This window comes from Methylophilus sp. 14 (assembly GCF_015354345.1).
GTDB lineage: Bacteria > Pseudomonadota > Gammaproteobacteria > Burkholderiales > Methylophilaceae > Methylophilus.
This window is the reverse complement of sequence record NZ_JADKYS010000003.1, coordinates 115,344-173,014: the sequence shown is the minus strand read 5'-3', so window position 1 is coordinate 173,014 and position 57,671 is coordinate 115,344. Positions and strand designations below refer to the sequence as shown.

The window sequence follows — 57,671 nt, the reverse complement described above, 5'->3', positions numbered from 1 at the left end:
CAGCTCAAAACGGAACTGCTCTTCTGTCAATTTAGCTGGTACTTCTTTAGTTTTGCCGCCATCTTTCAGTACTTGAACCAATGTACCTTCAGTCGCTGCCAACTCTTGCAACAGGTTTGGAGATACGGTCAAACGGTCGCAACCAGCCAGAGCGATCAGCTCGCCAGTGTTACGGAAAGAAGCACCCATCACAACAGTTTTGTAACCGTGTTCTTTGTAGTATTGATAGATAGCACGTACAGAAACCACACCTGGGTCTGTTTCTTGTGTGTACTCAGTCCCTGGGTTTTTCGCTTTGTACCAGTCCAGAATACGGCCAACGAATGGAGAAATCAGGAATACGCCTGCTTCAGCACAAGCACGGGCTTGGCCAAAACCGAATAACAATGTCAGGTTACACTGGATGCCTTCTTTTTCCAGAATCTCGCCTGCCTTGATACCTTCCCAGGTAGAAGCCAGTTTGATCAGAACGCGGTCTTTGCTGATACCAGACTCTTGGTACAAGGCGATCAGTTTACGGCCTTTAGCCACCATTGCGTCGATGTTGAAAGACAGACGTGCATCTACTTCTGTAGAAATACGGCCTGGAACCTCTTTAGTGATTTCAGCGCCAATCAACACAGCCAGTTTGTCAGCTGCGTTTTCAATTTGTTGCTCTTTAGAACCACCTTGTGCTTTTGCATAAGCAATGGCAGTTTCAATCAAAGGTGCGTATTCTGGGATTTGGCTAGCCTTCAATACCAGAGATGGGTTTGTGGTTGCATCCACAGGTTTAACACTTTTGATTGCTTCAACGTCACCAGTGTCAGCCACGATGGTTGTGATTGCTTTCAACTGATCTAATAAATTTGCCATGCGATTGCTCCTATAAATTGCAATAATCGTTTACGTATAGTTATACATAGAAACCTTCAACATTATAACTGAATTTATTCGAGTTAGTTAAGCGTCCTTTGCACATTCAAGCGTGCGTGCTGCTTGCATCCAGGCCGGTGAGGATGCTGTTTTATTGATTAAAATCAAACAATTGCTGCTACAAAGCCAGCCACTTTTGCCTGTTTCGGCTTTCCAATACCCCCCTTTTCGGGCACAATTCACCTTTTTTGCAAGTGATTGATCAGTTAGGCATATGGGTTCTGTCACCTCTTTAAATAAAGAACAAAACCAGACTCGCTTCGCACAACTCCCTGTTGACTGGTATATGCATCCGGACATGTATGCGCTGGAGCAGGCGCATTTGTTCTCCCTGCTGCCCCAGTACTTGGGACATGAACGCATGATTCCTGATGCGGGGGATTACCGCGCCCTGGACTGGATGCACAACGCCACAGCGTTAGTGAACCAGCATGGCCAGCCGCAACTGATCAGCAATATCTGCCGTCACCGCCAAGCGGTGATGCTCAATGGCCAGGGCAATACGCAGCATATCGTCTGCCCGCTACACCGCTGGACCTACGACCTCAATGGCCAGCTACTCGGCGCGCCGCATTTTGAACAAAACCCGTGCCTGCACCTCGAAAAACAACCCTTAAACACCTGGCAAGGCTTGCTGTTTAAAGCAAATGACAGCACAGCCAAACAAAAAGGTCTGGAGATCGCCCAGGTGCTCAAACAGCTGGGCTGCAAGCAGGACTTCGACTTTACCGGTTACCACTTTGAGTCAGCGATTGTTGATCATTACGATTTCAACTGGAAAACATTTATCGAAGTCTATCTGGAAGACTACCACGTGGGCCCGTTCCACCCTGGTCTCAACCAGTTTGTCGACTGCGGCGAATTAAATTGGGAGTTTGGCGAGCATTACAGTGTGCAAACCGTCGGCTACAAACCGCTGCCTGATTACAGCCTGTCCCCCGTCTACAAGCAATGGCAGCAGGCCGTCACCGATTACCAGCAAGGCACGGCACCCAAGTATGGCGCCATCTGGTTTGTGCTGTATCCGTTTTTGATGATCGAATGGTATCCCAACGTGCTGGTGGTTTCACACATTATTCCAACCGGCGTTGAGTCTTGCCAAAATGTGGTCGAGTTTTACTACCCGGAAGATATCGCCTTGTTTGAGCAGGCCTACATTCAAGCGCAACAGGCAGCCTACTTTGAAACTGCCGTTGAAGACAAAGAGATTTGCCAGCGCATGCACGATGGCCGCAAAGGCTTGTTTATGCTGGGTAAAGATGAGCGCGGCCCCTACCAGCATCCGATGGAAACCGGCCTGGAGCATTTTCACCGCTGGTACCGTCAACAGATGGAGCCACATCTGCCTGACCACCTGCAGCGCTAGGCCGACTCCTTTTGCGTAAATACCGCCACGCCGTTTTACGGCATCCCAAACACTGGCAGCTGGGTAGCTACTGGATGCTGCTGGCTGGTCTGGGCTTTGCCATTATGGGCGCATTTGTGAAAGCAGGTGCAGCGCGTTTCACGACCAGCGAACTGGTATTTTACCGCTCAGCCTTTGGCTTTCTGATGATTGCCGCCCTGGTCTGCTGGCAAGGCAAACCCTTAAAAACCCCATTATTCGCCATGCAAATGCGCCGCGCTGGCGTCGGTTTCACCGCCCTGCTGCTCTTTTTCTATGCCATTGCCCATTTGCCGCTGGCCACCGCCATTACCCTCAATTACACCTCACCCATGTTTTTAGCCCTGCTTTCGCCCTGGCTGTTGCGTGGAGAACACCCGCTCAGCCGCCAGCAACGGCAAACACTCAACCTATGTGTGGTTGGCGGCTTTGTCGGCGTCTGCCTGCTATTGCAACCCGCCTTCCATAGTAACCAACTACTGGCTGGCGGCATTGGCTTGTTGTCGGGCATAGGCGCGGCCTTTGCCTATGTACACGTCAAACAGTTAGGCATCGCAGGTGAGCCAGACTGGCGTACTGTGTTTTATTTCACCCTGGTATGCACCATCGCCAGTGGTGGCTGGATGTTGATCGACCATGTAACAACATTGCAATGGCAAGACCTACCACTACTATGCGGACTAGGCGTATCAGCCACCTTAAGCCAGCTAGCGTTAACGCGCGCCTACCGCACAGGCAACACTCTGACGGTCGCCAGCCTGGCTTACAGCACTGTCGTCTTCGCCACGCTCATTGGCGTGCTGGTGTGGGGCGAAACCTTAAGTACGCATGAAATCATCGGCATGCTACTCATCGTGGCCTTTGGCATTCTCAGCTCCAGAAGTTCTAGATAAATGCCTGATTGCAATAAAAAAGCCATTCTTTGCAAGAATGGCTTTTTTCTGAATCGCAGCTACTTAGGGTTCAAGCAAACCACAGCGCATGGCAATCAGGGCAATTTCTGCCGAGTTTTGTGCATTAAGCTTTTGCTTGATATTGTATAAATGCGTGCCCACCGTGCGCGGGCTCAAAAACAAGGTTTCCGCAATCTCGTTGGTCGATTTACCGCGTGCCAGCGACATAAACACTTCAAACTCGCGTTCACTGAGCACATCCACCGGGTTTTGTTCGCCGGACAACTGCTGAATCGCCATTTGTTGCGCCACGCTGGCTTCTATGTATTTTTTACCCTGCGCCACACTGCGAATCGCTTTAATCAGCTCTTCTGCCGCGCTACGCTTGGTCACATAACCCATGGCGCCTGCATTGAGCACGCGTTTGGGATGCACGGAATCTTCATGCGCGGACAGCACCAGGATACGCGCATGGTTGTCTTTGGCCAGAATCCGCTCTATGGCTTCCATGCCACCGATGCCCGGCATGGTAATGTCCATCACCACCACTTGCGGGTGATGCTCGACATAGGCCTTGATGGCCGCCTCACCACTCTCAGCTTCAGCAATCACCTTGATTTCCTGGTCTGACTCGAGCAGCATTTTAAAGCCCATCCTGACCACTGCATGGTCATCTACCAGCATCACACTTATCACGCTTGTTTCTCCCTCTTTTTAGGCTGCCTGTATAGGCAACCGAATATCCAAGGTGGTTCCACGGCCTGCTTCAGGCTGCGACACCACTTTAAATTGCCCATGCAAGGCCTGCACACGCTCGCGCATGCCCAGCAGGCCGAAGTGACGGCTCTGATCTACGGTGTCCAGCCGCATGCCGACGCCATCATCACAAATCATCAGGCGCAATCCTTCTGCATCCGTAAGCAGATGGACATTGATGCATTGCGCATGCGCGTGTTTAATCGCGTTATTCACCGCTTCCTGCACAATACGGTAAATATTGATGTTCACATTTTCGCCCATCGGCTGGAACTGCCCCGCCAGATGCAGCTGGATTTGCAACTCAGGATGCTGCGCCTGGTAGCCAGAAACCATGTCGCTCAGCGTTTCCACCAGACCCATATTATCCATGGCGGCCGGACGCAACTGGCGGATGATGTTATGCATGCCGTCGTAAATATGATTGGCGGCAGCGACAATGGTTTGCGCATTGGCCGCGATATCCGGCGTACTTTCTTTGGTTTTATTGACAATCGCCACGGCAAACGTCTTGATTGCTGTGACGTATTGCCCTAACTCATCATGCAGTTCGCGCGCCAGACTGCGACGTTCATCTTCGATATGCTGCTGGATCAGTTGTGTCAGCTGGCGGTTTTGCTCCAGTTGCCGTTCGGCATCCAGCGACAGGGCCATCTGGTTCAAGCTCTTGCCAATCTTATCAAACTCAGGCAGCGAAAAGCGTTCCAGGCGCGTGGTTAAATCCCCTTGCTCAATGCGGTTGATCGCATGCAGGATATGCCTGACCGGACGCAAAGCGTGGCTCAGCAAACCATAGACCAACAAATTAAGCAGCACAAAAAAGCCGATGCCCATGGTCATCAATTGCAGAAACCCTGACCACGCCTCGCGGATAGAACCTTCTGCGCTGGAGCTGATAATCAGCGTGCCATAACGCACCCGCCGCGTCACTGTTTCCACTTGCGGCGCCACCAGTTTGACAAACCATTGTGGCGGATTGATCTCGGACTTGAATGTGGACGTCGGTGACAGGTACAAGGGATCATTGGAGTAGTCGTACAACTCGATGCGGCTGCTGCGCACATAGCCCAGCGAGCGCAAAAAATCTTGCAGCACATAATGTGTAGGGCCCAGACTGGGGTTCATGGCCGAGCTGACAATCACTGTATCCAGCAATTGCACCGTGACGCGTGTCGCCGCCTCCACACGCTCACGAATGCTGTCTTTGGTATCTCTCACCAACACAATACCGGCTGCGATCAAAAAGATCAGCGACAGCATGGTGACCAACAAGTTGAGTCGAAAGCGTAGGCTCATTTTTTAACCATGATTGAATTCAGCGTTATTAAACTGTAATCCGTCCGTATTGACACAGCGTAAAATCATTAAATTACAACTTTAATCCTCAATAGTGAGCTTATCCCATGCTTTGGGCTTGGCGGGATACGCCAACGGCAACTGGTTCAAGGCTTCCAACAATAGTTGGGAAACCAGTAGATTTCGATTGGTTTTGGAATCGGCCGGAATCACATACCACGGGGCGTGTTGCGTGGATGTCTCTTTCAGTGCCACTTCATAGGCATCCATGTAGCGATCCCATAAGGCGCGCTCATCCAGATCCTTGGGATTAAATTTCCAATGTTTGGTCGGATCATCCAGGCGTTCTTGTAAACGCTCCTTTTGCTCCGCCCTAGAGATATGCAAAAAGCATTTAATGATGGTGGTGCCAGTTTCACTGAGCATGCGCTCGAAGTCATTGATTTGCTGGTAACGACGCTTGCACTCTGCGTCGTCTATCCAGTCATGCACCTTCACAATCAATACATCCTCATAGTGACTGCGATTAAAAATCGCCAACTCGCCTTTGGATGGCACCTGGGCGTGCACACGCCACAAATAATCATGCGCCAGTTCGTCAGCACTCGGCGCCTTAAAACTGGCCAGGCGAATGCCTAAAGGGTCGCAGGCGCTGAACACATGCTTGATGGTACCGTCCTTACCACTGGTATCCATGCCTTGCAAAATCAGCAATACCTTATGCTTGCCCTCCGCATGCAGGATATCTTGCCGGACATTGATTTGATGCGCCAGCTCAGCAAGCAAGCTGGCATCACTTTCTTTATCGCCAGTGCGGGCAGACTTATCCTCAGGCTTAAATTGCTTTAAAGCAAACTTCTTCGGGTTGACGCGATACTGTTCTAGCGATTCCATGATGCACAGGCCTACTGATTATTTTATTGCCAAGTGTATCGCAGTTATTTTGCAAACACCAAGGCCGCAAGCAAATGAGTCATGGCCCGGAATCAGAAACAGACCACGCAGGTGACAGACATAAAAAAACAGCCCCTGACGAGGCTGTTATTAGGGGAGATTTCCGCTTTAATTATTGGCTGCGGCCGAACAACAAGCCCAAAACGCCGCCAGACAGTACGCCAGATAAAGCAGAGACCACTGCCGGGCCTGATGGGCCATTTAACACTGAACCCAAAACGGCTGTCACACCCACAATGCCACCAACCGCAGCAATTAACACATTGCCCGCAGCAATCGTTTCTTCTGGCGTGCCATAGTAGCCAATACCAGCGCCCAAACCACCAGATACCACGTCAACTTCTACAGCATTCAATTCATGCATTGCCATTACTTTTCTCCTCAATTGAAATTAAACATACATCTTTCACGGCGTTAACTTAGATGCGTCCATTGGCCACTTAAAATTAACTTTAGTTATTTTATGTTTTCAATTATATCAAAAGTTAACATTATTTAGGACTGTTGCGATAATAAAAATTAACCCATCACAAGCAAGAGACGGGCAACAAAAAAGCCAGCATTCAGCTGGCTTTTTAATACAACAACTTAAAGACTATTTACCAGCACGTTTACGCTCGTGCTCCAACAAGTAGCGTTTACGCAGACGAATTGTTTTTGGTGTGATTTCGACCAACTCGTCGTCGTCAATAAACTCAACGGCACTTTCCAGGCTTAGTGAGACTGGCGGAATCAAACGAACCGCTTCATCGGTGCCTGAAGCACGCACGTTAGTTAATTGCTTACCTTTAATCGGGTTCACAACCAGATCGTTGTCGCGGCTGTGAATACCGATAATCATGCCTTCGTACAATCTGTCACCTGGGCTGGAGAACATCTTGCCGCGATCCTGCAGCTTCCACAAGGCATAAGCCACGGCTTCGCCCTGCTCGGCTGAGATCAGCACGCCATTACGACGACCAGGCATATCGGCTTTAACAGGCGCGTATTCATCAAAAATATGCGCCATCAAGCCAGTACCGCGGGTCAATGTTAAGAACTCCCCCTGGAAGCCAATCAGTCCACGGGCTGGAATACGATACTCCAGGCGCGTGCGGCCATTACCATCAGATTCCATATTGGACATCTCACCACGGCGGCGTCCCAACTCCTCCATCACCGCACCCTGGTTCTCGTCTTCCAGATCCACGGTCAGGATTTCGTATGGTTCACATTTTTCACCATTGATTTCTCTGAATACGACGCGTGGTTTACCCACAGCAATTTCAAAGCCTTCACGACGCATGTTTTCCAGCAGAATCGTCAAGTGCAACTCGCCACGGCCAGACACGCGGAATACATCGGTGTCTTCGGTATCTTCAACACGCAAGGCCACGTTCACCAGCAACTCTTTGGTTAAACGGTCACGGATTTGACGTGAAGTAATAAACTTACCTTCTGTACCGGCTAATGGTGAGGTGTTGACCATAAAGTCCATGGTCAGTGTTGGCTCATCCACGCCCAAATGCGGCAAACCCACTGGCTTGTCGCGGTCACAGATGGTGAAACCGATACCAATTTCTTCAATACCGGAAATAATCACAATGTCACCGGCTTCAGCTTCTTCAACCGGTACGCGCTCCAAACCTTTAAAACCTAATACCTGGTTGATACGGCCTTGCGCGACTTGTTCGTCTTCACGCATCACTGCCACAACCTGGCCTGGCTTGATACGACCATTGGTCACACGGCCAACGCCCAGGCGGCCTGTGTAGGTAGAGTAATCCAGAGCAGAAATTTGCAATTGCAAAGGCGCTTCGCTGTCGCCTTTAGGTGGCTCAACATGGCTTAGAATCGTGTCAAACAAGGCACGCATATTGTCTGAAGGTTTGCTCATATCCAAGGTAGCAAAGCCATTCAACGCTGAGGCGTAGACCACGGGGAAGTCTAATTGCTCATCAGTCGCGCCCAGGTTGGCAAACAAATCAAACGTATGATTAATTACCCAATCAGGACGTGCACTTGGGCGGTCCACTTTGTTAATCACCACGATAGGCTTCAAACCGAGGGCCAATGCTTTTTTAGTCACGAAGCGTGTTTGTGGCATCGGGCCATCTACGGCATCAACCAATAACAATACGCCATCCACCATGCCTAATACACGCTCAACCTCACCACCAAAGTCCGCATGGCCCGGTGTGTCGACAATATTAATGTGCGTGCCTTCATAGGTTAAAGCCGTATTTTTAGCCAGAATAGTAATGCCACGCTCTTTTTCCAGATCGTTGCTATCCATCACGCGCTCAGTGACCGCTTGGTGTGAGGCAAAGGTACCTGATTGTTGAAGTAGTTTATCGACCATGGTTGTTTTACCGTGGTCAACGTGCGCGATAATTGCGATATTTCTAAGGTTGCGTGCCATGTGAACTGCCATCTGTTTGGAAAGGGCGCGATTTTATCACAAATCAACTTAAATATTTGACTTTTAAAATAAAGTAGCTATACTGCGAGCAACTTTAAAACACGGCTGGTACTAGACCCGCCACATTTGTTTTAAATTCATTGCCCTGACCTGTCGATAACTCGCGAAATTTTGAGGTTATCATCTTTAGATGAAGTCTTGATGACACATCTTCTTTTATCGGTTAGTGGCCATGCCCAAGCGCCGGTAAAAGCATCCATTCCCAAATGTTGCTTTGGCTTAGTTAATATTGCACCACATTACTCTTAGTGTCGTGCTGCTTAATTGGCTTTGCTTTATTGCTTTACTAGCGCCCTTTTTAATTGTTGATGAAAGGGACATTCCTTGTCTTTTGCAGATTTAAATCTCGACCCCTCCATTTTGCGCGCATTGACCGACGCAGGCTATGAAAACCCAACACCTATTCAGGCACAATCTATTCCTGAAGCTTTGCAAGGCCGTGACATCATGGCCTCTGCCCAAACCGGCACTGGTAAAACCGCTGCCTTTACCCTGCCAGCCTTAAACCTGCTGGCGACACAACATCCGGTTCGCAGCCGCGGCCCACGTATCCTGGTGCTGACACCAACGCGCGAACTGGCAGCCCAAGTAAATGACGCTGCGCGTAAATACGGTAAATTCTTGCGCGCCCGCTGCATCAGCATCGTCGGTGGCATGCCTTACCCATTGCAAAACAAATTGCTGTCACAGCCACTGGATATCCTGGTGGCAACCCCAGGCCGCTTTATAGATCACCTTGAGCGTGGTCGTATTGATTTGAGCCGTTTGCAAATGCTGGTACTGGACGAAGCCGACCGTATGCTGGACATGGGCTTTATGCCAGATGTTGAGCGTATTTGTGAAGCCCTGCCTGCCGAGCGCCAAACGCTGCTGTTCTCAGCAACGCTGGACGGCATTATGGATATTGGCAAACGTTTCTTGCGCAATCCAGTGACGATTCAAGTTGCTGGCCAGAAAGAGCGTCACGCCAACATTGAGCAGCGCCTGCACTTTGTGGACGACATGAACCACAAAAACAAATTGCTGGAGCACTTGCTGATTGCCCCAGACGTCAACCAAACCATTATTTTCACCAGCACCAAGCGTCATGCTGACTTGCTGGCAGAAGACTTGTACGCCGCTGGCCATAGCACCGCAGCGCTGCACGGCGACATGACACAAGGCGCACGTAACCGCACCTTGACCAAACTGCGCCATGGCGACGTTAAAGTGTTGGTTGCCACCGATGTGGCTGCACGCGGTATCGACGTGCAAGGCATTTCACACGTGATTAACTACGACCTGCCAAAGTTTGCCGAAGATTACGTACACCGTATTGGCCGTACTGGTCGCGCCAACAACACCGGCGTCGCGATTTCTTTCGCCTCAAACGCGGACCGTCATTTGTTGCGCAAAATTGAGCAATACACAGGCCAAAAACTGCAAGCGGAAGTGATTGCAGGCTTTGAACCGAAACGAGCTGCCCGCATGGATGATGGCGCTGATGGCAAACGTGGCGGCCGACGCAATGGCAAGCCACAAGGCAAAGGCGGTTTCCGTCGTGACGATCGCCCAGGCCAGAACAAGTCATTTGGTGAGCGCGCTGCCCGTGAAGGCAGCCGTGATGCCGGTCAACGTGAAGCATTTGGGAACAAACCACGTGCGCCACGCCAGACTGAGCAAAAACAGGACAAAGAAGTTAACGGTAACAGCAAGCACTACAACAAAGATACCGACTTCCAGTTTGCACGTGCATTGGCTGACGAGTTTGGTCAACGCCGCCCACGTCCTGCAGGCAACAACCAGGAGCGCTTTGGCAACCCTAACGGCAACCGTGGCAACAACAAACCACGTCCGGCAGGCAAGTCATTTGGCGACAATGGTGGTGCCAAACGCCCACGTTCATTTGCCTAAGACTCGCCTATGTCTGAGCAAACCACAGTAGATTTTCGTGCGCTCGGCTTGGCCGAGCCGCTGTTAAAGGCGATTGACGAGTCTGGCTACACCACGCCAACGCCCATTCAAGCACAAGCCATCCCGCTTGCGCTGCAGCGCATGGACCTGATGGCAGGTGCGCAAACTGGCACGGGCAAAACGGCAGCGTTTTCCTTGCCTATTTTGCACACCTTGTTGCCACTCTCAAGCACCAGCACCTCACCCGCCAAGCACCCTATCCGGGCCTTGGTATTGGCGCCTACGCGTGAACTGGCGATACAGGTCTATGACAACATCAAAACCTACGCCAAGCACACCGCTTTACGTAGCCTGGTAGTGTATGGTGGTGTGGACATCAAAACCCAAACGCCGCACCTAAAAGCGGGCGTGGAAATTTTGGTCGCTACGCCCGGCCGTTTGCTGGATCATGTCGAGCAGAAAACCCTGTCTCTGAGCCAGGTGCAGTTTCTGGTGCTGGACGAGGCCGATCGTATGCTGGACATGGGCTTTATGCCAGACCTGAAACGCATTCTGGCTCTGTTGCCTAAACAGCGTCAGAACCTGATGTTTTCAGCGACGTTTTCGGATGAAATCAAAAAACTGGCCGATGCCTTTTTGAACAACCCGACCTTGATCGAAGTGGCGCGCAGCAATGCCACCAATGACAATGTCGAGCAAAAAGCCTACCTGGTGAATAGCGACCAGAAACAGCGCTTCCTGGTGCAGTTACTCAAGCAATACGCCAACCAGCAAGTCATTGTGTTCACCAAAACCAAGCTCTCTGCCAGCAAACTGGCGCGTGCGCTGGAACGTGACCAGATTCCATGTAGCGCCATTCATGGTGACAAATCACAGAAAGAACGTATTGAAGCACTGGATGCGTTTAAAGCAGGCTCCATTCACGCCCTGGTTGCCACAGATGTAGCGGCACGCGGGCTGGATATCAGCGACTTGCCCCTGGTGATTAACTATGAAATCTCAACGGCACCGGAAGACTATGTGCACCGAATTGGCCGTACCGGCCGCGCAGGCGCCAAAGGCATTGCGATCTCACTCATCGACGAAGATGAAACCAAATACTTCGACGACATCGAGAAGTTGATTAAAAAGCAGATTCCAAAAGAAAAAGCCACGATCAACACAAGTAGTAGCAGACCTCGCCCGTCAAAAGCCGCAAGCGCAGAAGATGGCTGGTTCCAGCAACCTTACCAGCCTTCGGCAGCCGCCGCAGCCCCCAAACAAGTGCCAGCCAAGCCATCTAGCGCCAAGCGTAAAGTGGTTGCAGCCTTGTTAGGTGGCTTTGGTTTTAAAGCCACGCCGCAAACGCGCAACCAGGCCAAGCGTAGCGCAGGTAAGCCACGCCAGAAAGCCCAGGGCAATGAACTTGCCCAAGCTGAGGTCGTAGAAACCATCAACACGCTTTAAGACAAGGCAGCAGCCATAAAAAAGCCCCGTTTTTACGGGGCTTTTTTTATCATAACCTGAGGCTATTAGCCTTCGCGGTTACGCATAAAGTCCGCCACACCATAAAGCTGGTTGGCAATATGCTTCATCAGCGACTCTTCAAACTGTAACGTATGCATGGCTTTAATCATGCAATACATCCATTGGTCACGCGCCGACTCGTCAATCGGGAATGGCATATGCCGTGCCCGCAAACGCGGATGGCCGTAGCGCTCAATATACAACTGTGGCCCACCGGTCCAGCCCATTAAAAACATAAACAGTTTTTCCCGGGCTTCGGTTAAATCCGGCTGATGAATGGCACGCAAAGCCGCCGCTTTTGGATCGCTATCCATGGTGTCGTAAAAGGTTTCGACCAGGTTGCGTATGGTCTCTGCGCCCTTTTCTGCACCACCCAGCCATTCAAATAGCGACTGCTTGGCCGCGTTAGGCTCTTGAATCTCCACTGCCATACTGCTTAACCTGCCGCTTTTGGCGTCACCAGCGCTGCCGCCTGCTTGGCAAGTTCACGCGCGGCTTCGGTATTCTCTGCCGTCGCCAATGCAACACCCATCCGGCGGCGCACAAACGACTCTGGCTTGCCAAACAAGCGGATCTCGCTATTAGGCACAGACATGGCGGCTTCCAGTCCGTGATACTCAAGCACAGGCGCGTCTGCTCCACCATAAATCACGGCACTGGCGCCAGCTTCACGCTGCGCCACATCCACCGGCAACCCCAGAATGGCGCGTGCATGCAATTCAAATTCGTTTAGGCGCTGTGTACACATGGTGACCATGCCGGTGTCGTGTGGACGTGGGCTGACTTCGGAGAACCAGACTTGCTCGCCTTTCACAAACAACTCAACCCCAAACAGGCCCTGGCCGCCCAAAGCATCTGTCACCTTTTTGGCAATGTCTTGTGCATTTTTCAACGCTTGCGGAAGCATGGCCTGTGGTTGCCAGCTTTCTACATAATCGCCCTGCTTCTGCACATGGCCAATCGGCGCACAGAAGTGTGTTTCAATCTGGCCGGATACATTCTTGGCACGCACGGTCAGCAGGGTAATTTCATAATCAAAATCAATTTGGCCTTCGACAATCACCACGCCCTGATTAACGCGGCCGCCGCTGGCAGCGTACTCCCAGGCCGTTTTGACTTCAGATGCTTGCGTAATACGTGATTGGCCTTTGCCTGACGAAGACATGGTAGGTTTGATAAAGCAAGGATAGCCAATGCCACCATCAATCGCTGCTTGCAGCTCTGCCTCAGAGCGGGCAAACGCATAAGGGGATGTTGGCAAACTTAATTCTTCGGCAGCCAGGCGACGGATACCTTCACGGTTCATCGTCAGCTGCACTGCGCGCACGGTAGGCACGACAGTCACACCAGTGGCCTCAATCTCAGCCAGCGCCTCGGTATTCAAGGCCTCGATTTCTGGCACGATGTAATGTGGCTTGACCTGATTAACCAGGGCTTTCAACGCCGTGGCATCTGTCATATCAATCGCGTAAGCATGATGCGCCACCTGATGGCCAGGCGCATGTTCGTAGCGATCGACCGCAATGACTTCTACCCCCAAACGCTGCAAGGCAATAATCACCTCTTTACCAAGCTCACCACTGCCTAATAGCATGACTTTGGTCGCATTTGCGCTCAACGGGGTACCAATCATTTTCAGCTCCACTGTAAAAATGCAATGATACCATGCAGCCTTAGACTGACACCTGATCGTCGTTGATTTATGTCAGCAAACACCTCACTTGCAAAAGCCCGGCCAATAACAAAAAACCTCGCCAGAGCGAGGTTTTGAATGATCAAGCGCTGTTAACGTGACTTGCGTCTTGCTAACAGGCCGATGGCCGCCAAACCGGCAAACATCATGGCGGCATTTTCAGGCTCGGGTACAGTCGTCACATTGACTGCAATCTGGCCAGCGTTATCGCCAAAATTCGAATCCCAGTAATACAGCTTCAACACGCCACTTTCAGCCGCAACACCACTATAACTGGTACCTAATGCGATATACGTATTACCGATGCGGCCTACCAACTGGCCGAAGTTGGCTGTAAAACCATCCATGGTCACCGGTCCGTAGTTAATCCCGATCAAAGTACCTACAGATTGACCAGAGTCATCCGTCGCCGTGGCATACAAATCGCCATTCAAGCCATTTGCAGTAGAGAACCGAGGCAATGCCCCAGCACTCCATAAATCATCAACACTGACAGAAATATTGAACACATCGCCTGCGTTCAGCGTAATGGTATCCAGACCTGCCCCCACTCCCTGCGCAATACTATTGTCGTAAGCACTGACGTTATAGCTTGCCGCAAAGGCCTGATGGCTGACTGTTAATGCGAGTAACATGGCACTACACAATCGACTGACTGACATACTCCGCTCCTCATCATCGTTATAAGAATGTCTGATGACCTTATGCCTAATACGCATGCTTGTCAATAGTCCTCATGCAGACCACATAGACCAGCTAAGTGATTGAACTGAAAATGGTTTTGTGCCTTCTTTGTTCACCAGCCATCAGACGGAAATACCGTGTTTGTCCATGCGGTAGCGCATGGTCATGCGGGTAATCCCCAGCAGGCGTGCCGCTTTGGAAACATTATTGCGGGACTGCTCCAAAGCATTCAGCAACATCGCTTTTTCAGCGCCATCTAATGTGACCTGCGCTTCACCTTGCATAGATGTATTGGCGTTGACTGCAGCCAGCTGTGGCAAGCCCAGATCGTGTTCTGAAATCATGGCCTGCGTGCACATCAACACTGCCCGGCTGATTTGGTGACGCATTTCACGCACATTGCCAGGCCAGTGGTAGCCTTGTATGGCCATCAGTGCCGCCACGCTAAATTCATGGTTTGGCAACGCATAACGCTTTTCCGTCATCTGCCTGAAGTAATTGGCCAATAACAGCACATCCTGGCCACGGTCACGCAGCGGCGGCATCTGCATAGTGATGACGTTTAAACGGTAATACAGGTCTGAGCGGAAGCGCCCTTCACTAGACATCTGGTACAAATCACGGTTAGTCGCCGCAATAATACGTGCCTGCACCGGGCGCTCTTTGGTGGAGCCAAGGCGGCGCACCATTCTGCGCTCCAGCACATTCAGCAATTTCGCCTGCAACCCCAACGGTAACTCGCCGATTTCATCTAAAAACAATGTGCCATCTTCGGCAGACTCAATCAGGCCCGGACGGGAAGCCACTGCATTGGTAAATGCGCCCTTTTCATGGCCAAACAACTCACTTTCAATGAGCTCTGCCGGCAACGAGGCACAATCCACATGCACAAAAGGCTTGTCATGATTCGCGCAACTGGCGTGCAAATAGCGCGCGACGACATCTTTACCAGTCCCTGTTTCACCAGTGATCAGCACCGTAGGTTGCACAGCATCGCTGAGCGAGCTCAACTGAGCAATACGGGTAATTTGCTGCCGCACGCTTTGCATAGCGGCACTTTCACCGATCAACTGCACAGATTCATTGGCAATAGTATCGCGCTGCCTCGAGTAGTCCAGGCTGGTTTGCAGATCAGTGGTTTTCTCATTCTTTTGAATAATGAGCAGTAATTCTTCAAGATCAATGGGTTTTTTCAAATAATCAATGGCACCCAGTTTGATGGCATTGACGGCATCCGTTACATCGCCAAATGCGGTCATAACGATGGTATTGATATTCTTGGCCACAAAGTCGGACAATAAGTCCAGGCCGTTTCCATCCGGCAGGCGCATATCCAGCAGCGCCATATCCGGTTCAAACTGTTTCACCAGCAACCTGGCGTCATGCAAAGATTCTGCGTGCTCACACTCAAACCCGGCTTTCTGAAGGCGTTTAACCACCGCCTTGGCAAACAGCACTTCGTCTTCTACCAACAAGATTTTTTTCTTAAAGGGTAAAAAAACCGATTTATCCGTGGATGATGAAATTTGTGAAAGCACGCGTCGTCCTTAATGATTGCTATTTAGTCACGGTCGTAACTGGCTAATGATGGTTTGGCACCGAACTCGTAACGGAAGCCCAACCAGCCCGCGCGAGGCGCGCCTATCATCAGCAATTTGGAAGGTTCTTCATTACCAGAGAACTGACCGCCTTCAATCCAGTTTTCGCCCAGCAAGCCACCTGTTGCATATTCTTTGTCAAAAATATTGATAGCTTTAGCAAAGAACTGCCAACCACTGCTGCCGAAACGGTAACGGGTATCGATATTAACGATGGTGAAACCACCCACTTTGCCAGAATCCTGTACGTGCTCATCATCACCATCATTGGCACGATGCCTGTTGTTCTCGTTACCACGCACATATACGTCTGAATAGGTGTTGATATTGCTACCCACAGACCATTGCGACGTCACTTGGTATTGGAAACGCAGTTTCAGGGCATGCTCAGGCAGGTTAGGCAAGCGATCGCCTTTGCTAACCTGAATAGCCGTGCCGTCAGAAGACGAGTTCACCTGATTGGTGATTTCAAAAGGTGTTTGGTAAGTCGCACGCACAAAGCTATAGCCCACGTTCCATGACAAATCGCCAGTCACCCCATTCAAACCAGCATCCAGACCTACGCGACGGGTTTTACCAACATTGTCAAAATAGCCCATGCCATTGGTCGCGTTGGTGGCAATGAACTGAATATCGTCATGGTTTTCAGTGCGATATACCGCTGTAGACCAACGAATGTTATCGGTTAACTGGCCTCGGGCACCCACTTCAAAGGTTTTCGCCACCACTTTTTTCAACGGCGGATCCCCTGCCATCGCATTTGGCAGTTTGCAAGGCACAGCCGGGTTTGCACAACCTAACTCCATAGAGGTTGGTGCACGCATGCCTTCGTTATAGCTACCGTACATGGTCAATGCTTGTGTAGGCGTAAAGTTCAGGCCAACGGAAGGATTGAGGCGGTTAAAGCTATGGTTACCAGACAATGACTCAGGATCAGTAACGTCCGGAATCAGGCGGTCACGGTTTTCAACCTTGATATGGTTGTAGCGGCCAGACATGGTTAAATGCCATTGGTCAGTCAATGACAAAGTATCCGTCACAAATGCACCCCAGCTAGTGGTTCTGCCATTCAGTTTCACAGCAGCTTCATCGCTCAGCTCCCCCAATGCATCCACACCACGCGAGGCATTAATGAGGCCAAATTCAGTAGATTGCGAAAACTTGATTTTGGAAAAGTCATAGCCAGCGCCCACAATGAACTGGTTTTTCTTCTCAAACAGTGGCTGGTTAAAGGTCAACTGGGTATTAAAGCCATGTCCTCTTTGACGCGTATTGCTGCGGTTCAATGCCCCTGAACAAGTCTCCTCAGAGTTAGTGCCAGCCTGGCAAGCTGCAAGCGCAGCGGCCAACTCAGTACTATCAATTTCACCATTCGCGTCTAAATCCAGCGCACCCGAGCCGTTGAAATCATCATTCACATCACCGTTCAAGGTTTTGCGGTTAGATTGGCGGAAATACACATTACCGGTTAACTGCACATCGTCGTTAAACCAGTGGCTACCATTCAAATTCAGAAAGTTCATGCTGTTTTTGGTTTGGTCAGGGCGCGTATTGATGCTGCTGCGGCCAAAATCCTGGATCAGCTCTTTTTGCACCAAGCCGTTACCAATCATATTGTTGTCGGCACCGGTATAGCTTAACTCCAGGCGTGTCGTTTCATTTTGCCAGCCCACTTTGCCAAACAGTTGCTTGACCGTGCTTGGCGAATAATCACGCCAGCCATCTTCGTCAAAGTAGTTGCCAGAAATAAAGTAATCGACTGAGTTATCTTCTGATACACCGCCAAATTCAGCAGAAGTGTTTTTACGACCCCATGAACCAAAGCTCGTTTCAATCGCGCCACCTTTGTGGGTACGGCCATTTTTTGTCGTGACAGACAAAGCGCCCCCCAGCGTGTTTAAGCCAAAAACAGGGTTAGAGCCAGGAATCAAGTTCATGTTAGCAATCGCATTCACCGGAATTAAATCCCAGTTGACCACATCGCCGAAAGGCTCATTCACACGAACACCATCCACAAACACAGACAGGCCTTGTGGAGTCCCGAGCAATGGCGATGCAGTAAAGCCACGGAACAAGACATCTGGCTGAAACGGGTTGTTCTGGGTTTCATTGACACTCACCCCCACCAGGTTGTTATTCATAAAATCAGCGATGGTATTGCTATGCTGATTCACAATCTGCTTGCCCTTGGCGGACTGCACGTTGGCAGGCACTTTTTCCAGTGGCAGACCGACACCTGGCAGCGGTGTGGTGCCCACAACCTCAACCTTTTCCAATTTAACGTCCTCAGCCTGCACAGTCATTGCCTGCGCTGCATAAGCAGACACAATGGCAAGCAGCAATGGCTTGATGGTATTTTTATTCATAACGTATGATCCTTTTATTTCCCGAGAATACTTTTGTAAAAATATTTTATTAAAAAGCACTCCTTTAACAGCAAAAACTGTTCCGTTTATGTCTGCAATAAAAAGATCATTGAAATCAATTAAATAGAATTATCTTGGTGGATATCAACCATAAAATTGGCTATATACAACCAATTTTATGGTTTTTGGTGGTTATTTACAACCAATATGTCAATTAACGAAGGGGGGTGAGGAAAACTTCAAGGCCGTAAGCATTACGGCCTGGACGCCAAGCTTCATCGACTGCAAGCGCAGCTAAAGCTACCAGCGTTTGTGAGGCGGTAGGTTGAGTTGTGGCGACTTGAACCACTGGATAAAAAGCACGCTGCCAGGGTGGAATCCCCAGCATTTGGAAAATGACTTTTAATTCGCGTCTGGGGCGCTTGGCATCAGGCTGCAATACCTCACCGCCCGTCCTCGGCGTAATCAACAATGACAAGCCTTCAGGCAACGGAATCGGCTGGCCATAGCGCTTATTCAGAGTAATGGCAGCAGGCGAAATACCTAGCCTGGCCAGGGCGATACCACGTCCTTTACTGACTTTGAACTGCACTTGCCAGTCGCCCCAGGTCTGCGTTTGATGGCCTTGCCAGACCAATGGCGTTTGCGGCAATGCGGCTGGTTTAGCAACGCAGTACAGACGCTGCTGATAATGATGCAGATAAGCGCGGCGGTCTGCCGCCTGCCCTTGCAATGGTAAATGCAGATAGCGGTGTGGCTTCACCGAGGACAGTTGTTTCCAGTAATCCTGTAATTGCTCGGTATTCGGCATGCGTAATTGGCGCTGCTGGAACCAGAAGCGTAACAGGTTTTTTGCACGCACGTCGCCCAGCGAGTGCAGATGCGGGATATCAATTGACTGCCCTAACCACTCCTCCCGCACATCGCATTGCAGCAAGTCCTGCTGCGCTAGTGTGTCCAGCAAAAGCTGGGCATCAGCAAGATGGCTGGCACTTCGTAGCAAGGCACTGTCCAGTTGCGGATAACGCTCGCGCAACACAGGCATGGCTTTTTGGCGCATGAAGTTGCGGTCATAACTGATGTCAGTATTACTCTCGTCCTCTACCCATTTTAATTGCTGGGTAGTGGCATATTGCAGCAACTCAGCCTTAGGCACCGCCAATAACGGCCTAAGCAGGTAACGTTCCGCATCCCAATGGCTCATGGCGCTCAGGCCTTTTACCCCTGCACCACGCACTAGCTGCAGCAATAATGTTTCGGCCTGATCCTGCATGTGATGTGCCGTGACAATGGCATCCGCGGCCAATTGCTGGCGCACTCGTTCTAATGCCTGGTAACGCGCATCGCGTGCGGTAGCTTCAACGCCCAGGCCGCTTTGCAAATCGACATGCACTTTTTCACTATAAAAAGGGATGTTGTGCTCACCACAAAGCTGTTCACACATCTGCAACCAGGCATCCGCATGCGGACTCAGGCCATGGTGCACGTGCATGGCGGATAAGCTAAAAGATAGCGAGGAGGATAGCTGCGACAAGGTGTGCAGCAGCACAATAGAATCCACACCACCGCTGAGCGCAAGCAGCAGATGCGGTGGCTGGGAATGCGGCGTGGCATTCTCGGCCCCAGCCAGAAAGGTCTTAATGACATTTTCCAACTGAGGCAGAAGGGACATGCTATTTTTCACCGCTGGCTTTGAACTTACCGTAACTCATCAAGCGCTGGTAGCGTGACTCCAGCAGTTGCGGCATTTTTTTGGCTTGCAAAGTTTTAAGTTGCTGGGCGATGGCTTGGCCAATACGCTCCATCACCTCTTCGTAGTTACGGTGTGCGCCACCCAATGGCTCGCTAATAATGTTATCAACCAAACCCAGGGTTTTCAGGCGGTCTGCGGTGATACCCAGTGTTTCAGCTGCATCGGGCGCCCGGCTTGCACTCTTCCACAAAATAGAAGCACAACCTTCAGGCGAAATGACGGAGTAAGTCGAATATTGCAGCATGTTCAAATGGTCTACCACGCCCAATGCCAGCGCGCCGCCTGAACCACCCTCACCGATCACTACACCAATAATTGGGGTTTTCAGTTCGGCCATCACATACAGGTTACGCGCAATCGCTTCTGATTGGCCACGCTCTTCTGCTCCAATCCCAGGATAAGCCCCTGGGGTATCGATAAAGGTAATGAGTGGCAGGTGGAATTTTTCAGCCAGGCGGAATAAGCGCAAGGCTTTACGATAACCCTCCGGGCGCGGCATGCCAAAGTTACGGTACTGGCGCTCTTTGATATCACGGCCTTTTTGATGGCCCATGACCATCACCGGAATGCCTTTGAAACGCGCGATACCGCCGACAATCGCCGGGTCATCCGCAAATGCACGGTCACCGTGCAACTCTTGGAAGTCGGTAAACAAGGCATTGATGTAATCAATGGTGTAAGGACGTTGCGGATGGCGGGCTACCTGGGAAATTTGCCAGGCACTCAGGTTTTGATAAGTATCTTGCAACAGCTTGGTATTTTTCTTTTGCAGCAAGTCCAGCTCTTTGGAAATATCCAGCGAGTCATGTTCATCGTGTGAAACTTGCAAAGCTTCAATACGCTTTTCGAGGGCCGCAATCGGCTGCTCAAAATCGAGATAAGTCAGTTTACTAGGCGTGAGACGTTTTGCACTCATAATGAATTCCAGTGTGAATTCTTAGAAAAAAAGTTCAGGCATTATAAAGGATTTTGACGTTTTCTTTTGACAACCAGCCCTGCAAATTCTGCAACAGGTCGTCATGCAGGACGACTTGCCAGTCATCGCCCAACATCAGGCTCACTTGCGCCGACTGGTTATGGTAGTCGACCTTGATCGGGCAACGCTTTTGCTCTTCGCCCGCATAACGGTAAGGTGTCAGCACATTCATCAACCGTTGCACATCAGAACTGCCATTGCAGCTCAACGTGAGCATTTGCGCAAAGCGGTTGCGCACCGCCGCCAGGTCATAGAGCTTTCTGGCACTGACACGAATGCCGCCAGAGAACTCGTCATTGCTGATACGGCCTTCCACGACCAGCAATTGGTCGTCTTTAATCCACTGCGCATGCTGCGTCAGCAACTCAGCGCCGACCACAACATCCACGCGGCCAACGGCGTCATCCAGTGTCACAATCGCCATCTTGCCACGCTGGGTCATACGCACGCGCACGCCCATCACCACGCCGGCCAGCAATTTAGGCTGCTCTTGCGGAGCGAGCTCGCTGAGATTACCTTTAATAAACGGTCCCAACTGTGGCTTGTAGCTTAAATACGGGTGGCCACTCAGGTAAAAACCAAGTGCCACTTTCTCCTCGACCAATGCTTGCTCCGGGCTCCACGGCGCAATGCCAGGCAAGGCATGGGTGGTTTCAACCACGCCGCCAAACAGGCAATCCTGCCCTGCATGCGCGGCACTCTGCTCGGCGACACTAATCGCCATATCCAGCCCGGCCAGCAAGGCGGCGCGGTTTTGCTCCAGCTTGTCAAACGCCCCGGCACGGATCAGAGACTCAATCACGCGGCGGTTCACCTTGCGCAGGTCCAGACGCTGGCAAAAATCAAAGATATCCTTAAACGGCCCTTGTGCCTGGCGCGACGCCATGATCAACTCAATCGCGGCCAGGCCGGTGCCTTTAATCGCCCCCAGCCCATATAACACCTGCTGCGCATTTAGCGGTTTAAACTGGTAGATACTGGCGTTGATATCCGGCGGCAACACCTCAACATGATTGGCGCCGCAATCATCGAAAAACGTATGCACGTTGTCGGTGTTGTTCATGTCGGCGGACATGGTTGCGGCAAGGAACGCCGCCGGGTAATGTGCCTTGAGATACGCGGTGTGATAGGCAACCAGCGCATAAGCTGCGGCGTGCGACTTGTTAAAGCCATAGCCCGCAAACTTTTCCAGCAAGTCAAACAGGTCATTAGACTGCTGCAACGTTAAGCCATTTTTTTGTGCGCCTTCGTTGAAAATTTCGCGCTGCTGCACCATTTCCTCAGGCTTTTTCTTACCCATGGCACGCCGCAGCAAGTCAGCGCCACCCAGGCTATACCCGGCCACCACCTGCGCGATCTGCATCACCTGCTCCTGATACACGGCAATGCCGTAGGTTTCTTTCAGGATAGACTCAGTGGAGGCATGCGGATACTCCACCCGTTGTGTACCGTGTTTGCGACGGCAGAAGTCAGGAATCAGGTCCATTGGGCCCGGACGATACAAGGCCACCAGCGCAATAATATCTTCAAACAAGTCTGGCTTGGCTTGCTTGAGCATGTCCTTCATGCCGCGCGATTCTAGCTGGAACACCGCCGTGGTATTAGCGGTTTTAAGCAAGTGGTAACTGCGTTTATCATCCAGCGGAATGGTTTCAAAACTCAGCGGCGGCAACTCTTCCTGCGCGCGCTGGGCATTGGCATTTTCCAACGCCATATTGAGGATGGTCAGCGTCCGCAGGCCCAAGAAGTCGAACTTGACCAGGCCGACCGCTTCCACGTCGTCTTTATCGTACTGGCTGACCAGGCTTTCGCCATTAGGTTGGCAATATACCGGCGAAAAGTCAGAAATCTTGCCTGGGGCAATCAACACGCCACCAGCGTGCATGCCGATGTTACGCACCAAGCCTTCCAGGCGCAGCGCTAAAGAAAGTAATTCTGCGACCTCTTCTTCTTTTTCACGGCGCTCCTGGAGTTGCGGCTCTTTTTCCAGCGCGCCTTCCAAGGTGATGCCTAACTCCATGGGGATGAGCTTGGCAATGCCATCAACAAAGTTAAATGGCAAATCGAGCACGCGGCCCACGTCACGAATCACCGCCTTCGCGGCCATGGTACCGAAGGTGGCGATCTGTGACACCGATGCCAAGCCATATTTATGCTTGACGTAATCGATGACGCGATCTCGCCCTTCCATACAGAAGTCAATATCGAAGTCGGGCATGGAAACCCGCTCAGGGTTGAGGAAACGCTCAAACAGCAGGTTGTATTTAAGCGGATCCAGGTCGGTAATGCCCAAGCTGTAAGCGACCAGCGAACCCGCACCAGAGCCCCGCCCCGGCCCCACTGGCACACCGTTATTTTTGGCCCAGTTAATAAAGTCCGCCACGATCAGGAAGTAACCCGGGAACCCCATCTGCACGATGATATTGCACTCGAACTGCAAGCGCTCTTCATATTCCTGGCGTTTGGCTTCGCGCTGTTGCTCGTCTGGATATAAATAGGCCAGGCGGTGTTCCAAGCCAAGTTTGGACTGGTCAATAAGGTATTGGTCCAGGCTTTCGCCGTTCGGTGTCGGGAAGTCCGGCAGGTAGTTTTTGCCTAAGGTCAGCGTCAAGTTGCAGCGTTTGGCAATCTCTACCGAGTTCTGCAAGGCCAGCGGCATATCGGCAAATAGGGCCTGCATCTCCGCCTGGGTTTTCACATATTGTGTGGCAACAAACTTGCGGGGACGGCGGTTATCCGCCAGCACATAGCCTTCTGCAATACAGGTGCGGGCTTCATGTGCCATAAAGTCGTCTGGCGTCTGGAACTGCACTGGATGCGTAGCGACCACGGGTAAATCAAGCTGCTGCGCGACTAATACGGTTTGCTGTATCAGCTGTTCCTGCGCATAAGCTTCAGGCGTGCCAGCCTCATGCACACGTTGCACTTCGAGATAATAGCGGCCAGCAAATACCTGCGCCCATTGCTGTGCATATTGCAAGGCGAGCGCATGATTGCCAGCCTGCAAAGCCTGGCCAACATCGCCTGCTGCAAAACCTGAAAGTACTAACAGTCCGGCATTCTTTTCCAGCAGCCACTCAGCTTTTATTTCTGCCCGTTCGCGGTACTGGTTTTCTAGATAAGCACTGGATAACAACTCACACAAATGACGATAGCCTTGCTGGTTCTGCACCAGCAACAGCAAGCGGTGCGGTTGATCACGCTGCACCGTATTTTCGATCCAGACATCGCAACCCAGCAGCGGTTTCAGGCCCTTACCACGGGCAGCCTTATAGAATTTGACTGCCCCAAACAGATTGGCAAGGTCGGTGAGCGCAATGGCAGGCATTGCATCGTTTTTGGCGGCTTTGACATAGTCGTCAATGCGCACTGTGCCGTCCACAATGGAGTACTCACTGTGACAGCGCAGATGAATAAATGCTGGTTGAATGATGGGAATTTCAGACGCTTCCATGGCTTTATTTTAACCGCCAACCTGCTTTTTTGTACCTATAACGCGTGCAAATAATCTGGTTGACAGCGTTAAAAACCCGGATTCATCCATGCCAGCCATACTGGTTAACATATGATAAAAAACTTAACCTATCGGCGTTATGCTCTATGATGTCTGACGTTTTTGTGAATAGATAACAGATATGCCGAATGCCACTGCTTTACTGGACGACCCGATACTGGTTGAAGACGATTTACCGAGCCTGGGGCAAACACTACCCTTCTTTCAACTGGTTAACCATGACCTGGAAGACGTGTCATTGGAGGCGTTTAGTGGCCAGCGCAAAATCCTGCATTTTTTTCCTGGCATAGACACCTCAACCAGTGCCAACAGTGTGCGTACGCTAGACAGTCTGGCGACAAACTTACCGAACACGGTCATGCTGCATATCTCCCCTGACCTGCCCTTCACCATGACGCGTTTCTGCGCCGCAGAAAACCTGTCCACCACCATTCATCTCTCAACCATGCGCGGCCGCGACATGCTTAAAAACTATGGCGTATTGATGATGACCAGCAAACTGGCGGGCTTGCCAGCGCGCGCACTCATTGTTGCCGACGAACAAGACCGTGTGCTGCATGTGGAACTGGTCAAAGAATTAACCAGCGAGCCTGACTACGCTGCCGCCCTGGCTGTCCTGCAAAAGTGATTCCCTTACTTTTTATGTGGTTGATTGACATCGACTGACACGTTAAAGTGCTCGTTTAACACTCATTCATCAATGTTTTGGAGACAATTATGGCAAGCGTAACGCTTAAAGGTAACCCGGTCGCCGTTGGCGGTAAATTTTTGGCTGCAGGCGATGCTGCCCCGGCTTTTCAACTGGCAGATGCCAAGCGCAACCTGGTTGGTCTGGATGCTTATGCAGGCAAGCGCAAAGTTCTCAACATTTTCCCTAGCATTGATACACCAACTTGCGCGACTTCTGTACGCACGTTCAACAAAGAAGCCAGCAGCGTGAACAACACCGTTGTATTGTGTGTGTCTGCTGACCTGCCGTTTGCACAAAGCCGTTTCTGCGGCGCAGAAGGCCTGGAAAACGTAGTGACCCTGTCAACTTTCCGTGACACTGCCAAGTTTGCTACCGACTACGGTGTATTTATCACTGACAGCAGCCTGGCGGGCTTAACAGCACGTGCAGTGGTTGTACTGGATGAAAACAACCAAGTATTGCATAGCGAACTGGTAGGCGAGATTGCTGATGAGCCTAACTACGCTGCTGCGCTGGCTGTATTGAAATAAGCGATTAGCACGCAATAAAAAAGCCAGCATATGCTGGCTTTTTTATTTGGCATCAAATGAACTAAACGCGCTTGAACAACAGGCTACCGTTAGTACCACCAAAGCCGAAGTTGTTTTTCAGGGCATATTCAATCTGCAAATCACGTGCGGTATTGGCACAGTAATCCAGATCGCATTCAGGATCCTGATTAAACAAGTTAATCGTCGGTGGTGAAATCTGGTTGTAGATAGATAACACCGTAAAGACAGACTCCAAACCACCGGCGCCGCCCAGCAAGTGACCCGTCATAGACTTGGTGGAGTTCACCACCAGTTTATAAGCGTGATCGCCAAACGTGGCTTTAATCGCATTAGTTTCGTTGGTATCACCCAACGGTGTTGAAGTGCCGTGCGCATTCATAAACTGCACCTGGTCAGGATTGACGCCTGCATTTTTCAGAGCGTTTACCATAGAGCGACGTGGGCCGTCCATATTTGGCGCGGTCATGTGATAGGCATCGGCACTTAAACCATAGCCAGCCACTTCAGCGTAGATTTTCGCACCACGTGCTTTGGCGTGCTCATATTCTTCGAGCACCATCACCCCAGCACCTTCGCCGATGACAAAGCCATCACGGTCTTTATCCCAGGGACGGCTGGCCGTTGCCGGATCATCATTGCGATTAGACAAGGCTCTCGCAGAGGCAAAGCCACCCACACTCAGCTCGGTGATCGCAGCTTCAGCGCCACCAGCGACCATGACATCAGCATCACCGTACTCAATCATACGTGCGGCTTCGCCAATGCTGTGTGTGCCTGTGGTACAGGCCGTCACCACGGCGATATTCGGGCCTTTTAAGCCCAGCATGATCGACAGGTTGCCTGAAATCATATTGATAATGGTGCCAGGAATAAAGAATGGCGAGATCTTGCGTGGGCCACCTTCATCATAACTGTCGTTTGTGGACTCGATCAGACCCAAACCACCAATGCCAGAACCGATGGTTACGCCGATGCGCTCGGCATTGGCATCCGTCACTTCCAGGCCAGAGTCGCGGAAAGCTTCCAGACCAGCTGCGAGGCCATACTGGATAAACGTATCCATACGGCGGGCATCTTTGGCTGGAATAAAGTCTTCAGCGTTAAAGCCTTTGACCTCGCCCGCAATTTGCGAAGCGAATGGTGTGGGATCAAATTTGGTGATGCGGGTAATGCCTGATTGACCAGCAACCAGATTGTCCCAAGCGGTTTGGGTACCAATCCCTACTGGAGACACCACGCCCAAGCCAGTTACTACTACTCTGCGTTTCGTCATAATAGAAAATCAGCCCTCTTGCGAGGGCTGATTGAAGAATGAAGTCAATGAATTACTTGAGGTTTGCGTTGACGTAGTCAATCGCTTGCTGCACTGTTGTGATTTTTTCTGCTTCGTCGTCAGGAATTTCGCAATCGAATTCTTCTTCCAAAGCCATCACCAATTCTACGGTGTCCAGAGAATCTGCACCCAGATCATCTACGAAAGATGATGTGTTTTTAACGTCAGCTTCGTTTGCACCTAATTGTTCACAAACGATTTTCTTTACGCGTTGTTCGATGTCGGACATCTAAAATACCCCTTTGTTGATAAGTGTCGTGTTCAGTAAACCGATATTCTAGCAAAACTTGCCCAGAATACCAAAGAAACTATATATTAAGCGCAGTACATACCGCCATTGACATGAATGGTTTCACCAGTAATGTAAGCCGCTGCTGGCGATGCCAGGAAAGCCACCGTGGCCGCAATTTCATCCACCTGGCCTAAACGGCCTACCGCAATGCGCTCCAGCATTTTGGCTTTAATCTCTTCTGGCAACTCGGCAGTCATGTCTGTTTCGATAAAGCCAGGCGCCACACAGTTAACCGTAATACCACGGCTACCAACCTCTTGCGCCATCGATTTGGTAAAACCGGTCATGCCCGCTTTAGCCGCCGCATAATTGGTCTGGCCTGCGTTGCCCATATGGCCAACCACGCTGGAAATATTGATAATGCGGCCCTGACGTGCTTTCATCATCGGGCGCAGCACAGCCTGGCTCATACGGAAAACCGACTTCAGATTGGTATTTAATACCGCATCCCAATCTTCATCCTTCATGCGCATCAACAAGGTATCTTTAGTAATACCGGCATTGTTCACCAGAATAGAAACTTCGCCGTGCTGTTCAGCAATCTGCTTTAACACTGCTTCGATTTGCTCAGGCTGCGTGACGTCCAGCGCCAGGCCAATACCATTCACGCCAGCGGCTTTCAAATGCGCAGTGATTGCCTCTGCGCCACTGGCCGAGGTCGCCGTACCCACCACAAAAGCACCTTGTTTACCCAAGGCTTGCGCAATCGCAGCCCCAATACCACGGCTGGCACCGGTCACCAATGCTACTTGTTGATTTGACATATTCATCCCCCTTATTGCGCAGCAAATGCCTGCACAGATTCATCATTCACGAGCGCAACGCAAGTCATGTCCGCCACAATGCGTTTGGCTAAACCAGCCAGCACCTTGCCTGGTCCACATTCCGCAGCGCTCAATACTTCTTGTGAGGCCAATTGTTGTACGGTCTCTACCCAGCGTACCGGGCTATGCAATTGGCGCACCAGCGCGTCTTTAATTTGGGCAGCATCGCTATACGCAGCCACATCAGCATTGTGCAGTACTGGTACCACCGGGGCTTGCACAGCCACATTTTGCAGATATTCACGCAATTTATCTGCCGCAGGCTTCATCAAGTCACAGTGCGACGGCACGCTCACAGGCAACGGCAAGGCACGTTTGGCACCTTTCGCTTTGGCCAGCTCCATGCCACGCTCTACGGCAGCCTTGTCACCGGCAATCACCACCTGGCCTGGCGAGTTAAAGTTCACAGCCTGCACCACCTGGCCTTGCGCAGCTTCGGTGCACACGGCACGTACCGTATCATCATCCAGACCTAAAATAGCGGCCATGGCGCCCTGACCTTCTGGCACGGCTTGCTGCATAACCTGCGCACGAAACTTGACCAGTGGCAACGCATCTGCGAATGAAATGGCACCGGCTGCAACCAGCGCGGTATATTCGCCCAGGCTGTGACCAGCCATGGCGGTTGGCAACTTGCCGCCCAATGCCTGGTAGACGCGCCAGGTGGCGACACCAGCTGTCAACATGATAGGCTGAGTATTTTCGGTCAGGTTAATTTCGTCATTGGCTTCTGTCGCCATTTTCCAAAAATCGACGCCCAATACCGTAGAAGCCTCATCAAAAGTTTGTTTAACGATGGCATGGGCTTCTAAGCCTTGCATCATGCCAACAGACTGCGAGCCCTGGCCTGGAAAGAAGAAAGCAAATTTAGACATAATTTTTTCGCGTAAAGACTAAAACAAAATGCAGGCTATGCTATGCATCGCCTGTAGGTAAACGATATGGTCGATTAATACTTAACCAGCGCTGAACCCCAGGTAAATCCACCACCAAAGGCTTCCATGAGCAAAATCTGCCCGCGCTGGATACGGCCGTCGCGCACCGCAGTGTCTAGTGCTAACGGGATGGATGCTGCTGAAGTGTTACCGTGTCTATCCACCGTAATCACCACTTTTTCCATCGGCAGATCCAGTTTTTTGGCGGTCGCTTGCAAAATGCGGATATTGGCCTGATGCGGCACCAGCCAGTCGATGTCAGACTTTTGCATATGATTCGCTTCCAGCGTCTCATCCACAATCTGGTCCAGCGTATTCACCGCCATTTTAAACACGGCATTGCCTTCCATCACCACAGTGTCCGGGCCATCGGCATTGCGCGGCACATGCAGGTAGGTTTCGTAATTGCCATCGGCATGGATATGCGTAGAGAGCACGCCAGGCGCTTCGCTGGCTTGCAGAATGACTGCACCGGCGCCATCGCCCCACAAGATGCAGTTGCTACGGTCTGTGTAGTCGGTGATACGCGTAAAGGTATCTGCGCCAATCACCAGCACATTGCGGGATTGGCCGGACTTGATAAATTGATGGGCGGTGGTCAGCGCATAGACAAAGCCACTACACACAGCCTGCACATCAAAGGCAGGACAGCCGCTGATACCCAGCTTGCGCTGCACCATGGTGGCAACACTCGGGAAAATCTTGTCCGGCGTGGTGGTGGCCACAATGATCAGGTCAATGTCTTGCGCCTGAATGCCTGCCGCCTCAATGGCATTGCGGGCGGCATGCGTGGCCAGGTCGCTGGTGCGCTCATCGGTGACCCGGTGACGCTGTTTGATACCGGTCCTGGCAAAGATCCACTCATCGGTGGTATCAACCATCTTTTCCAGGTCGGCGTTGGTTAAAATATTGGCTGGCAGATAGCTGCCAGTGCCTGCGATGCGTGCGTTAATCATCCGTACGATTATGCCTTAATTGGGTCAAATTACCTAGCTGAATGCAGTTCAAGACTGCTCGGAAGTCGTCAGGTGCTCAATCTCAAGCTGTGCCTGAATACGCTTTAAAATACCGCTCTGCGCCTCTTCCATGGCCACGTGAATCGCATGGTAAAAGCCGACACTATCCGCCCCGCCATGGCTTTTCACAACAATGCCGCGCAGGCCCAAAAAGCTGGCGCCATTGTAACGACGCGGATCCAGCCGTCTTTTAAATGCTTTCAATACTGGGAAAGCCCCCAGCGCCATCAATTTGGTCAACCAGTTACGCTTGAATTCCTGCGTCAGGAACTTGCCCATCATATGCGCCAGGCCTTCTGTGGTTTTCAATGCCACATTACCGACGAAACCATCACAGACCACCACATCGGTCGTGCCTTTGAAAATATCATCGCCTTCGACGTTGCCGTAAAAATTCAAATGGCTGCCACGCAGCAATTCGGCCGCCTGCTTGGCGACTTCATTGCCTTTAATATCTTCGGAACCAATATTGAGCAAGCCAACGGTAGGATTGGGTTTATTGCTGATACAGCTCACCACCATCGCGCCCATAATGGCAAACTGGTACAGGTGTTCAGGCGTACAGTCCGCATTGGCACCGAGGTCGAGCATAAACGTGCTACCCTTCTCAGAAGGCAAGGTAGACGCAATGGCTGGCCTGTCGATGCCAGGTAAGGTTTTGAGCACAAAACGAGCAGTCGCCATCAAGGCACCCGTGTTACCAGCGCTCACACAGGCTTGCGCCTCGCCAGTTTTCACCATATTGATTGCCACGCGCATGGAAGAATCTTTTTTATTCTTCATCGCGCTTTGCGGTGATTCATCCATCAGCACCACTTCACTGGCATGATGCACGCGCAAACGCGGGCCAGGTGACACATGCAAAGCCTTCAATTCAGCTTCTACAGCATCTTGCAGGCCCACCAGAATGATATTGAGATTAGGATTTTCGTTCAAAATACGCACTGCCGCGGGCACAGTCACATGCGGACCGTGATCTCCTCCCATGGCATCAATGGCAATCACTACTTCTTGTGAATGCGCGTGTTGACCAGTTGTCATGTTATTTCCCAAATTTACTTTTTGACACTGCATTGCTATCAAACAGCTCAGCTTGCGCCAGAAAAGTAGAGGCTTACGCCAGATACACAAACGCCGCGCATTTTACTGCGCGGCGTGTTTTAAAGCTTGACGCTTTAATGCAGCGATTATTCGCCTTTAGCTGGCATCACTTTACGGCCACGGTAGAAACCGTTTGGGCTCACGTGATGACGCAAATGTACTTCGCCAGTCGTTGGCTCAATTGCCAATGGTGGGTTTGTCAAAAAGTCGTGGGAACGGTGCATGCCACGCTTGGACGGTGTCTTTTTGTTTTGCTGAACTGCCATTTATATACTCCAAAATCAAACCGCCACACCTCAGAGATTGAAGTTAAAGGGCAGTTATAAATAAACTTAAAATGCTACCTAATCCGTAATTATAAAATATTCCAGAGACAACTGCAAATAAATCCTGCAAATATCGCTTTTCATTTACTTTTTAACGCTTTTAAACACCACAACCATGCTGCCAGCGATCACTTATCCAGCTTTAACTGCTTGAGGGCAGCAAACGGATTAGGCTTCTCTCCGGCCGATTGCTGCAAACTCACACACGACTCTTCATGCATCACCGCAATCGGCAAAGCCATCAGCAACTCGTCTTCGACCAGGGATTCTATCGTTGTTTCAGCCTCTTCCTCCAGCCAATCCACCTGCTCATCTTCAAGCAACGCCTCTGGCGGTTCATCGCACAAGGCAAACTCAAATTCTAAATCAAGCACCTGCGGCAACGGCGCAAAACAACGCTGGCACACCAAAGGCAATTCAGCCTGCACCCCTAAGGACAACATAGGCAAGGCAGTCTCGCTAAAAAAACGTGGTGGCAAACCCTGTAACTGATAACGCACACGCAACGCACTCAACGCCGCCACATCGGCAACACCTAATGCCTGCAAGGCTTCTTGCAAACGCGGCAAAGCGGACAATCCCAACTCACCTTCAGTACTTTTTTGCTGTCGGGCCAGCTCTTGAAATCGCGCCATAACCAAAGAAAACTCTAAATATAAACAAGCATGACACTATAGCAAATTCGACCTATTTTGACGACCAGCCACCCGACTAACCGGGGCAAAAATGACGTTCTACTTTTTAAGACCCGGGTTTGTTGTTATAATGACGTCGCATCACGCGGCGCTCTTTATCAGGGGCGCACTCATGGTGCCGGTTTGCATAATCGGCCATCCGCCCAGGCGGTCTTGCTAATGCAAAACCACAACCAAACCAACTCAAAGCGCTTTAAATACAAGCAGTTGCTAACTAAATAAACGATTGAGTTGCTACAAGACTCTGTCCTTTTTTCTTGCTTTAAGGGTAATGTGTGTTTAAGAAAATTTTAGTCGCGAATCGCGGTGAAATTGCGGTACGTATTGTGCGCGCCTGCTCGGAAATGGGCATTAAATCGGTAGCCATTTACTCCGATGCCGACCGTCATGCCTTGCACGTCAAAAAAGCCGATGAAGCCTATAACATTGGCTCCGACCCGGTTGCAGGCTATCTGAACGCACATAATATAGTGAATATTGCCGTGGCTGCTGGCTGTGATGCCTTGCACCCAGGCTATGGTTTCCTGTCTGAAAATCCTGAACTGGCCGAAGTCTGTGCCCGCCGCGGCATCAAGTTTATTGGCCCTGAGGCAGACGTCATTCGCCAGATGGGCGACAAAATCCAGGCCCGTAACGCCATGATAGGTGCAGGCATCCCCTGCGTACCGGGCAGTGATGGCAATCTGGAGTCCGTCGAAGCCGCCGTGGTCCTGGCCAACAAGATTGGCTATCCAGTCATGCTAAAAGCCACCAATGGTGGTGGTGGCCGTGGTATCCGCCGTTGCGACAGCGAAAAAGAATTATTGAGCAATTATGACCGCGTGATTTCCGAGGCTAGCAAAGCTTTTGGCAAACCAGAAGTGTTCCTGGAAAAATGCGTGGTGCATCCGCGCCATATTGAAGTGCAGGTATTGGCAGACGCCCACGGCAACGTCATCCACTTGTTTGAGCGCGACTGCTCCATCCAGCGCCGTAACCAGAAGCTGATTGAAATTGCTCCCTCCCCGCAACTCACACAAGCACAACGTGAGTATATCGGCGGCCTGGGCGTCAAAGCAGCCAAGGCGGTTGGTTACGAGAATGCGGGTACTGTCGAGTTCCTGCTCGACTCCGACAACAACTTCTACTTCATGGAAATGAACACCCGTTTGCAGGTGGAACATACCGTGACAGAAACCATCACCGGTGTGGATATTGTGCAAGAACAAATCCGCGTCGCTGCTGGCTTGCCTTTGCAATATAAGCAAAGTGAGATCGCCTTCCGTGGCTTTGCCATGGAATACCGGATCAATGCCGAAGACCCGAAAAAAGACTTTTTGCCCAGCTTTGGTAAAATCACGCGTTACTACGCGCCGGGTGGTCCTGGCGTACGTATGGATGCCGCGATTTACAGTGGCTATGTGATTCCACCTTATTATGACTCCATGTGTGCCAAACTGACGGTTTGGGCGCTGGACTGGGAAAGTGTGATTGAGCGTGGCCGCCGCGCCCTCAACGACATGGTGGTTTATGGCGTTAAAACGACGATCCCATATTACCAGCAAATCATGCTACACCCGGATTTTCGGGCGGCTGACTTCAACACCAGTTTTGTGGAACAACACCCGGAGCTGACTGAATATGATGTTGGACTGCCAAAAGAACTGATGGCCGCAGCGATCGCTGCCGCGATTGCTGCCCACGAAGGCATTTGATTAACCCGCATTGCAGATATTTATTTAGATCGACAAGATTATGAGCAAAATACATGTCACCGAACTCGTTTTAAGAGATGGTCACCAATCCCTGATCGCAACGCGCATGCGTACCGAAGATATGCTGCCGATTGCCAGCAAACTGGATGACATTGGTTTCTGGTCTCTGGAAGCATGGGGCGGTGCCACCTTTGACGCCTGCGTTCGCTTTCTGAAAGAAGATCCATGGGAGCGTTTGCGCAGCCTGCGTAAGGCATTGCCTAATACCCCAATCAACATGCTGTTGCGTGGCCAGAACTTGCTGGGCTATCGTCATTACTCTGACGATGTCGTGCATGCCTTCGTGAAACAGGCTGCTGACACCGGTGTTGATGTGTTCCGTATTTTTGATGCGATGAACGACATCCGCAACCTGAAAACAGCTATCGAAGCCGTCAAATCAGCCAAGAAGCATGCGATTGGTACGCTGTCCTTCACCACCAGCCCGGTGCATGACATCGCTTACTTCGTCAACATGGCGAAAGAACTCGAAGCCCTGGGTTGCGACAGCATAGGCGTGAAAGACATGGCCGGTTTGCTTACGCCAACCTTGGCAGGTGATCTGGTCAAAGCCTTAAAAGCGGCCGTCAGCGTACCCGTGCATATGCATAGCCACGCCACCTCAGGCCTGGCCAGCATGGTCATGCTCAAAAGTGTTGAAAACGGTGTCGATATTATCGACACCTGTAACTCCTCATTCTCCGAAGGTGCCAGCCACCCGACGACAGAGAGTTTGGTTGCTGCATTAAAAGGCACCGAGTACGACACCGGCCTGGATTTGGGCAAGTTGCAGGAAATCACCGCCTACTTTAAAGAAGTACGTAAAAAATACTGGCAGTTTGAGAGTGAGTTCACCGGCGTGGATACCCGCGTGTTGGTCAACCAGGTACCAGGCGGCATGATCTCCAACCTGTCTAACCAGTTAAAAGAACAAGGCGCGCTCAACCGTATGGACGAAGTGCTGGCCGAAATCCCACGTGTACGTGAAGATTTGGGCTTCCCTCCATTGGTCACGCCGACCTCACAAATTGTAGGTACGCAGGCAGTATTAAACGTATTGACCGGTGGCCGTTACAAGTCCATCACCAACGAAGTGAAAAACTATCTGTTGGGCCAATATGGTAAAGCCCCGGCAGCCGTGAATGCAGATGTACGCAAACAGGCCGTAGGCGATGCTCAAGTGATCACTTGCCGCCCTGCTGACCTGCTGCAACCAGAAATGGCCAGATTGCAATCCGAAGCCGAGCGTTTTGCCAACAACGAACAAGACGTACTCACCTACGCCATGTTCCCTGATATCGGCCAGACCTTCTTGCAAGAGCGCAATGCCGGTTCGCTGAATCCTGAACCATTGCTGAGCAAAGAAGCCGTGACGCAGCAAACCGCTGCCGCACGCTATGCGCCTAACGAATTCAACATCACCCTGCACGGTGAAACCTACCATATCAAACTGACTGGTAGCGGCCATGCCGGTGAAGAGCGCAAACCTTACTACGTCAAGGTCGATGGCATTTCAGAAGAGGTGTTTGTCGAAACCCTGAGCGAGATGGAAGTCAGCGGTGGTGGCTCAAATGGCGGCAAGAAAAAAGCAGCAGCCGTTGCGGCCAGTGGTCGTCCACGCCCTAACCATCCTGGTTGCGTCACTACCGCGATGCCAGGCACTATCGTCACCGTAAAAGTGAATGTCGGTGACAAGGTTAATGCAGGCGATGGCGTACTGGTGATTGAAGCCATGAAAATGGAAAACGAAATCCAGGCCAGCAAATCAGGCACGGTGGTGGCGATTCATGTCGCCAAAGGGGATAGCGTCACCCCGGACGAAACACTGATTGAAATTCAACCTGAATAATCGATGAAACAGAAATCCCTGAAGCAATTCAGGGATTTTTGCTTTTAACCATGACCAAACCACTTATCCTCGCCTCTTCTTCACGTTACCGCCGCGAAGTGCTGCAAAAGCTGCATTTGCCGTTTGAATGCATTTCACCAGAGATAGACGAAACCCCTTTGCCCAATGAAAGCCCTGAGCAAACCTCATTACGGTTAGCCGAAGGCAAAGCACGCAAAGTAGCCGAAAGCCAGCCCAATGCCCTGATTATTGGCTGCGACCAGGTGGCCACGGTAGATGGCTTACAAATAGGCAAACCTGGTAACCACGAAAATGCCGTCAAGCAATTGACCATGCTCAGCGGCAAAGAGGTCATTTTTCATAGTGCCCTGTGCTTGTACGACAGTCATCGCCAGCACATGCAATCAACCATCGCGCCTTACTTTGTTAAATTTAAAACACTGACTGCAGCGCAGATTGAAACCTATTTACGCCTAGAGCAACCTTACGACTGCGCAGGCAGTGCCAAATCTGAAGGCATGGGCATTGCCCTGCTCGACTATATGCGTGGCGACGACCCCAACGCCTTGATTGGTTTGCCATTGATCGCACTGGTCAATATGCTGCAACAGGCCGGTGTCGATGTATTATCAATGCCACGAGCATAACGTGTTAACTTTTTGAACGGCTGTTGCGTTATGTGGGTCTCAAGCGTACGCGCTTAATAACAACGAGAGGATCACCATGCGACTCAGCTCCCTGCTGCTGTTTTCTTTAGGTAGTGTTTCACTGTGCAGTACATCCATCGCCCAGGCAGAAACCGCTACCGTCAGCCCACAATCCGACCAAACCAGTGTCGCTGTCACTATCTATAACGAAGACCTGGCACTGGTCAAAGACAACCGCAAACTGAACCTGAGCAATGGTTTATCTGCCTTGTCATTTAGGGACGTGAGTGCACAAATCAAGCCAGAAACCGCGTTGCTGCGTAGCCTGCAGCCCAATAGCAGCCTGCAAGTGCTGGAGCAGAACTTTGACTTTGACCTGCTCACACCGCAAAAATTGCTGGAGAAAAATGTAGGCCAGCAAGTCACCATTATCCGCACCAATCCAAGCACCGGCGCCGAGACCCAGGAAACCGCCACCGTGCTGTCAGCACAAGATGGCGTGGTGCTTAAAATCGGCAACCGTATTGAAACCGGCATACCTGGCCGCATTGTTTACCCTAACGTGCCCGGCCAGCTCAAAGATCGCCCCACGCTGACTACGCAAGTACAATACAAGGGAGCAGAACAATCCAACCTGGAGCTCAGCTACCTCACTGGCGGCCTGCAATGGAAAGCCGACTACGTGGCCGAACTCAGCAGCAAAGAAGACGCCATTGACCTCTCAGGCTGGGTCACGCTCACCAACACCAGTGGCAGTGCCTACCCTAATGCCAAGGTGCAACTGGTCGCAGGCGATGTTAACCGTGTACGCGAAGCGATTCGCCCCAAAACCATGATGATGCGCAGCGAAGCCATGGTAGCCGATGCTGCCATGCCTAGCGAGCAAGGCCTGCTCGAATACCACCTATACACGCTGCCACGCACCACCACCATTGCCGAGAACCAAACCAAACAGGTTGCCCTGCTCTCTGCACAGCATATCCCAGCGCGTAAAGAGTTGGTGCTCAGTGGCGCGGACTACTATTACCAAGGCCAATATCGCGACATAGAGAAAAAGCAAAAGGTGCAGGTATTTGTGGAGTTTGAAAACAAGGAAAGCAGCAAGCTGGGCATTCCGCTGCCCAAAGGCACTATGCGCGTATATAAAAAAGACAGCGACGGCACCGCCCAATTTGTCGGTGAAGACCAGATCGACCATACGCCTAAAAACGATACCGTACGCCTCAAACTCGGGAATGCATTTGATGTGACGGCCGATCGCGTACAAACCGACTTTAAAAACCTGAGCAAAACCAACAACCTGGTGCCTTTATACGAAAGTGCCTACGCCATCACCTTGCACAACGCTAAAAAAGAAGCCGTCACTGTCACAGTGCAAGAGCCAATTAATGGCGACTGGAAAATTCTCAATGAATCACAACCGCACAAGAAAACCAATGCGCACCAGGCGAGCTGGCAAATCAATGTGCCTGCCGAGAGTGATGTGACACTCAAATATCGTGTGCAAGTGAAATATTAACCTTAGCTGGCACCCGTCCGCATGGATGCCACAACGTAACATCATCTTCAAAAGCATTCTTGCACAAGAATGCTTTTTTCTTGCCGGTCATGGGATAATCCGGCTTTCACAATTCGTTGATATTGCTATGGCTGCCGGTACTTTATATTTCATCCCCGTTCCTCTCGCTGAAGGCACTACGCCACAACAAGTACTACCAGCAGAAGTGGTGCAACGCATGCACAGCTTGCGGCATTTTATTGTCGAAAACGAGAAAACAGCCCGCCAGTTTTTAGCCGCCAGTGGCCACCCGGTACCTATCCGTGATTTGTCGTTGTCTGTCTTAACCAAAGACACGCCCAGCAAGGACTTGCCCCAGCTATTAAAAGTCATACAGCAAGGCACAGATGTTGGCTTGATGAGCGAAGCTGGCTGCCCTGGCATTGCTGACCCCGGCGCCGCATTAGCCGCCGTCGCCCATCACAAAGGTATACGTTTAGTGCCTTTAATCGGCCCCAGCAGTTTGTTACTGAGTTTGATGGCGAGCGGCCTCAACGGTCAACGCTTCACGTTCTTAGGCTATCTACCCAGCGATAAAACTGAACGCATCAAAACGATCAAAGGCATAGAGTTTGATTCTAGAAAACAGCAGGCCACGCAGTTATTTATCGAAACGCCCTACCGCAACCAACACGTGCTTGAAGACCTGGTTGCCAACCTGCAACCGCTGACCCGCCTATGTGTGGCTTGCAATATCACCGCAGCGGATGAATTGATTGTGACTAAAACGATTGCCGACTGGAAAAAAACAAGCTTGCCGGATGTGCACAAAAAACCCACAGTATTTTTGCTACTCGCATAATCAATATATAAAAAAGCCCCGCACAAAGCGGGGCTTCTCACAACAAGCGAGCGATCAGGCTGAACGGCGACGCACAACCGCTGCCATCAAACCAAAACCTGCCAGCAACATGCTATAGGTATCTGCCTCAGGCACTGGCATGGTTGGCCCCATGGTCACCCAGTACACACCCAACCCGTTGTTCTGGTAGGACTGAAAAAACGGGAAAGTGACTAACACCTTGCCGTAATTACCTTCATTAGTTTTCACTGCAAATACGGAGTTGGCCGTTAACAAACTGCCCACATCGCCACCGCTAATGCCGCTAGAAGAATAAGTCAGCGCCTCGAGGTCATGCACAGTCAAGTCATTAAAACTCAAACCACCCACGCCTACTTGGCCCACATAAGCAAGTTGTGCCGTTGAATATGGCATCAATACACGGCTAGTAGCGGTAATTTGCTCCCACCAAACATCAGCACCAGGGCCAGACGTTAATGAGCCCGCATCAAAATCAAACAGATACGTGCCCGGAATCACCGTAACGCCTTCTGACACAGTTGCCGCCTGTGCGCTGGTCGCAATTCCGCCCAGCATAGCCAAGCCCAATAATGCAGCCATGCCTTGCTTGTATGAATGTTTAAACAATTTCATCTTCACTCTCCAAATTAACAATAAAAGCCCACTATTATTAACTTATATTAACAATATTTGCAATGAGTTAATTTGAAAGAAGTCGCGCACGTAACTTGAGCGTGGCTTAAATGCTAAAAAGCCTTGTCATCAACAAGGCTTTTTAGAGTAGACCATCTATACGATGCACTATCGGTTTAGTCCCACGGTCAGAATCGAACTCTTCTGATGCCACTCATCTCCTGATTAAGCGCCTCTTGCGAAAGTTGATCATAATGGCTTTGCGCTAGCAGTACCTGTTCAATATTCGCTTCTGACCATACGCGCAATGAAGCCAGTAAACCTACCAGTGTGTTACCCAATGGCGTAATCGTATATTCCACTTTTGGTGGCACAGAAGGGTAAATTTTACGCGCTACCAAGCCGTCACGCTCTAATCCTCGCAATGTTTGCGTCAACATCTTTTGTGAAATACCGCCGATCTCACGCTGCAAAGTACTAAAGCGTTTGGTTTCATTCTCAAGCAGGCCTAACACCAGCACCGTCCATTTATCCGCAATGCGGTTCAACATCAAGCGCGTCGGGCACTCTGCCTGATAGGCATTCCAGCTAGGCGCAATCTGCAATGGTTGTTCAATCTCTTCAAGCATAGCCACTCCCTGTGTATCCAAGGCCAATTCAGTGAATATCAATTACATAAGTTACTTTAAGGTGCATACTTACTAAAAGTAACTATAGAAATTATCATGCGCAACACCTCTTCCACGCAAGCATTTTTTAACCATAAAAGGAAACGCAATGAAGCTATTTAAACCCCTGCTTACCGCTTTGCTATTCACCACCCTGATAACGAAAGGAAACCTCACCATGGCACAAGACCAAACGCAACAAAATAAACAACTGCTAGCAGATTTTGCCCAGGCCGTTTTTGTAAAAAAAGACCTGGGCCAACTGCCTAACTACATGCAGCCAGGCTATATTCAACACAACCCGCTCGTGCCACAAGGTTTAAGTGGATTTCAACAGTTTTTTGCCGACTGGTTTAAAGCCGTCCCTGACTGGCACTATCAACTAGAAAAACTGGTCGCTGAAGGTGACACAGTCTGGGCCTATGGCGTCTATTCTGGCACCCAACAAGGTGAATGGTTAGGCATCCCTGCCACTGGCAAGCATTACCGTATTTATGCCGTAGATATTTTCAGAATAGAGAACGGAAAGCTGGCCGAGCACTGGGATGTGCTGGATGCGTATGGCTTGTTTAAACAGCTAGGGGTAATTCAGTAACGTTAAGACAATAAAAAGGCCTATTTTGCATAGGCCTTTTTATTGCGACTCTGAATGATGTCTATCGGGCAATCCAACAAAAATGCAGAGAGATCATGCTTTGATTTACTGATCTAACTTAAAAGTAATGGGCACCAGAATCCAGGCAGCAAAAGGTTCTCCTGCTTTTCTTGCTGGAATAAAACAAAAAGATTTGACTGACTCCATAGCCACTTCGTCTAATCGACTAAATCCGCTAGATTCATGTACTTTGACCTCAACTAGATGACCCGTTTTATCAACCAATACCTTCAAAATCGTTTTCCCCTCCTCCCTTAATCTTCGGGACTCCAGAGGGTACTCTAATCTATCCTTTACCGAGGCAGCCCCATTTTCCTCTCCGCAAGACGCATAGACATGAGAAGCAAATGAAACGAAAGTGAAAAATATACCCAGTAATAACTTATTCATTAAAGTTATTGCCCCCGCATAAACATCTTATCCAGATCATTCAAACTCACCTGAAACCAGGTCGGTCTGCCGTGGTTGCATTGCCCGCTACGCTCAGTCGCTTCCATATCCCGCAGCAACGCATTCATTTCTGTGACGGTGAGTTGTCTATTCGCGCGTACGGCTGAATGGCAGGCCATGGTGCCTAACACTTCATTTTGCCGCTCAAGCAATACCCGGCTCGCGCCATACTCATGCAAGTCACGCAACACGGCGCGTGCCAAAGCAACAGCATCTGCGTCTTGCAGCATGGTTGGTACGGCGCGGATGGCAATGGTGGTGGGGGATAAAGTCGCGAGATCAAACCCTAGCTGTTGCAAGGTATCGCTGCCTTGCAGACTTTGCAGTGTGGCGACTTCGACCTTTTCGGCGTAGAAGCTAATCGGGATAAGCAACGGCTGCGTGGCAATCGCCTGTTCGCTCAGGGCGTTTTTCAGGCGCTCATACATAATGCGCTCATGCGCGGCGTGCATATCCACCACCACCATGCCTTGTGTATTCTGAGCCAGGATATAAATACCGTGCAACTGGCCTAGCGCGAAGCCTAAGGGATATTGCTGCGGCGCTTCTGGTGCGACAGAGGTTGCCATCACAGATGCGACTTCCTGCAAACTGACTGAAGAATCACTTTCTTCAATATTTCCAGCAGTCGCCGTGGGGGTTAAATCGCCATAAAGCTGACCGTAAAACTGCTGCGCCAATGCCGCGCCATTATTCACAGCCGGTTGATAGTTGCCACCAAATGCCGGGCGGCTTTGTAGTGGCATTTCTACCTGCTCGCGCGGCATAGTGAAAGCAGGCACATTTGCGGGCCGGAACGGGTTAAATGGTGCTTGCACAGGCTGGCTGGCCTGAATCTCGACTGAGGTTTTGCCTAGAGCTTTGTGCAAGCTGTGGAAGATAAATCGATGCACGGCTTGCGATTCGCGAAAGCGCACTTCGGTTTTGGCCGGGTGTACGTTGACATCGACCAATGACGGATCGAGCTCCAAAAACAGCACAAAAGCGGGATGTTTGTCGCCGTGCAACACATCTTGATAGGCTTGTTTAATCGCGTGAGCAATCAATTTGTCACGCACAAATCGGCCATTCACAAATACATATTGGCTATCGCGGCTATGGCGTTGATACGTCGGCGAGGCGGTCATGCCCCACAGCCGCAAACCGCCGCTCTCTTCTTCCAGCCACACGCTTTGTGCGGCAAATTCGCTGCCCAGCACATCAGTAATACGCTGTTGTGGTGTATTGGCCGCAAGACGTGTAATAGCTTTGCCATTATGCTGCAACAAAAACCCTACATTGGGCTGCGACAAAGCAACGCGTGTAAACGCATCTTCGCAATGACCAAACTCGGTGTTTTCAGTTTTAAGAAACTTGCGCCGCGCCGGGGTATTAAAGTACAAATCATGCACTTCAACGATGGTGCCCGCATCCAGCGCGGCCGGACTGATTGCTTGGCCATGTGTGCCCTCGGCAGCAATTTGCCAGGCATGGCTGGCGGCCTGCTGGCGGCTGGTCAGCACCGTACGTGAAATTGAGGCGATACTCGCCAACGCCTCGCCCCTAAAGCCCAGGCTACCGACTTGCTCCAGGTCTTCCAGGCTTTGAATCTTGCTGGTGGCGTGGCGTGTCAGCGCCAGTTCCAGGTCGTCTTTGGCAATGCCATGCCCATCATCACTGACTTTAAGCAGCTTCATACCGCCCTGCTGCAACGCAACTTGAATTTGCGTACTACCTGCATCCACACTGTTTTCCAGTAACTCTTTAAGCGCAGAGGCTGGGCGCTCAACTACTTCTCCGGCAGCAATTTGTGAAATCAGTTGGTCGGGTAATAGATGGATTTTCATCACGTCATTTTACCTGTTTTGCTAGAATGGCTGCTATGTCTCTCGCCGCATTCCAGGATTATTTGTCGCGCTTTAACCTTGCGCGCCAGATGCAACGCCAACTCCACTTCTACGTCGGCCCCACCAACTCCGGCAAAACGTACCAGGCACTGGAAACCCTGCGCCAGGCTGAATCTGGCGTCTACCTGGCGCCATTGCGTTTACTGGCGATGGAAGTGCGTGACCGATTAATGCAGGCAGGTGTGCCGTGTAACTTGGTCACCGGCGAAGAACGCGTGATGGTGCCAGGCGCCAAGCACACAGCCTCTACCATTGAAATGTTACGGCCAGACATGGCGGTAGAGATTGCCGTGATTGATGAAATTCAGATGCTGATGGACCCCGACCGTGGCAGCGCCTGGACGGCTGCCCTGATTGGCGTGCCCGCCAAACAAGTGTTTATCTGCGGCGCCAACAGCGTAACTGCCAGCTGCACCCGCGTGCTGGATGTGCTGGGCGAGCCTTACACCCTCACCCACCTGCAACGTATGACGCCACTGCTGATTGAAGACCACAGCATTTGCGGCGCCCGCTACCACGCAGCTAAATTACATAAAGCCTTGCAGCCGGGCGATGCGATTATTGCCTTTAGCCGCAAAGATGTACTCACCTTAGCGGCACGTATTCGTCAATGGGGCTTGAGTGTGGCCACTATTTACGGTGCGCTGTCACCTGAAGTCCGGCGTGGTGAATCCGCTCGCTTTGCTGGCGGCGAGGCACAAATATTAGTCGCAACGGATGCCATTGGCATGGGGCTCAATCTGCCAATACGGCGGGTTATTTTTGCCAATATCCATAAGTTTGATGGCATCGCCCCGCGTCCGCTCAATGCCACCGAAATGCGCCAGATTGCAGGCCGCGCCGGGCGGCATGGCTTATACGACACCGGCTATGTCACCGTGCTAGAAGATGACGAGCAATGGCATTTGCAAGCCATGTTGCAAGTGGACGATACTGCACCGCTATTCGCACTGCCGATAGCCATTGGCGGCGGCGATATTGAAGCCTTGAGCCAGAAAATACCGACCTGGCGACTGGCCGAATGTGTGGAGTATTTACAAACGCAATATCAACGGCAACCTGGCGCAAGCAGCCTGCAATGGCAAATCACGCCACTGCAACACCAACAGGCCTTACTCATAGACGACGTCGCACCCAAACTCAGCATGCGCGACAAATACCGCCTGATGTGCGCGCCACTGGCGATTCAAGTGCCAACAGCGCGGGATTATTTTGTGCAATGTGTAGAAGCCGTTGCTACACAACAACCACGGGCGTTACCGAAGATGCCGGACTGGCTTAATGGGCAGCAGGCGCAATACCTGGAGCAGGCGGAGCTGATTTGCCAGCATTTGAGTTTATATAGCTGGTTGTCGTATCAATATCCGCAAATTTTTTTGGATAGTGCATTGATTGATGATTCGAGGAAAAGGCTCAATGCTTATATTAGCCGGGCATTGAGGGTGCAGGCGGGGTATGGGAAGACGCAGAGAGAAGCTGAATTGGCTCAGTATCGCTAAATATGCGTTTATTATTAGCTCGAACCATTTATTTCGCCTCTAGGCGAGTCACTTTCTGGTGCTTGTCCCCCAGAAAGTAACCAAAGAGGACGACACCCAGCCATCACGGCCTGACGGCTCCCTTGCGTTGCTCAACAAAATAAGCCGGTCACGAAACTCGCCCTAGCAGCTTGCACACTTCGCAAGCTGCCGCGGAACTCACACAGTCGCTCCCTCTACTCTTATTTTGTTTCCGCTACTCAGCGTGATGGAATGGGATTATTCTCGCCAAACTGGCACTTCCTAAATTGGGACGGTTTAAAAAAATCACTTCTTAAAATCACAAACCGTTGCGCTCAGTAGGTGTTCGGGGTCCCCATCTGCCGCGCCGAGTAGCGGAAACAAAATAAGGAAGAAGGGAGCGACTGTTCGAATCCCGCAGTAGCTCACGTTATGTGTGAGCTACCAGGTTGAGTTTCGTGACCGCTTATTTTGACGAGCAACGCAGGGAAAAAGCGGAAGCTGGGGTGCATTTCTTTTGGTTACTTATTCTTTGTGCAAGCAAAGAAAAGTAACTCGCCGTAAGGGCGAAAAACACTCTATCAATAATCGAATTACCTTTCCAAACGATCCCTACAACTTATTTCTTAGCAAACGAAGGATTCGTCGCCACATACGACTTCACGCCCGTCAAAATTGCATTCACCAACTTATCCTGATAACCGTCATCATTCAACCTAGCTTCTTCATCCGGATTACTGATAAACGCAGTCTCCACCAAAATCGATGGAATATCCGGCGATTTGAGTACCGCGAACGCCGCCTGTTCGACGTATTTGGAATGCAGGGTATTGATTTTGGCAATACGTCCCAACACTGCCTTACCCATGCGGATACTGTCATGGATGGTTGCGGTTTGCGATAAGTCGAGCAGCGTGCGCGCCAAATCCATATCGCGCGTATCCAGTGATACACCACCGATCAAGTCCACCGCGTTTTCCTTTTTCGCCAGGTAGCGCGCGCCAGCACTGGTGGCGCCGCGTTCGGAGAGCGCAAACACTGAGGAGCCTTTGGCGGTGCTATTCACAAACGAATCGGCGTGGATAGAAATAAACAGGTCGGCTTTGGCGGCACGGGCTTTTTTGACGCGATCGCCTAGTGGTACGAAATAGTCACCGTCACGAATCAGGATGGCTTGCATATTATCTTCGGCGTCAATCTGTTGCTTAAGCTTACGCGCAATCGCCAACGTGATATTTTTCTCATGGCTACCGTTGGCGCCTCTTGCACCCGGGTCTTCACCACCGTGACCGGCATCGACAGCAATGGTAATCAGTTTTTGGCCGGGCTTGGCTTGTTTCGGTTTATCGGCGACGGTCGGCTTATCCGTATTTGCCGCAGGTGCTTCACTGGCAGGCTCTTTGATGGTCGCTGGCGGTGTTGCCGGTTCGGCTGGTTTGTCATCACTATTGGCTGGCGGGACGTCCTGCAATTGCTTGGATGGCGTTAATACCGGCGTCGCGACAGCAGGCTCTGCACTGTTGGTTGAGGTAGCGGTGGCGGTGGCGGGCGCAATGCTGATTGCCAGGCGCTGTTGCGAGCTCCCTGCATTCATATCAGTCACCAGCGGTTTGATGTCTGACTTGATATCGAATACCAAACGCGTGGTATGTTCAGTAAAGGGTGCGATGCGGATTTTGGACAGGTAAGGATGTTGCGCATCGAGTTGAAATGGCAAGGCTTTAAGCGTCGGGCTAATCGCCACCGCATCCATATCAATCACCACGCGGAACGGGTTATCTAGCGTGAATACACGGTATTTCACCTGCTGGTCTAACAGCAACTCAACCTGCACCTGGCTGCCATGTTGTTGCAGATTAGCCAGAATCACTTCGGCAGCTTGCACCACACTGCTAACGACTGAGAGCAAGGCTGTGAGCAGCCATAAGGGTAAAGTATTGCGGATTACTGGCATAGTCCTTCCAACGCCAGCGCGTGCTGACTGGTGATATGCAGCACGCGTCCGTGCGGCAAAATATCAAATCGAATTTCTATATCGGCTTGCGGCAGCACCTGCTCGGCGCGTTCCGGCCACTCCACCAGGCAAATACTGCTGGCATTGAAATAGTCCCTGAATCCGGCGGCTTCCCACTCTTCGGGGTCCTGAAAGCGATACAGGTCAAAATGGTAACATGAAGCGATAGCCAGATTGTATGGCTCAACAATAGTATAGGTCGGGCTTTTGACCTTGCCGACATGGCCTAGCGCGTGCAAAATGCCGCGTATCAAGGTGGTTTTGCCCGCGCCCAAATCACCATGCAGGTAAATCACCTGCCCCGGTCTCAATTGCGTCGCCAACACTTCTGCGGCATGCACAGTCGCTGCTTCGTCTTTTAAAATCTGTGTAGAATACGTTTCTGTCATGTCACATCAATCACATCCCGCCCCCATTCAGTTGCCTGATGACCAAGCCGCCGCACACATGGCTGCGACCATCAAAGGCTGGGCGCGAGAACTGGGGTTTGGCAATATCGGCATCACAGATACCGACCTCTCTGCCGCTGAACCGGAGTTTTTAAACTGGCTTGCCAAACAATACCATGGCGACATGGATTATATGGCAAAACATGGCACCAAGCGAAGCCGACCGGCAGAATTGGTGCCTGGGACGCTGCGCGTGATCTCGGTCAACCTGAATTACCTGCCTGAAGAAGCTGCCGATGGCTGGCAGATACTGGAAAGCCCGGACAAAGCCTATGTGGCCCGCTATGCCATGGGACGCGATTACCACAAGGTGATGCGGCAAAAGTTACAGCAACTATGTACGCGTATCACCGACACCTATGGCAGTTTTGAATACCGCGTGTTTGCCGACAGCGCGCCAGTGCTGGAGGTCGCCCTGGCGACCAAGGCAGGCGTGGGTTGGCGTGGCAAGCATACCCTGCTGCTGAATCGCCAGCAGGGCTCATGGTTTTTCCTCGGCGAGATTTATACCAACCTGCCGTTACCTATAGACCCACCTACCACTGCACATTGTGGCAGTTGCTCAGCCTGCATCGACATTTGTCCTACCCGCGCCATTGTCGCGCCTTATGAGCTGGATGCCAGACGTTGTATTTCATACCTGACCATTGAACACAAAGGCAGCATCCCACTGGAGTTACGGCCACTGATAGGCAACCGTGTGTATGGCTGTGACGATTGCCAGCTGATTTGCCCGTGGAACAAGTTTGCCGTCAACAGCCAGGAAAGTGATTTTGCCGTGCGCAACGGACTGGATAGTAATGACCTTGTGGATTGTTTTGCCTGGACAGAGGCTGAATTTCAAGAGCGCATGGCCGGGAGTGCGATTTACCGCATAGGCTATACCCAATGGTTACGTAATGTTGCTGTTGGGCTAGGTAATGCCCCTAGCTCCACAACCGTGATTGCCGCCTTAGAGGCACGGCAACATGATAGTCACGAGCTGGTACGCGAGCATGTTGCCTGGGCACTGGCGCAACATGTGCACAAAGCGGCCTAAGCGGCCAACAAGGCGGCACCCAGCATGCCAGCCACATCACCAGAACGGGTGATATGCACCTTGATTTTACCGCGCAACACCGGAATCAAGTCGTGCTCCAGCCGCTGATGAAACGCCGCTGACATCAATGACCAAGCTGCCGCCACACCGCCGCCAATCAGCACATTTTCTACGTCCACCACTTTAAGCACACTGGCCAACATTTGTGCCAGTTTACTGCCAGCATCGGCATAAACAGTCTGTGCATCAATATCGCCACTATCCGCAGCCTGAGCGATGTCACGCGCTGTGCGTGTTTGCCCGGTCAGATCCGCATAGGCCTGACTGATGCCCGTGGCAGACGCATATTGCTCAACGCAACCATGATTGCCACAGCCGCATAAGCGGCCTTCTGGGACGACGATAATATGGCCCGCCTCCAAGGCGTAACCATGGTGTCCGGCCCACACTTGACCGTTCACCACCAGCCCGGCACCGACGCCAGTGCCCAAACCGACATAGAGTAAACCACCGGCTGGCTGGCCTAGTTGACAATACTCACCATAAGCGGCGGCGTTAGCGTCGTTTTCAACCCGTACGTTCACGCCCAGCAAGCCCGAAAGATCGTGGCCAAGATTCACCTCTCTCAGCCCAGGCAAATTAGGCGATTGCGCCAGCACGCCTGTGTTGGGGTCAATAAATCCGGGGAAACCAATCCCTATGGCGGCAATACCAGTATATTTATCTAGTAAAGGCTGAATAGCCTCTGCCGTTACCTGCAAAATGGTTTGCCAGGCTTGTGTAGGCGGATATTGTTTGCAAATGGCAGAATAATTGGCCTGAAAACGCGTCTCTTCAACCAGCGCCAGATCAGAAAACACACCCAGACGTAAATTCGTCCCGCCGACATCCAACCCCAAACGGTACACAGCACTTGCTTCAGGCATGCACGCGATCACTTTCTTCTACTAATTGTCTGAAAGACTGCAGTTTATCATCGCTTAACTGTGCCCATTGCATGCGCCAGGCCCAATTGCCTTCTATGGTGCCGGGGGTGTTCATGCGCGACTGGCTGTCTAGTGCCAGAATATCCTGCATGGGCACAATCGCCAGGCTGGCAACGCTATGAAAAGTGAGTTGCATCAATGCCATAGGCATGTCTGCCGATGCATGATCAGAATGCTGGTTTAAATAATGCTGCACATGGTTGCGCACATGCTCTGGCGCGCTTTGATACCAGCCTAGCGTGGTGTCGTTATCGTGGGTGCCGGTATAAGCGACACTGTTTTCTTCAATATTTTCAGGCAAATAAGGATTATCCTCACCGCCCCCAAACGCGAATTGCAGGATTTTCATGCCGGGTAAATCAAATGCATGGCGTAAGGCATCGACTTCATCCGTGATGATGCCCAAATCTTCAGCCACCAGGCTCAGGTGTGGAAATGTCTCGGTCATCGCTTGCAGCAAGGCATGCCCAGGGGCTTCCTGCCAAGTGCCGTTGATGGCAGTGGGTTCGAGTGCCGGAATCTCCCAGGCGGCCTGTAAACCGCGGAAATGGTCGATACGCAATACATCAAACAATTGCGCCTGGGTATCAATCCGCCCCAGCCACCAGGCAAAACCATCCTCTTGCATCACCTGCCAGTCATAGTGCGGGTTGCCCCAGCGCTGGCCGGTTTCAGAGAAATAATCGGGCGGCACCCCGGCCACGACGGTCATATTGAGCTCAGCATCCAGCTTAAACCACTCGGGATGCGCCCACACATCTACACTATCGTAAGCAACAAAAATCGGGATATCGCCAAACAGCTTGATGCCACGCTGGTTGGCATAGGATTTAAGTTGCGCCCATTGCTGAAAAAACACGTATTGGGTGAATTTAATCAATGTCAGCTGTTCCTGGTGCGCAGCGGTAAAGGCCTGCAAAGCCAGCACATCATGTAACCGATACGCCTCCGGCCATTGCTGCCAGCTTTGCTGATTATGCTGCTCGCGCAAACTTAAAAACAAGGCAAAATCTTCTAACCAGTAATGCTGTGTCTGGCAAAACCGGGCGAAGCCTGGCCAGCTAAAACTGCGGCCATCGGTTTTAGATGCGTTGCTGCCAGACTGCACACGTGACATGATTTTGGCCATTAACGACGGCAATGGCAGATCAACTTCATCAGGCTGGCACCAGCCCTCTTGCAGCAATTGCCTGGGGCTGATCATGCCAGTATGACCTGCATGTGCCGACACGCTTTGGTAAGGAGACTGGTCTCCATGTGGCTGGTTGACTGGCAAGGTTTGCCAGATGCTGACGCCCATTTCCACCAGTTTATCGACGAAACGATAAGCATCCGGGCCAAGGTTGCCTTCAGGTAACGAGGTGATATGCAGCAGCACACCTGCTTGTCTAGCTTGTGTCATGAGATTGGCATTCAGAAAATAAAATCGGTCAGGACTGCCCGCGACGCATGGTGCCTGCATTTTCGGCGTCACCGCCACCCAGGCTGATGGGTTGCGACAAATGCGCGGGCGGCGCCAGGCCCAGCAACTGATAGAGGTTGCTCAGGTTGCGGCGGTATAGCTGGTCAAAACTTTGTACGCTCTGCGCATTGTTATAGTCGCCGAACCACCAGAACCAGTCCGAGCCTTCACACAGCGCCAGTTGTTGCTGGCATTTCTCTTTGGCAGTGGCAGACAATTCATGCACATGCTGGTCATATTGCCGTTTGGCTTCACACAGCAAATCCCAGGCGCGGTTTTTCGCCACTTCACCTATCCAGGTACTAAATGTGCCATACACCCAACTCCCGGCACAAATATCATTGAGCAACCTGGGCTCTGGCAATTGCTTCGCTTGCTGCATGACCAGCACATCACTAAACGTGGTCATCTGGATAGCATCATGCGTCGCCAGGGCCTGGTAAAGCTCCTGCAAAAAGTAAAAACCGTTGTAAGGATAATATTCCCAGGCATTTTCGCCATCCAGAATCACACTCACCACCGGCGTCTGATCTTCGCTGTTGGCAAGAATATGCTCCAGCGACTGCACAAAATCATGCACGGCTTCACTGGCATATTGCTTGGAATACTCAAAACCGATTTTGTCTGACAGATGGTCATCGCGGAAAAAGCACACAATGTCTTGCTGACCATTAGTCACCTTATAGGGCTGATAGAGATAGTCTTGAGCCTGCTCATGTGCCAAGCCTAATTTGCGCAGGCTATTGGCCAGTACGCCTTGCCCAGTGGCGGCCCAAGCCACCCCCTCCTCGGCGAGCAACGATAGTGCAGCATGTGAAACAGCCCCTTCGGCAGGCCACATGCCAGCTGCTTTTTGACCAAAGATTTCTTCATGATAACGCTGGGCGGCCTCCACATGCGCAATCGCCCGTGTATAGCCATCCGGGTAATTCGACGAATGCGGCAAAGGCGCCTCTGGCATGGCATCACGTGTACTTTTCAAGTCAATCAGCAAAGGCAAAATCGGATGGTAATAAGGCGTGGTAGACATCTCGATCTGGCCTTTTGCCAACAAGGCCTGGTAGCGCGGCAAAATCCCTTGCAGGGTTTCGCTAATCACACCTAGCAATGCCTGGCGGTCCTGTAGCGTAAACAGCAAGCCTTTTTGCATGAGTGCCTGCACAGTCTTGTTTTTGCGCCGCAAACCCTCGCCCGTCCAGGCCAGGTGGTACCAGACCAGCAAATCGGCCTTGTATTGCGCAGACAGGTAATGGAACTGGCCATTTTGCATAATCGGCGCCACCAGTTCATATAACTTCAGCAGGCGCTGGTAATGCGGAAACGGGCTCAGCATTTTTTCATGGTGCGCTTTAAAGCAGCTATCCACGATGAGCTGGCATTCAGCATCGGTAATATTGTCGAGGTCGGGATTGGCCAGTAAGCGCAACAAGGGGTCGCGCCATTCACCAGCACGCGACTGCTCGGCATAATCCTGTAATTGCTCGACCAAAATAGGCACAAAATTGAAACTCACCCTGGCCGCCTTGTTCTGCTCCAGGTGATAAGCCATATCGCTATAGTCTTTGAGTGCGTGCAGGTAGGTCCACGGCAGCACATATTCGCCGGTGACCAAGTCGCGATAGTCAGGTTGATGCATGTGCCAATACAGATTCAACAACAATTTTTTATCGGACATCCCTCAACCTCTTTTCCATCGTTACCTCACTCTAAGATTGACACTACTTCACACGGTACAAATCCTGTCCCAACATGTCTGGCGTCACCAACACGATGCCTTTTTCCGACACATAAAAGCGTTTTCTGTCGCGTTCCAGGTCCACACCAATATGCATGCCAGCCGGGATCTCGCAACCACGGTCAATCACCGCATTGCGCATGACGACACCTTCATTAATCTTCACTTTGGGCAACACAACCGCGCCATCCAGGTCAGAATAATCAGCGACATGCACACCCGAGAACAACACCGAGTTTGAAACACATGAGCCGCTGATCAGGCAACCGCCAGACACCAGTGAATCCGTCGCCTTGCCGGTACGGCCTTCGTCTTTAAACACAAATTTAGCCGGTGGTAATTGCTCCTGGTAAGTCCAGATAGGCCAATCACTGTCATACAGGTTAAGCTCAGGAATCACCTTGGTCAGCTCCATATTGGCTTCCCAGTAAGCATCGATGGTACCGACATCGCGCCAATAATAATTATCACTTTGCGCGCCCACGCAGCTATCGACAAAACGGTGCGCCTGCACTTTATATTTTTTGATGATGTAAGGGATAATATCCTGGCCGAAATCATGGTTAGATTTACGGTCATAAGCATCCCTGATTAATTGCTCATAGAGAAACTTGGCGTTAAACACATAAATACCCATACTGGCAAAGGCCACGTCAGGGTTATTCGGCGTCGGCTTGGGATTGGCCGGTTTTTCGTCAAACGCCACCACGCGGTCTGTGCTATCTACCTCCAGCACGCCAAAGCCTTTGGCATCTTCTAGTGGCACATTAATGCAGGCAATGGTCATATCCGCATTGCTGCGCGCGTGGGTTGCCAACATTTTGCCGTAGTCCATTTTATAAATATGGTCACCTGCGAGCACCAAAATGTATTCGCCACCATTCTCGCGCAACAAATCGATGTTTTGGTATACGGCATCTGCCGTACCTTTGTACCACTCTTCTCCTAAGCGTTGCTGCGCCGGGATGATGTTGACGTACTCATTAAACTCACCGCGCAAGAAGCCCCAGCCACGCTGTACGTGCTGAATCAGGCTTTGTGCCTTGTATTGCGTGGCAACATTGATGCGGCGGATGCCAGAGTTAATGCAATTAGAAAGCGGGAAATCGATAATGCGGAACTTGCCGCCAAACTGCACTGCAGGCTTCGCTCGCCAATCAGTCAGGTTTTTCAAGCGGCTACCGCGGCCACCGGCCAGGATAATCGCGACGGTATTTTTGGTCAGGTTACTGATAAAGCGGTCAGAAGGACGTTCTTGCCGCCGGTTGCTTTTACGACGTTCGATAAACTCTGCTGCTTGAGACATGATGCTGTTCCTGTTTTTCTGATCCTGAAAATCAGCCCGAAGTCATGCGCAGCGATGTGAGTTTCGGTAGAGACGACACAACGCTTGGTAACCGCAGGTCCGACACCCACAGTCTGCATGATAATTCGGGTAAAGACAACGATATTTTCAGTGATAAATGACGTAAATCTTAACTTTTTTTGATAGGATTGAGGCTAGTCAAATGGACATTGCTAGCATGACAGTCAAACCTTCAGCCACCCACCATCCAGACACCTTGCACCTGCAGCGTATTCTAGACGCGACGCATCACAACCCTTTTGAATACCTGGGTGTGCACGCAGATAGCCAGCAAAATACATGGCATGTGCGCGTTTTTCTACCGAATGCCGAAAAGGTGTGGGTCAGGATTAATGATGCCTGGCAGGCCATGACACTCAAGCATCCACAAGGCCTGTTTCTTTACACATCAACCACAGCTGTCAACACGCCTGCCCATCTCAAAATACAGCCGCATAAACACACTGACAGTTATGAAACTGTCGACACCTACAGCTTAGGCAGCACGCTATCTGCAGATGACCTGCACCTGTTTGCCGAAGGCAGGTTATTTGAGGCTTACAATACGCTGGGGGCCATCCCCATGACGGTCAACGATGTGCCTGGCGTCAGGTTTGCAGTCTGGGCCCCCAATGCCGAGCGTGTCAGCGTCGTTGGCAGCTTTAACCAGTGGGATGGCCGCGTACATGCCATGCGTGTACTCGGTAGTAGCGGCGTGTGGGAACTGTTTATTCCGCATCTGACCGAGCACGATTTATACAAATTTGAAATCCGCAATCGCGAACATGGCTATGTCATGGTCAAAGCGGACCCGTATGGCAAGGCCTTTGAAGCCAGGCCAGGTACCGCCAACCGCATTTGCCAGAGCCATTACACCTGGCAGGATGACACGTGGCAGCAACAACGCCAGCAGCGGGACTGGCTGCATGCGCCTTTTAACTGTTACGAAGTACACTTGGGGAGCTGGCAACGTGACCGCAATGGCCATTTCCTGAGCTACCGCGCCATGGCAGATGCATTGATTCCGCACCTGACCGACATGGGCTACACCCATATCGAACTACTGCCCATTGCCGAGCATCCACTCAACGAATCCTGGGGCTACCAGGTCACCGGATATTTTGCACCCACCCAGCGCTACGGCAGCCCGGATGATTTAAAGTATTTTATTGATCGCTGTCATGCGGCTAATATCGGCGTGATTCTTGACTGGGTGCCCGGGCACTTCCCTAAAGATGACTGGGCGCTGGCGCGTTTTGACGGTACGGCCTTGTATGAACATGCTGACCCCAGACTGGGCGAACACATGGACTGGGGCACCTATATTTTCAATTACGGCCGCAATGAAGTGCGTAGCTTTTTGCTGAGTAACGCCTATTACTGGCTGCAAGAGTTTCATATTGACGGCTTGCGCGTGGATGCAGTGGCGTCCATGCTCTATCTGGACTACTCGCGCAAAGACGGCGAATGGCTACCTAATGCTTATGGCGGCCGCGAAAACCTGGATGTGATCGAGTTCTTGAAACAGCTCAACATGATGGTAGGTGAACGTTTCCCGGGAGTGCTCACCATTGCGGAAGAGTCGACTGCCTGGCCGGCAGTGTCGCGCCCGGTCTATGCTGGCGGGCTGGGATTCAGCATGAAATGGAACATGGGCTGGATGAACGATGTCTTGACCTATATGCAACTGGATCCAGTCTATCGCCAATATCATCACAACCGCCTGACTTTTGGCCAGATGTACGCTTATTCTGAGAACTTTGTACTACCCTTCTCGCATGATGAAGTGGTGCACGGCAAAAAGTCCCTGCTGGAGAAAATGCCCGGCGATACCTGGCAAAAATTCTCTAACCTGCGCCTGCTGCAAACCATGCAAATGACCATGCCAGGCAAAAAACTTAACTTTATGGGTAACGAGTTTGGTCAAAGCCGTGAATGGAGCGTCAACCAGAGCCTGGACTGGCACTTGCTTGAAGCATCCACCCCTGACCATGCCTTGCACAGGGGCATACAGGCATTAAGCCGTGACCTCAACCAGCTTTATCGCCAGCATCCGGCGCTACACGCGCATGATTTTGACGTGCAAGGCTTTCAATGGATAGATTGCGAGGATGCAGCCCAATCAATATTGAGCTACATCAGACGCGGCAATGACCATAGTTTTGTTATAATAGTGTTAAATTTCACACCAGTACCGCGCCATCAATATCGTTTGGGCGTACCACAATCGGGTTACTATCAGGAAGTGTTAAACAGTGATGCCGCTTGTTATGGTGGTAGCAATTTCGGTAATGGTCATGGCTGTCAAAGCGATCCCGTCCCATGGATGGAACATCCGGCCTCTATTAGCCTTAACTTGCCGCCACTGGCTGGTGTCATACTTCAGTTACAATAGCTGGTTAAACTGGTTGCAAATGCAACCTTGCAGTACAGATTTTGGCAGCGCATGGCACATTTAATGTTTGCGCGCCCTATAAAATTAATTGACTTGAAAACGATAGCAACAACATAACATGGCAAAACTAACCACACACCCGAGCTGGCACGCGCTGAACCAGCATCAAATTGAAATGCGCGATGTTCAAATGCGCGACCTGTTCAAACAAAATCCAAAACGCTTTGAAGAATTTAGCTTAACCGTCGAAGACATCCTGCTCGACTACTCCAAGCACCGTATTACCAAAGAAACTTTGGCCCAGCTGTTCCAGTTGGCGCGTGACTCCAATATCGAACAATGGCGCAGCCGCATGTTTAGCGGCGAAAAAATCAACATCACTGAAAACCGTGCCGTCTTGCACACTGCCCTGCGCAACCGCAGCAACACGCCAGTCCTGGTGGATGGCAAAGATGTGATGCCTGACGTGAATGCCGTTCTGGCACAGATGCGCAGCTTTACCGAGCAGGTGCGTGGTGGCCAATGGACAGGCTTTACCGGCAAACGCATTACTGACATCGTGAATATTGGTATTGGCGGCTCCGACCTTGGCCCGGTGATGGCTTGTGATGCATTAAAGCCTTATGCCAGCCCAGATTTGAAAGCACATTTCGTCTCCAACATTGATGGCGCCCATCTGATGCGCGTGCTGGAGAGCTGCAATCCTGAGACTACGCTGTTTATTGTGGCCTCCAAAACGTTCACCACCCAGGAAACCATGACCAATGCACATTCTGCACGTCGCTGGTTCCTCAATGCGGCCAAACAAGACCAACACGTCGCCAAGCACTTTGTAGCCCTGTCTACCAATGCCACAGCCGTACAAGCGTTCGGTATTGATACCAATAACATGTTCGCCTTCTGGGACTGGGTTGGCGGTCGCTACTCCCTGTGGTCTGCGATTGGCCTGTCTATCGCCCTTTATGTGGGCATGGATAACTTCGAGCAGTTACTGGCCGGTGGTCACGCCATGGACCAGCACTTCCAGACAGCCCCGCTGGAGCAAAACATGCCAGTCATCATGGCCTTGCTCGGTGTCTGGTATAACAACTTCTTCCATGTCGACACCCATGCCATCCTGCCTTACGATCAAGGCATGTCACGCTTTGCCGCTTATTTGCAACAGGCGGATATGGAAAGTAACGGCAAATTTATCTGCCGTGACGGCAGCCGTGTCAGCTATAAAACCGGCCCGGTGATCTGGGGCGAAGCAGGCACCAATGGCCAGCACGCGTTTTACCAGTTGATCCACCAGGGCACCCAAATGGTACCAGCCGACTTCCTGATGCCAGCCAACAGCCACTATAAAGTCGGCAGTCCGGATGACCAGCACCACAAAATTCTGCTGGCGAACTTCCTGGCCCAGACCCAAGCGCTGATGCTGGGTAAAACCCGCGAAGAAGCTCGTGCTGAACTGGAAA

General features: G+C 51.2%; 48 protein-coding genes (2 of these 48 cut by a window edge). 16 read left to right on the top strand and 32 right to left on the bottom strand.

Translation table 11 applies throughout. The annotated features are described in order from the left end of the window. A protein-coding gene (tal, locus tag INP78_RS09145) for a transaldolase (protein ID WP_194741901.1) crosses the window boundary here: on the bottom strand, positions 1 to 855 show its 5' portion. The gene continues 99 nt to the left of window position 1, outside the view; the window shows 855 of its 954 coding nt (coding positions 1–855); its start codon is at positions 853 to 855; its stop codon lies off the left edge, out of view. 274 nt (positions 856 to 1,129) lie between these two features. Here tal and INP78_RS09140 point away from each other — a divergent pair, with 274 nt between their 5' ends. Next, on the top strand, positions 1,130 to 2,281 hold the full coding sequence (locus INP78_RS09140; protein ID WP_194741900.1) for an aromatic ring-hydroxylating dioxygenase subunit alpha: 1,152 nt from the start codon (positions 1,130 to 1,132) through the stop codon (positions 2,279 to 2,281). Between the two features lie 11 nt (positions 2,282 to 2,292). Beyond that, positions 2,293 to 3,192, top strand: a complete 900-nt coding sequence (locus INP78_RS09135) for a DMT family transporter (protein ID WP_228522774.1) — start codon at positions 2,293 to 2,295, stop codon at positions 3,190 to 3,192. A gap of 63 nt (positions 3,193 to 3,255) precedes the next feature. Here INP78_RS09135 and INP78_RS09130 read toward each other — a convergent pair whose 3' ends face one another. From INP78_RS09130 to typA, 5 genes are all read right to left on the bottom strand, one after another. Further along, positions 3,256 to 3,876, bottom strand: a complete 621-nt coding sequence (locus tag INP78_RS09130) for a response regulator transcription factor (RefSeq protein ID WP_024930047.1) — start codon at positions 3,874 to 3,876, stop codon at positions 3,256 to 3,258. A 30-nt stretch (positions 3,877 to 3,906) separates the two neighbouring features. Further along, on the bottom strand, positions 3,907 to 5,244 hold the full coding sequence (locus INP78_RS09125; RefSeq protein WP_228522773.1) for an ATP-binding protein: 1,338 nt from the start codon (positions 5,242 to 5,244) through the stop codon (positions 3,907 to 3,909). A gap of 81 nt (positions 5,245 to 5,325) precedes the next feature. After that, positions 5,326 to 6,138 (bottom strand): polyphosphate kinase 2 family protein, encoded by an 813-nt coding sequence (locus INP78_RS09120; protein WP_194741899.1) that lies wholly within the window; start codon positions 6,136 to 6,138, stop codon positions 5,326 to 5,328. Between the two features lie 172 nt (positions 6,139 to 6,310). Next, positions 6,311 to 6,568: a hypothetical protein gene (locus tag INP78_RS09115; protein WP_194741898.1), complete on the bottom strand. Its 258-nt coding sequence runs from the start codon at positions 6,566 to 6,568 to the stop codon at positions 6,311 to 6,313. A 225-nt stretch (positions 6,569 to 6,793) separates the two neighbouring features. Beyond that, a complete protein-coding gene (gene typA / locus INP78_RS09110; RefSeq protein WP_194741897.1) occupies positions 6,794 to 8,599 on the bottom strand; it encodes a translational GTPase TypA in 1,806 nt (601 codons plus the stop codon). Between the two features lie 384 nt (positions 8,600 to 8,983). Here typA and INP78_RS09105 point away from each other — a divergent pair, with 384 nt between their 5' ends. Both INP78_RS09105 and INP78_RS09100 read left to right on the top strand, forming a co-directional pair. After that, complete coding sequence (locus tag INP78_RS09105; RefSeq protein WP_194741896.1) at positions 8,984 to 10,552, top strand: DEAD/DEAH box helicase; 1,569 nt, start codon at positions 8,984 to 8,986, stop codon at positions 10,550 to 10,552. A 9-nt stretch (positions 10,553 to 10,561) separates the two neighbouring features. After that, the gene (locus tag INP78_RS09100) at positions 10,562 to 11,998 is read left to right on the top strand and encodes a DEAD/DEAH box helicase (RefSeq protein WP_194741895.1); all 1,437 of its coding nucleotides are present in this window, start codon (positions 10,562 to 10,564) and stop codon (positions 11,996 to 11,998) included. A gap of 65 nt (positions 11,999 to 12,063) precedes the next feature. On the opposite strand, the gene INP78_RS09095 is transcribed toward INP78_RS09100, so the two are convergent. From INP78_RS09095 to dnaE, 8 genes are all read right to left on the bottom strand, one after another. Further along, the gene (locus INP78_RS09095; protein WP_194741894.1) at positions 12,064 to 12,489 is read right to left on the bottom strand and encodes a group II truncated hemoglobin; all 426 of its coding nucleotides are present in this window, start codon (positions 12,487 to 12,489) and stop codon (positions 12,064 to 12,066) included. Positions 12,490 to 12,494: 5 nt separating this feature from the next. Beyond that, positions 12,495 to 13,691 carry a formate-dependent phosphoribosylglycinamide formyltransferase gene (gene purT / locus INP78_RS09090; protein WP_194741893.1) on the bottom strand — a complete coding sequence of 399 codons (1,197 nt, stop codon included), beginning with the start codon at positions 13,689 to 13,691 and terminating at the stop codon, positions 12,495 to 12,497. Between the two features lie 152 nt (positions 13,692 to 13,843). After that, positions 13,844 to 14,413, bottom strand: coding sequence for a PEP-CTERM sorting domain-containing protein (locus INP78_RS09085; RefSeq protein ID WP_228522772.1), 570 nt, complete (start codon positions 14,411 to 14,413; stop codon positions 13,844 to 13,846). Between the two features lie 144 nt (positions 14,414 to 14,557). Next, positions 14,558 to 15,973: a sigma-54 dependent transcriptional regulator gene (locus tag INP78_RS09080; RefSeq protein WP_194741892.1), complete on the bottom strand. Its 1,416-nt coding sequence runs from the start codon at positions 15,971 to 15,973 to the stop codon at positions 14,558 to 14,560. A gap of 23 nt (positions 15,974 to 15,996) precedes the next feature. Next, positions 15,997 to 18,399: a TonB-dependent receptor gene (locus tag INP78_RS09075; RefSeq protein ID WP_194741891.1), complete on the bottom strand. Its 2,403-nt coding sequence runs from the start codon at positions 18,397 to 18,399 to the stop codon at positions 15,997 to 15,999. A gap of 214 nt (positions 18,400 to 18,613) precedes the next feature. Continuing rightward, positions 18,614 to 20,071: a tRNA lysidine(34) synthetase TilS gene (gene tilS, locus INP78_RS09070; protein WP_194741890.1), complete on the bottom strand. Its 1,458-nt coding sequence runs from the start codon at positions 20,069 to 20,071 to the stop codon at positions 18,614 to 18,616. A gap of 1 nt (position 20,072) precedes the next feature. Beyond that, positions 20,073 to 21,068 carry an acetyl-CoA carboxylase carboxyltransferase subunit alpha gene (locus tag INP78_RS09065; protein ID WP_194741889.1) on the bottom strand — a complete coding sequence of 332 codons (996 nt, stop codon included), beginning with the start codon at positions 21,066 to 21,068 and terminating at the stop codon, positions 20,073 to 20,075. Between the two features lie 34 nt (positions 21,069 to 21,102). Then, positions 21,103 to 24,582, bottom strand: a complete 3,480-nt coding sequence (dnaE, locus tag INP78_RS09060; RefSeq protein ID WP_194741888.1) for a DNA polymerase III subunit alpha — start codon at positions 24,580 to 24,582, stop codon at positions 21,103 to 21,105. 181 nt (positions 24,583 to 24,763) lie between these two features. On the opposite strand from dnaE, the gene tpx (INP78_RS09055) reads away from it, so the two are divergent. Next, positions 24,764 to 25,270 carry a thiol peroxidase gene (tpx, locus tag INP78_RS09055; protein ID WP_194741887.1) on the top strand — a complete coding sequence of 169 codons (507 nt, stop codon included), beginning with the start codon at positions 24,764 to 24,766 and terminating at the stop codon, positions 25,268 to 25,270. Between the two features lie 89 nt (positions 25,271 to 25,359). Next, positions 25,360 to 25,863: a thiol peroxidase gene (tpx, locus tag INP78_RS09050; protein WP_019882198.1), complete on the top strand. Its 504-nt coding sequence runs from the start codon at positions 25,360 to 25,362 to the stop codon at positions 25,861 to 25,863. Between the two features lie 61 nt (positions 25,864 to 25,924). Here tpx (INP78_RS09050) and fabF read toward each other — a convergent pair whose 3' ends face one another. From fabF to INP78_RS09010, 8 genes are all read right to left on the bottom strand, one after another. After that, positions 25,925 to 27,157 (bottom strand): beta-ketoacyl-ACP synthase II, encoded by a 1,233-nt coding sequence (fabF, locus tag INP78_RS09045; protein WP_194741886.1) that lies wholly within the window; start codon positions 27,155 to 27,157, stop codon positions 25,925 to 25,927. A gap of 52 nt (positions 27,158 to 27,209) precedes the next feature. Next, positions 27,210 to 27,446, bottom strand: a complete 237-nt coding sequence (gene acpP, locus INP78_RS09040) for an acyl carrier protein (protein WP_019882196.1) — start codon at positions 27,444 to 27,446, stop codon at positions 27,210 to 27,212. 86 nt (positions 27,447 to 27,532) lie between these two features. After that, positions 27,533 to 28,273 carry a 3-oxoacyl-ACP reductase FabG gene (fabG, locus tag INP78_RS09035; RefSeq protein WP_194741885.1) on the bottom strand — a complete coding sequence of 247 codons (741 nt, stop codon included), beginning with the start codon at positions 28,271 to 28,273 and terminating at the stop codon, positions 27,533 to 27,535. 11 nt (positions 28,274 to 28,284) lie between these two features. Continuing rightward, positions 28,285 to 29,208, bottom strand: coding sequence for an ACP S-malonyltransferase (gene fabD, locus INP78_RS09030; RefSeq protein ID WP_194741884.1), 924 nt, complete (start codon positions 29,206 to 29,208; stop codon positions 28,285 to 28,287). 74 nt (positions 29,209 to 29,282) lie between these two features. Next, on the bottom strand, positions 29,283 to 30,224 hold the full coding sequence (locus INP78_RS09025; protein WP_228522770.1) for a beta-ketoacyl-ACP synthase III: 942 nt from the start codon (positions 30,222 to 30,224) through the stop codon (positions 29,283 to 29,285). Positions 30,225 to 30,272: 48 nt separating this feature from the next. Next, complete coding sequence (gene plsX, locus INP78_RS09020) at positions 30,273 to 31,325, bottom strand: phosphate acyltransferase PlsX (RefSeq protein WP_194741883.1); 1,053 nt, start codon at positions 31,323 to 31,325, stop codon at positions 30,273 to 30,275. A gap of 146 nt (positions 31,326 to 31,471) precedes the next feature. Next, positions 31,472 to 31,651, bottom strand: a complete 180-nt coding sequence (rpmF, locus tag INP78_RS09015; protein WP_018985326.1) for a 50S ribosomal protein L32 — start codon at positions 31,649 to 31,651, stop codon at positions 31,472 to 31,474. A gap of 188 nt (positions 31,652 to 31,839) precedes the next feature. Next, positions 31,840 to 32,346, bottom strand: a complete 507-nt coding sequence (locus tag INP78_RS09010) for a DUF177 domain-containing protein (protein WP_194741882.1) — start codon at positions 32,344 to 32,346, stop codon at positions 31,840 to 31,842. A 335-nt stretch (positions 32,347 to 32,681) separates the two neighbouring features. On the opposite strand from INP78_RS09010, the gene INP78_RS09005 reads away from it, so the two are divergent. The 5 genes from INP78_RS09005 to INP78_RS08985 all read left to right on the top strand — a co-directional run bounded on the left by INP78_RS09005 (position 32,682) and on the right by INP78_RS08985 (position 38,995). Then, positions 32,682 to 34,100 carry an acetyl-CoA carboxylase biotin carboxylase subunit gene (locus INP78_RS09005; protein ID WP_194741881.1) on the top strand — a complete coding sequence of 473 codons (1,419 nt, stop codon included), beginning with the start codon at positions 32,682 to 32,684 and terminating at the stop codon, positions 34,098 to 34,100. A gap of 40 nt (positions 34,101 to 34,140) precedes the next feature. After that, positions 34,141 to 35,988 (top strand): sodium-extruding oxaloacetate decarboxylase subunit alpha, encoded by a 1,848-nt coding sequence (gene oadA, locus INP78_RS09000; RefSeq protein ID WP_194741880.1) that lies wholly within the window; start codon positions 34,141 to 34,143, stop codon positions 35,986 to 35,988. A 50-nt stretch (positions 35,989 to 36,038) separates the two neighbouring features. Further along, a complete protein-coding gene (locus tag INP78_RS08995) occupies positions 36,039 to 36,635 on the top strand; it encodes a Maf family nucleotide pyrophosphatase (RefSeq protein ID WP_194741879.1) in 597 nt (198 codons plus the stop codon). A 76-nt stretch (positions 36,636 to 36,711) separates the two neighbouring features. Further along, on the top strand, positions 36,712 to 38,154 hold the full coding sequence (locus INP78_RS08990) for a DUF4139 domain-containing protein (RefSeq protein WP_194741878.1): 1,443 nt from the start codon (positions 36,712 to 36,714) through the stop codon (positions 38,152 to 38,154). Between the two features lie 127 nt (positions 38,155 to 38,281). Continuing rightward, on the top strand, positions 38,282 to 38,995 hold the full coding sequence (locus INP78_RS08985; protein WP_194741877.1) for an SAM-dependent methyltransferase: 714 nt from the start codon (positions 38,282 to 38,284) through the stop codon (positions 38,993 to 38,995). A 54-nt stretch (positions 38,996 to 39,049) separates the two neighbouring features. Here the strand turns inward: INP78_RS08985 and INP78_RS08980 are convergent, their stop codons facing one another. Both INP78_RS08980 and INP78_RS08975 read right to left on the bottom strand, forming a co-directional pair. Then, the gene (locus INP78_RS08980; RefSeq protein WP_194741876.1) at positions 39,050 to 39,628 is read right to left on the bottom strand and encodes a PEP-CTERM sorting domain-containing protein; all 579 of its coding nucleotides are present in this window, start codon (positions 39,626 to 39,628) and stop codon (positions 39,050 to 39,052) included. A 188-nt stretch (positions 39,629 to 39,816) separates the two neighbouring features. Then, on the bottom strand, positions 39,817 to 40,257 hold the full coding sequence (locus INP78_RS08975) for a helix-turn-helix domain-containing protein (protein ID WP_194741875.1): 441 nt from the start codon (positions 40,255 to 40,257) through the stop codon (positions 39,817 to 39,819). Positions 40,258 to 40,474: 217 nt separating this feature from the next. Between INP78_RS08975 and INP78_RS08970 the strand changes: the two genes are divergently transcribed. Continuing rightward, entirely contained in the window at positions 40,475 to 40,891 is a 417-nt protein-coding gene (locus INP78_RS08970; RefSeq protein ID WP_228522769.1) for an ester cyclase, read from the top strand. A 105-nt stretch (positions 40,892 to 40,996) separates the two neighbouring features. Here INP78_RS08970 and INP78_RS08965 read toward each other — a convergent pair whose 3' ends face one another. Continuing rightward, positions 40,997 to 41,341, bottom strand: coding sequence for an energy transducer TonB (locus INP78_RS08965; protein ID WP_194741873.1), 345 nt, complete (start codon positions 41,339 to 41,341; stop codon positions 40,997 to 40,999). Between the two features lie 5 nt (positions 41,342 to 41,346). After that, positions 41,347 to 43,227 carry a DNA mismatch repair endonuclease MutL gene (mutL, locus tag INP78_RS08960; protein WP_194742183.1) on the bottom strand — a complete coding sequence of 627 codons (1,881 nt, stop codon included), beginning with the start codon at positions 43,225 to 43,227 and terminating at the stop codon, positions 41,347 to 41,349. A 35-nt stretch (positions 43,228 to 43,262) separates the two neighbouring features. On the opposite strand from mutL, the gene INP78_RS08955 reads away from it, so the two are divergent. After that, positions 43,263 to 44,786, top strand: coding sequence for a helicase-related protein (locus tag INP78_RS08955; RefSeq protein ID WP_194741872.1), 1,524 nt, complete (start codon positions 43,263 to 43,265; stop codon positions 44,784 to 44,786). A gap of 619 nt (positions 44,787 to 45,405) precedes the next feature. Here the strand turns inward: INP78_RS08955 and INP78_RS08950 are convergent. Together INP78_RS08950 and tsaE are read right to left on the bottom strand one after the other, a co-directional pair. Beyond that, complete coding sequence (locus tag INP78_RS08950; RefSeq protein WP_194742182.1) at positions 45,406 to 46,731, bottom strand: N-acetylmuramoyl-L-alanine amidase; 1,326 nt, start codon at positions 46,729 to 46,731, stop codon at positions 45,406 to 45,408. Then, positions 46,731 to 47,189, bottom strand: coding sequence for a tRNA (adenosine(37)-N6)-threonylcarbamoyltransferase complex ATPase subunit type 1 TsaE (gene tsaE, locus INP78_RS08945; protein WP_194741871.1), 459 nt, complete (start codon positions 47,187 to 47,189; stop codon positions 46,731 to 46,733). The genes INP78_RS08950 and tsaE overlap by 1 nt, the downstream gene beginning before the upstream one ends. Between tsaE and queG the strand changes: the two genes are divergently transcribed. After that, positions 47,188 to 48,288: a tRNA epoxyqueuosine(34) reductase QueG gene (gene queG, locus INP78_RS08940; protein WP_194741870.1), complete on the top strand. Its 1,101-nt coding sequence runs from the start codon at positions 47,188 to 47,190 to the stop codon at positions 48,286 to 48,288. The genes tsaE and queG overlap by 2 nt on opposite strands. Here queG and INP78_RS08935 read toward each other — a convergent pair. The 4 genes from INP78_RS08935 to glgC are packed head-to-tail and all read right to left on the bottom strand — an operon-like array spanning position 48,285 to position 53,777. Then, a complete protein-coding gene (locus INP78_RS08935) occupies positions 48,285 to 49,214 on the bottom strand; it encodes an ROK family protein (protein WP_194741869.1) in 930 nt (309 codons plus the stop codon). The genes queG and INP78_RS08935 overlap by 4 nt on opposite strands. Further along, positions 49,207 to 50,676, bottom strand: a complete 1,470-nt coding sequence (malQ, locus tag INP78_RS08930) for a 4-alpha-glucanotransferase (protein ID WP_228522767.1) — start codon at positions 50,674 to 50,676, stop codon at positions 49,207 to 49,209. The genes INP78_RS08935 and malQ overlap by 8 nt, the downstream gene beginning before the upstream one ends. Positions 50,677 to 50,704: 28 nt before the next feature. Continuing rightward, positions 50,705 to 52,411: a glycoside hydrolase family 57 protein gene (locus INP78_RS08925; RefSeq protein WP_194741867.1), complete on the bottom strand. Its 1,707-nt coding sequence runs from the start codon at positions 52,409 to 52,411 to the stop codon at positions 50,705 to 50,707. A gap of 43 nt (positions 52,412 to 52,454) precedes the next feature. After that, positions 52,455 to 53,777 (bottom strand): glucose-1-phosphate adenylyltransferase, encoded by a 1,323-nt coding sequence (glgC, locus tag INP78_RS08920; protein ID WP_194741866.1) that lies wholly within the window; start codon positions 53,775 to 53,777, stop codon positions 52,455 to 52,457. A gap of 217 nt (positions 53,778 to 53,994) precedes the next feature. Here glgC and glgB point away from each other — a divergent pair, with 217 nt between their 5' ends. Both glgB and pgi read left to right on the top strand, forming a co-directional pair. Next, on the top strand, positions 53,995 to 56,211 hold the full coding sequence (gene glgB / locus INP78_RS08915; RefSeq protein ID WP_194741865.1) for a 1,4-alpha-glucan branching protein GlgB: 2,217 nt from the start codon (positions 53,995 to 53,997) through the stop codon (positions 56,209 to 56,211). Between the two features lie 118 nt (positions 56,212 to 56,329). Continuing rightward, a protein-coding gene (gene pgi, locus INP78_RS08910; RefSeq protein WP_194741864.1) for a glucose-6-phosphate isomerase crosses the window boundary here: on the top strand, positions 56,330 to 57,671 show its 5' portion. Its footprint extends 311 nt past the window's final position; only the first 1,342 of its 1,653 coding nucleotides appear in the window; its start codon is at positions 56,330 to 56,332; the stop codon falls past the right edge of the window.

What these genes read in the sequence shown, in the direction of transcription:
- INP78_RS09140 (WP_194741900.1), top strand. Translation starts at nt 1,130, where the DNA reads ATGGGTTCTGTCACCTCTTTAAATAAAGAACAAAACCAGACTCGCTTC.
- INP78_RS09130 (WP_024930047.1), bottom strand. Translation starts at nt 3,876, where the DNA reads ATGCTGGTAGATGACCATGCAGTGGTCAGGATGGGCTTTAAAATGCTG.
- INP78_RS09125 (WP_228522773.1), bottom strand. Translation starts at nt 5,244, where the DNA reads ATGAGCCTACGCTTTCGACTCAACTTGTTGGTCACCATGCTGTCGCTG.
- INP78_RS09120 (WP_194741899.1), bottom strand. Translation starts at nt 6,138, where the DNA reads ATGGAATCGCTAGAACAGTATCGCGTCAACCCGAAGAAGTTTGCTTTA.
- INP78_RS09115 (WP_194741898.1), bottom strand. Translation starts at nt 6,568, where the DNA reads ATGGCAATGCATGAATTGAATGCTGTAGAAGTTGACGTGGTATCTGGT.
- typA (WP_194741897.1), bottom strand. Translation starts at nt 8,599, where the DNA reads ATGGCACGCAACCTTAGAAATATCGCAATTATCGCGCACGTTGACCAC.
- INP78_RS09100 (WP_194741895.1), top strand. Translation starts at nt 10,562, where the DNA reads ATGTCTGAGCAAACCACAGTAGATTTTCGTGCGCTCGGCTTGGCCGAG.
- INP78_RS09095 (WP_194741894.1), bottom strand. Translation starts at nt 12,489, where the DNA reads ATGGCAGTGGAGATTCAAGAGCCTAACGCGGCCAAGCAGTCGCTATTT.
- purT (WP_194741893.1), bottom strand. Translation starts at nt 13,691, where the DNA reads ATGATTGGTACCCCGTTGAGCGCAAATGCGACCAAAGTCATGCTATTA.
- INP78_RS09085 (WP_228522772.1), bottom strand. Translation starts at nt 14,413, where the DNA reads ATGTCAGTCAGTCGATTGTGTAGTGCCATGTTACTCGCATTAACAGTC.
- INP78_RS09075 (WP_194741891.1), bottom strand. Translation starts at nt 18,399, where the DNA reads ATGAATAAAAATACCATCAAGCCATTGCTGCTTGCCATTGTGTCTGCT.
- tilS (WP_194741890.1), bottom strand. Translation starts at nt 20,071, where the DNA reads ATGTCCCTTCTGCCTCAGTTGGAAAATGTCATTAAGACCTTTCTGGCT.
- INP78_RS09065 (WP_194741889.1), bottom strand. Translation starts at nt 21,068, where the DNA reads ATGAGTGCAAAACGTCTCACGCCTAGTAAACTGACTTATCTCGATTTT.
- dnaE (WP_194741888.1), bottom strand. Translation starts at nt 24,582, where the DNA reads ATGGAAGCGTCTGAAATTCCCATCATTCAACCAGCATTTATTCATCTG.
- tpx (WP_194741887.1), top strand. Translation starts at nt 24,764, where the DNA reads ATGCCGAATGCCACTGCTTTACTGGACGACCCGATACTGGTTGAAGAC.
- tpx (WP_019882198.1), top strand. Translation starts at nt 25,360, where the DNA reads ATGGCAAGCGTAACGCTTAAAGGTAACCCGGTCGCCGTTGGCGGTAAA.
- fabF (WP_194741886.1), bottom strand. Translation starts at nt 27,157, where the DNA reads ATGACGAAACGCAGAGTAGTAGTAACTGGCTTGGGCGTGGTGTCTCCA.
- acpP (WP_019882196.1), bottom strand. Translation starts at nt 27,446, where the DNA reads ATGTCCGACATCGAACAACGCGTAAAGAAAATCGTTTGTGAACAATTA.
- fabG (WP_194741885.1), bottom strand. Translation starts at nt 28,273, where the DNA reads ATGTCAAATCAACAAGTAGCATTGGTGACCGGTGCCAGCCGTGGTATT.
- fabD (WP_194741884.1), bottom strand. Translation starts at nt 29,208, where the DNA reads ATGTCTAAATTTGCTTTCTTCTTTCCAGGCCAGGGCTCGCAGTCTGTT.
- INP78_RS09025 (WP_228522770.1), bottom strand. Translation starts at nt 30,224, where the DNA reads ATGATTAACGCACGCATCGCAGGCACTGGCAGCTATCTGCCAGCCAAT.
- plsX (WP_194741883.1), bottom strand. Translation starts at nt 31,325, where the DNA reads ATGACAACTGGTCAACACGCGCATTCACAAGAAGTAGTGATTGCCATT.
- rpmF (WP_018985326.1), bottom strand. Translation starts at nt 31,651, where the DNA reads ATGGCAGTTCAGCAAAACAAAAAGACACCGTCCAAGCGTGGCATGCAC.
- INP78_RS09010 (WP_194741882.1), bottom strand. Translation starts at nt 32,346, where the DNA reads ATGGCGCGATTTCAAGAGCTGGCCCGACAGCAAAAAAGTACTGAAGGT.
- oadA (WP_194741880.1), top strand. Translation starts at nt 34,141, where the DNA reads ATGAGCAAAATACATGTCACCGAACTCGTTTTAAGAGATGGTCACCAA.
- INP78_RS08995 (WP_194741879.1), top strand. Translation starts at nt 36,039, where the DNA reads ATGACCAAACCACTTATCCTCGCCTCTTCTTCACGTTACCGCCGCGAA.
- INP78_RS08990 (WP_194741878.1), top strand. Translation starts at nt 36,712, where the DNA reads ATGCGACTCAGCTCCCTGCTGCTGTTTTCTTTAGGTAGTGTTTCACTG.
- INP78_RS08985 (WP_194741877.1), top strand. Translation starts at nt 38,282, where the DNA reads ATGGCTGCCGGTACTTTATATTTCATCCCCGTTCCTCTCGCTGAAGGC.
- INP78_RS08980 (WP_194741876.1), bottom strand. Translation starts at nt 39,628, where the DNA reads ATGAAATTGTTTAAACATTCATACAAGCAAGGCATGGCTGCATTATTG.
- INP78_RS08975 (WP_194741875.1), bottom strand. Translation starts at nt 40,257, where the DNA reads ATGCTTGAAGAGATTGAACAACCATTGCAGATTGCGCCTAGCTGGAAT.
- INP78_RS08970 (WP_228522769.1), top strand. Translation starts at nt 40,475, where the DNA reads ATGGCACAAGACCAAACGCAACAAAATAAACAACTGCTAGCAGATTTT.
- INP78_RS08965 (WP_194741873.1), bottom strand. Translation starts at nt 41,341, where the DNA reads ATGAATAAGTTATTACTGGGTATATTTTTCACTTTCGTTTCATTTGCT.
- mutL (WP_194742183.1), bottom strand. Translation starts at nt 43,227, where the DNA reads ATGAAAATCCATCTATTACCCGACCAACTGATTTCACAAATTGCTGCC.
- INP78_RS08955 (WP_194741872.1), top strand. Translation starts at nt 43,263, where the DNA reads ATGTCTCTCGCCGCATTCCAGGATTATTTGTCGCGCTTTAACCTTGCG.
- queG (WP_194741870.1), top strand. Translation starts at nt 47,188, where the DNA reads ATGTCACATCAATCACATCCCGCCCCCATTCAGTTGCCTGATGACCAA.
- tsaE (WP_194741871.1), bottom strand. Translation starts at nt 47,189, where the DNA reads ATGACAGAAACGTATTCTACACAGATTTTAAAAGACGAAGCAGCGACT.
- INP78_RS08935 (WP_194741869.1), bottom strand. Translation starts at nt 49,214, where the DNA reads ATGCCTGAAGCAAGTGCTGTGTACCGTTTGGGGTTGGATGTCGGCGGG.
- malQ (WP_228522767.1), bottom strand. Translation starts at nt 50,676, where the DNA reads ATGACACAAGCTAGACAAGCAGGTGTGCTGCTGCATATCACCTCGTTA.
- INP78_RS08925 (WP_194741867.1), bottom strand. Translation starts at nt 52,411, where the DNA reads ATGTCCGATAAAAAATTGTTGTTGAATCTGTATTGGCACATGCATCAA.
- glgC (WP_194741866.1), bottom strand. Translation starts at nt 53,777, where the DNA reads ATGTCTCAAGCAGCAGAGTTTATCGAACGTCGTAAAAGCAACCGGCGG.
- glgB (WP_194741865.1), top strand. Translation starts at nt 53,995, where the DNA reads ATGACAGTCAAACCTTCAGCCACCCACCATCCAGACACCTTGCACCTG.